The organism is Acinetobacter endophylla, from assembly GCF_053543775.1.
Genome location: NZ_JBLVOM010000240.1, coordinates 115344 through 173014, shown reverse-complemented (window position 1 = coordinate 173014; position 57671 = coordinate 115344). Strand labels below are relative to the sequence as shown.

Below are 57671 nucleotides of genomic sequence, written 5' to 3'. Positions count from 1 at the left end.
TGACGAAGTGGCCAAACTGCATATCCGTTACCTGATCGGTGGTCATGCCGATATTGAAAATGAGCGCCTGTTCCGCGTGGAATTCCCGGAGCGTCCTGGCGCTTTACTGATGTTCCTGGAACGTCTTGGCCCAACCCATAATATCACCCTGTTCCACTACCGGAACCACGGCGCTGCTGAAGGACGTGTTCTGGTGGGTCTTGAAGCAACCGATGCACAACAGAATCCGGATGGCTTGATCGAAACTCTCGAAACCATTACCTATCCATATCAGGAAATTACCAATAATCTGGGTTATCAACGTTTCTTGAAGTAATTCTTTCAAACATAAACCGCCTTTCGAGGCGGTTTTTTTATGTCCGGCTGAATGAAAATGTATGAAGTATTTATGTAAGGCCAGATAGCTGAAAACTATAAAAATCTTTAAGATACATACTTAGACATGAACTGATTTGAAATAAAAAGATTTAAGGAAATATGCATGGCATTATTTGCAGTCATTGGGCTGGGCAGCTTCGGTGCAACAGTGGCGACTCAACTGATCAGCCTGAAACATGATGTGATTGGAATCGATCTCGATAAAAAATATGTGGAAAATATTTCCGATCAGCTCACCCATGCGGTCATTGCCGATGCAACCGATGAGCATGTCCTGGATGAACTGGATATCCAGCGCTGTGAAGCGGTCGTAGTCGCAATTGGTGAAGATATTGAAGCCAGCATTCTGTGTGTACTGCATCTGAAAAATATGGGTGTAAAGAAAATTTGGGCCAAAGCCAAATCCAAAGCCCACCATATGATTTTGACCCATCTGAACGTCGAAAAAATTATTCACCCAGAAGAAGATATGGGCGTCCGTGTGGCACAATCACTCAGCTACCCGATGGTTAGCCGTTATATGTCACTTGAAGATGATCACTATATTGTCAAGATCGAGATTCATGCAGATCATCATGGTACACCGTTGAATCAGTTGATGAAGCATATACCTGAAATTACCACCTTATTACATAAACGCGGATCTACGCTGCAATACCACGTAGATGCCAATCAGATTCTTCAAGAAGGCGACATTTTACTGGTTGAAGGATTGCTGGAACCTTTGCGCCGTCTTGCTAAATATTTTAAACATTTATGAAAAGTTCTGATTTAAAGCAACACAGGACGATTAACCTCAGTCCTCCGAGCTTACTGGCTTTGGGTTTTCTCGGATTAATTCTGATCGGCTCACTGCTATTGATGCTGCCTATTGCACATCATGGAGAAATCAGCTGGCTGGAGGCGATTTTTACAGCAACTTCTGCTGTGACCATTACCGGGCTATCGGTGGTGAATGTCGGTGAAGCCTATACCGTATTTGGTCAAATCGTGATTATGTTTTTGTTGCAATGCGGCGGCTTGGGTTTTATGACCTTTGCCATTCTGGCAGTGATGAGTCTGGCACCGCAACTGGGGCTAAAACAACAAGTCATGGCACAGGAGTCCATTGGACAAACTAGTCTGAAAAAAGTCAGTTTTACCATTAAAGCCGTGTTTTTATATTCTCTATTCTTTGAAGCGATCGGCACGCTGATTCTGACCTTGTCCTGGCTTAAAGAATATCAATTCACTGATGCATTATTTTATGCAGCCTTTTATAGTGTCTCCGCTTTTAATAATGGTGGATTTTCACTATTTCCAAATAGCTTGATGAGTTTTTCAGGGCAATATCTGATTACCTTTACCATCAGTATGTTGTATATCATTGGCGGTATCGGTTTTCTGGTGCTGATGGACGTCAAAGAACATAAGCGCTGGCGTAAGTTGAGTACCAACAGCAAGCTAATCCTCTCAACGATTCTGGGTCTGAACCTAAGTGCTTTTATCGTACTTTGGCTACTAGAGGCTTCCAATCCACACACCTTGGGTCTCATGAGTTTGGGCGATCAGGCCGTGAATGCCTGGTTCCATGCCACCGTTCCCCGCTCTTCAGGTTTTAATAGCTTGCCAATGGAACAAATGAGCGATGCATCCAGTCTCGTTACCATGCTGCTCATGTTTATCGGGGGCGGCTCCTTAAGTACGGCGGGCGGCATTAAGGTCGGTACGTTTATTATTGTGGTCATCAGCGTAATCAGTTTTTTAAGACGCGAAGATGAGATCCGGCTGTTTAATCACTCTATTCCTGAAAAAACTACGTTTAAAGCATTGGCCGTCGTGTGTATTACTGCAGCATTGATCATGATGGGTTTTATGAGCTTATTAATCCTGGAACCTGAGCAGGATTTTCTGGATCTGTTGTTTGAAGCCGTGTCTGCGGCCTGTACCGTCGGTTTGTCCCGAGGGGTAACAGAGGAACTACAACCTGCCAGTTTGATTATTCTAATGCTGTTAATGTTCGCAGGGCGTCTAGGGCCACTGACGCTTGCTTATTTTATTGCGACTCCGAAAAAGAGTCGTCTCAAACATCCGCCTTCAGAAATCCAGATTGGCTAATCTATCTATAAAAAAACCATGCAGCGGCATGGTTTTTTATTTTCATTCCAAGATGTTTAAAGTTGGAATCCTAGAACCAGTTCATCAAGGAAACACCTAAACCGACATACGTGGCACGATGGTTATAATCAATCAGGCTTTCTCCGTAACCATCAAAAAGCTGGAATTGGCCACGCAAACGCCCACTGATCGGGAATGACCAGTCGAACTGTACCGCTCCACGGTTTTCATCTCCACCTTTTAAGGTATGTCGTAGCATCAATGAAAAATCATGCTCCTTATAACGATAAAATGCGGTCATGTCTCCACGGCCAATATAGTTCTTGATCTCTGGATTGTTATCGTCTTCTCGCTTCTCTTCAAAGCGATACCAAGGACGAACCATCAAGGCAAAATTGTCTTTTTCAAAACCAAGATTCAGCATCACCCGATTCCAGCTACGTGATAACGGATCAGAACGACCATTGGACTGATGATTGATGGTCAATCCCAACATACGCCAATTCAGACCCAAAAGATCATAATTGGTACGGAAAATCAAACTGGCTTCGGGTTCATAGTTGGTCTCACGAAACGGACGTGATTCTTCCGAGTTATACACCTGCCAACGCGAAGACTGAGTATAACCAAGCCAGAGATCGCCATTATCTCCCAAGATATTTTCAACCGCCTTGGTCTTTAAAGACAGTTGAAACTTAGCTTCAGTTGAGGTGAGATTCTGTTTCTCTGTCTCTATATTGTTGGGATTTTCACTCTCGGGTAATTCATTCTTGTTTGATGTCCAGAAACCTGGCATCAAATACACCGGCTGATAAGAACGAATGTTCCAGGTGCCTAATTTACTTTCCGGAGAGAGTTCCCAGCGGCTATCCAGCAAAGACAGATTCGGCGTCAGCTTTGATCCTTCAGAAGCGTAAATATTGGAAACAGTCTGACCAATTTTCGCTTTTAAATTGTCGGGTTCAGGCGCAATTTCTGCTGCTGCACGACGTTCAGAAACGATTGCAGGCTTATCAGTAACCGGAATTTTAAATAAAGTATCATAACAGGCCAGACGCTCTGCACTAATTTCCAGTGCAGCACAGGCTTCAGCCGTTGCCGGCGTGGGACTGTTGACTACTGTTTCTTCCGCATTCACTTGCGTCCCAACTGCACAGCCCAGCAACACGCTCAGCTGTAGAGTTGAGCGCTTAAACGAATTAAGCGCCATCCCTTATCCTCTTTTTTTTATTTATAGAACTTGTTGAATTACAAAACCAAGCTGCTCCAGCATTTCACGTTTTGCCACTGGTGCCACAACGGCTTTCGTCGCCTGCTGCTCGACCAGATAGGTCTGTGCAACACGCTGCAAATCATCCAGTGTGACATTCAATAAACGTTCACGTAATTTTTTACGGAACGCTGGCGTACGTTGATGCAAGTAGGAATAACATGCAGTAATGGCTTCGCCTGCCGGTGAGCCTGGTTTATCCATACTGGCAATCAGCCCCAGAATGGCTTCTTCCAGTTGATGCGGCTGTTGTGGTGCATTGAGTAACCACTGAATACTCGCATCAAAATCCTGGAAGGTTTCTGCCAGACGTGGGTCACGGTAGCTGTAGAAACGGAACGAACAGGCATTGCCGTCATAGCTCGCACCACCACCATAGGCACCGCCTTTTTCACGAATGGCGCTGTGCAGGAAGCCATTACGCAAATAACCCGCTAGTACCATCAAGGCAGCAGCATCAGGGTGTGAGACTTCAACTGCCGGATAAGCAGCCGCACAGAATTGGACATTGGCTTGAATCAACCAGGCTTCGTGCTGATCATGGGTTACTTTTTCGACTTGAGTCAATGCAACCGGTGCTGGATCAACAGCAAGTTTGTCCCAGACATTCTGAATTTCTTCGATCAGATGCTCAGACTGCGGCTCTTCACAGACTAACAGGAATTGCTTTGGTGCTTGCAACAAGACCCGATGAATCCGTTTTAATTCATCAATCAGCAGATCATATTCAGCCGGATCTTTTTCGATCTTAGACACCAGCTCGATCAGCCAGTTCAATGCACCCAAACCGGTATTGTGATAATCACGCAAAGCCAATGCACTATGCTGACGTGAAGCCGTTTGCATTGCATAGCTATGTCCAGAACCAGAAATACGTGACTGCCAGCGCGTTTTACGCTGTTGTAACAGTTCAACAATACGGTCTTTCTCATCAAAACGAAGCTGTTCAAAACCGATCTTTAACAGACGAATTGCATCCAGATGATTCACCAAAGATTTGGTGGTCAACGTCAACCAGGCAGTAATTTTGTTTTTGTCATCGACTTTAGAACGCAAAGATGCGCCCATGCCCAGACCGCCACTTACCGCTGTTTGCAGTTGCTGGAACTCAAGATAATCATACTCACCCGCACCAACTTCACCCATCAGGATCGACAGCAGGTTAAAGTAAGGCGACTGCACCACTTCATCCGGAATATTGACCAGAACCTGTTGATAATAAATCCCATTGGTGCCGGCATGATACAGGTTCAACGGCGTATCAACACGGTTACAGATAATCTCACGCAACTGGCCTTGAACAATTTGCAATTCCGCAGGGACATCTTCCAGACCGACTTTCGGCAATAAGTTCAAGTCATCCGGCGTGTCCTGACGAACATTCAATGCTTCAGTCTGGGCAATAATTTCAGCTTTTTGTTCTTCAGTCAGATTCTTTCCAATTTCGGCTAGACGCGCTTTTTCATCAGCCGCTTCTTTGGCAGATTTGGTCGCATCGGGAACCAGTGTCAGTTGGACACGATGTGGGTTATCCAGCAGATGCTCTTTGATCAGATTGGAAAGCCACATCGGATCTTGCAGCTCTTCCTTAACTGCGGCAATCGCAGAATCCACATCCCAAACTTCAACCGGATCACGGTGATGAATCGCGCTGCCCAGACCGCTCAGAATCAGGCTCAAACCATACGGCGTACCATCACCATTGATTTCACGCTGATGCAATTCAATTTGATGCAGGATCGCATCGACCATGTTCTGATCAACCGGTTTAGAGGCAACATCTTCTAGAACCTTAAACACACCATTTTTAAATTCTTCTGCATGTTCAGGATTTGAACCCTGCACCGCACAGTAGAAAGTCATTTCAAAATTAGAATCATCCACGCCCATGAATGGACCTGTTGCATCTGCATAACCACACGTTTCCAGATAATGACGCAGTGGTGATGCTGAATCTTCAAGCAGAATCCCTTCAACTAAACGCATGCCCAAACGCAGTTTAATGTCACTAGCTTCCGGCAATAACCATGACAGCACATGATAGGTCTTGTCCTGTAGATCTTCGGCATCGACCGCATAGCTGTCGGTAACCGTCAATGGTGCAGTCAAACGGGTTTCAGGTGTTGGATACAGCGTCTGACCTTTTTCAAATTTGGATAATGCCAGATGTTCAAACTGCTCTTGCAATTCAAATGCTGTTTTATTGCCAAAGGTCATGAAGACTGCATTACTTGGATGGTAATGTGACTTATAGAAATCTACTAACTCTTGGTAAGTCAGGTCAGGAATATCTTTAGGATCACCACCAGAATTATAATGATAGGTGGTATGCGGATATAAATGATGCGCCAGCGTGTGATACAGCTGGTCTGAAGGCGAACTCATCGCACCTTTCATTTCATTAAAAACTACGCCTTTATAGACAGGCTCGCCATTTTCCAGCTCAATGCGAATGCCTTCCTGGGCAAAATCCAATGGATTCAGGTTCGCAGCAAATGCTGCATCCATATACACTTCGAGCAGGTTCTGGAAATCTTTACTATTTTGGGTCGCAAATGGATACGCAGTCCAGTCAGCCGCAGTAAAGGCATTCATGAAAGTATTCAATGAACGGCGAATCATCAGGAAGAATGGATCACGCACCGGGAATTTTTCTGAACCACACAGCGCAGTATGTTCCAGAATATGGGCTTCGCCTTTAGAATCCATCGGCTGGGTACGAAACGCCACCAGAAAGACATTTTCGTCGTGATTGGTCGCCAGATGATAATGCGTGGCGCCAGTCACTTTATGTTTATATTCAGACACGAAAATGTCTAAAGCTTCAACATGTTGTTGACGTACCAACTGAAACGCAGGATGTACAGTTTGAGAAATGGTTTCAGTGACATCTACAGTCATGCGATCTCCTAATGCTTTAATTAAAATAACTAAGCGCATTATAGCTTTAGTTGTTTGAATTATTCACGTTGAAAACCGAGGATTTTGATCGAATTAAGTAAACTTGATCATTTGAAAATTAAATCATCAAATTTACTTCCTGCATCTAGATGAGTATTTACAAGCTTAAGAAATCAGATATTTAAAATAGTTATAGCTTGGATTATTTTCTACAAATACATAATTCTGCTTTTGATAAAAACTGGCGGCCAGTCGGGTATCTGTTTGTAAGCATAAAGCCGAATAATGCGGACGTGCCAATTGCTCTAGGTAAGCCAAAAGCTGTTTGCCTACGCCATGCTGACGATATTTCGGATGCACATAAAAACGGCGTACACGACCAATGCGGTCTTCAATGCCGTTATCTCCCCATTGCTGGTTTAAGCCACCACAGCCAACCAGTTTCTTGCCATCATGCGCCACCACCAAATATTCATTGGCGTGGCTAAAGCAGTTTTTCCCGGTGCGATATTCTTCTATTAACTTATCTACCAAATTATAGCCTTCTTTACGTGCCAGAGTTGCCAGTGTTTCGATCTGATCCGGGAGTTGTTCGGCTGTTACAATTTTAATATTCATATACGCACACTATTTGAAATTGTTGTGAAGAATCACTGTTGCCAAGCGACTTAAAGTATCATGCCAGGAGCGATATCTCTTTATAAATAAAATGTGATCCTTAAATCAATGCTGCAGCACACCAGTGCACAAAAATAAGTCAGTTTTTAGACCAAAGATAGCTGCTGAACAAAATACAGCATTTTTGAAAAATATTTGAAAATGATTCAGCAAACTACAGCAATCCCAAGCAATCGTGTAAACTTAGGACTTTCATTTTTAATGTGATATTTGAACATGGCAACTGTTGATCTTTTTGCGATTGGTAATGCGCTGATTGACCAAGAATTTAAAGTTTCTGATGACTTTTTAACTGCACATCACTTGCAAAAAGGCACCATGCAACTTGCAGATGGTGAGACTCAGGCCACTCTTTATCAAAATCTTCAAGCGACTCAAGTGTATAAGGGTCAGGCTTCAGGCGGTTCAGCAGCCAACACTACCGTGGCATTTTCTGCGCTCGGTGGTTCTGCATTTTATGGCTGTCGTGTCGGAAATGACGAACTGGGGCACATCTACCTGAAGGGTTTGAATGATGCAGGTATTAAGACCACCACCCAATCGATCAGTGAAGGCGTAACAGGGACATGTATGGTTCTGGTCAGCCCTGATTCTGAACGTACCATGCATACCTATCTGGGTATTACGGCCGAACTGACTGATCAACAAATTGATTTCAGCGCACTAAATAGCGCGAAATGGCTATATCTCGAAGGTTATTTATCAACTTCTGACACAGCACGTCATGCGGTACAACAAGCACGTGATATTGCCCGTGCCAATGGCGTTAAAATTGCCCTAACTTTATCTGATCCTGCCATGGTGCAATACGCGCGTGCCGGTTTGGATGAAATGATTGCAGATGGTGTAGACTTGCTGTTATGTAACCAGCAAGAAGCGCTGATGTATACAGAAACAGATAATCTTGAGGCAGCCCTGCTTAAATTAAAAACAATCAGTCAGCACGTTGTCATTACATTGTCAGCTGAAGGCGCACTGATTTCGGATTATCAAAATACATTTACTGTTCCTGGCCGTAAAGTGCCTGCAGTAGATGCCAACGGTGCCGGTGATGCTTTTGCCGGGGCTTTCCTGTACGGATTGAATGCTAATTTGGGTCTTCAAGCTGCGGCTGAACTGGCGATTCTCATTTCGAGCCAGGTGGTTTCACAATTTGGTCCACGCCTGGCAGTTGAAGACTATGCGGCATTATTACAAGACTTTCAAAAGGAATGTGCTTAATGTTTAAAATTTGCATGACCGAAGACGTTCCAGAACGCGAAGCACGCTCTTTTGAGCTTCCCGATGGAGATAATATCTTTATCACACAGCGTGACGGTGCCTTCTATGCCTATCAAAACCTGTGTCCGCATTTGCAGGTCGAACTGGAATTTCTGGAAAACCAGTTTCTGGATCGCGATCAGGAATTTATTGAATGCTCCACGCATGGCGCCTTGTTTCTGGTAGAAAGCGGTGAATGCATTTCTGGGCCTTGCCAAGGTCAAGCACTTGAAAAAGTAGAGATTACCGTGCATTCTGATGGTGGAATTTACCTCTCAGAATAAGACTAAAACGGACTTCACCATGCCTGCATTTTTTCTAGACTATAACCTGATGCCTTTTCATCTGAGTTTATTGGCGATTATTCTGTTCGGTGTGGTGAAAACCATTGGTTTCTATTTTGGACTCAGACCCAGCAAGTTTCTGCAAAAAATTTCACCTTATGACTTTCAGCAGATGGATCTACTAAACGTCAAATTCTCCAAAACCTTGATTGTGTTTTTCTTCCTGATGAATTTTAGTTTTGCCGGCTATGTTTTACAGTTCCTGATCTATTCTCAGGAATTTAAATTTCTGCCTGCTTATTACCTGATTATTCCGGCTTTAATCATTGCGACTTTTTTTACTATTTTTATGATTCACTGTCTGGATCAGGTCATTCCACCTAAATATAAAAAGAACAATGTCAATTTACTTGGCCGTTTGGCGACAATTTCCAGTGGCAATGCCCGACCCGGTTTTTCTGCTCAAGCGCGGGTGCGAGATGAGTATGGGCAACTGCATTATGTACAGGTAGAACCTGAGTTTGGTGAACTCGGTTTTCAGTCGCAGATTATCCTGATTCGCATGAGAAAATCTCATTATGTTGCCAAGAAAATTTGTAAATCTAATCAGCTGTTCAGCATGAATCTAGATTAAATTCTAAATCATTTGATAGTTATTAAAAAATCCCGACAGATATCGGGATTTTTTAATGTCTATATTTATTTTTTAAGAAGTCCTGAAACCATATTCAATACATTTTGAATATCATTATTGGCTTCCTGCTTGCTGGTTTGCTCACCTTGTGGAGTAAGCGAATCAATAATCTGCGGCAAGACCTGTGAAATCGCACTATACACATCCTGCTTCGGTGCATGGGTTTGTTGTGCAACTGCTTCAACTTCCTGATCATCAAACAGGTTTTGCACCTGCTGCGGATCGACATTGGCATTTTCACCGGGGCCGGTCGACACCCAATCATCGACCTGGCTATTGAGCCCCTGTCCTTTTAGCTTGTCTAATGCACCCTGTAAACCGCCCTGTTTTTGAATCCAGGCCAGCACTAAAGGCAGTACTGCAATCAATAAGGTTTTACCAGTAGAACCACCCAATCCTGAACGAGGCTGAGCAGTACCTTGAGTACCACTACCACCGAACTGACTTATTACTGAACCTAAAATTGCCCCCAGACCATTTTGTCGAGTCTGCTGGCCGGTTTGATTTTGCTGGTTTTGAGTATTTTGATTTTGCTGAGAATTTGACTGGTTTAAATGCCCTAGCACAGACCCCAGGATATCTGCCAAGCCACCTTGTTGTGAGGACTTTTGCTGCGACTGCCCACCACCCAATGCCTGCTTTGCTAATATTTCCACAATACTACTCAGGTTTGTCATGTCCTATATCCTATGTGCATCTTAATTACAGAATACGGCCTGCCCTCATATTGTCTAGGCAAGATTGTGTTAATATTTGCAATCTTGGTTAAGCAGGTTTTCGGTTTACCAGCGAAATTTATCCCAGTTTTCCGGATTAGCCCAAAATTTGGAGTTAAACCAGTCTGGCACGTGCTTATAGGTTAAAATATTAAACTGCCACAGCGCAAAATCGGCCTCATGTGTGGTCTTGTCAATCAGCTGGGTAAATCCTAAAGCTCTCAATAACTTTTCATTTTGCAGCCGGCTGATCACCACTAGCCGTTTGGCAAACAAATCACGTAATTTCACCAGAATTTGACTCATGATCTGTTCAGACAAATGTTCTGTTTCTGCAGTATCCAGCATCACCACAGCCAAGTCATAACGTTGCTGAAAAGGCAGATTTAAAAAGTCAGATACGCTAAAATAGGACCATTGAATAGCTGGCTGAAACTGGACTTGGCTCAAGTCCTGCCCAATACAAATAGCAGTATGAATTGGCTGTTCCTGTGCGAAATCGTCTAGCATTGAAGTAATGACATTCTGCTCAGCCATAACTGCATCCTTATGATTTAAGTGAGTAATTTTTATGGAACTTCAGGGCATTTGTCATAAAATGCACGTCGGCCTCAAGGACCTTAGTGTAACTGATCAACAGATACAGCGGGCAAATGTTGAATATAAATTAATTTTAGATCGTGCAGAAATTGATCTTCCGTTTAATTTAGGCCAAGAAATCGAGATTGAATGGACCGGTAATATTTACTGCGTGTCTTGTGGCAACAAAACTTCCAAATCATTTTCGCAAGGTCACTGTTTTAAATGTTTTAAAACCAATGCTTCATGTGATATGTGCATCATGAAGCCAGAGACGTGCCATTATCATTTGGGCACTTGCCGCGAAGATGAATTTGCACAGAATGTCTGCTTCCAACCACATATTGTCTATCTGGCCAATTCCAGTGCATTAAAGGTCGGCATTACCCGTACCAGCCAAATGCCGACTCGCTGGCTTGATCAGGGTGCCTCCCAAGCCCTGCCGATTATGAAAGTGGGCTCACGTCGTCTTTCCGGAAAGCTTGAGGTCATGTTTGGTACGCAGGTTGCTGATAAAACTGACTGGCGCAAGCTACTGAAAGGTGAAGCAGAACCATTGAACCTGATTGAAGTGCGTGAACAACTGCTGGAAGAATTTGCGCCTAAAATTCAAAGCATTCGCGAAGAATTTAATCAGAATCTAGAATTTAATGAAAATATTGAAGTATTGGAAGATGAATTCGCACGAGAGTTTATTTATCCGGTAGAACAATATCCGGAAAAGATTAAATCGCATAATCTGGATAAAACTCCTGTGATTCGTGGCAAATTACAAGGCATCAAGGGCCAGTATTTAATTCTGGATACTGGCGTGATTAATATGCGCAAATATACCGGTTATCAACTGATTATTCGTGCTTAAACCATTATTTGCCTAGAAAACAAAAAACCAGCCCGCAGGCTGGTTTTTTTATACAACAATTTTATTTGATTTTTGCCTGAGATTTCAGGTAACGCGTATAGTCATCAAATTCCTGCTGACCACGAAGTTGCTGATATAACTTCACCAACTCACTACGCTGTTCTGCACTTAATACATCCACCGGATTTTTCTTCACTTCTGATACCGCAACCACAACCAGTTCATTCGGCATTTTCGCTGTGGTCACTGACCAATGGCCTGCTTTTGGTGTCGGCAGACTAAAGGCCGCACGCTGTACATCACGTTTTAGTAAACCTTCAGCACGTGTGTAAACGCCAGCATCTTCAAAGATCAAATCACCTTTCGCCACTGCTGCAGCCGGTTTGGTTTTGAACTCATCCAAAGCTTTCTGAATTTTTGCTTTTGCCAAAGCAGCTGCCTTGTCTTCAATCAACTGAGCCTTAACACGGGGTTTTGCTTCTGCCAATGTTTGTTCGCCGGCTGCATGATAATTACGCACCTTTATCCAGGCTACATCACCATTGGCTAACTGAATGCTTGATGAAGCATTACGATCACCATTTTTAACATCGTCATTAAACAATTTGACTTTGAGGTTAGCATCGCTCAGCACAGGATCACGGGTCGAAAGTGTTACACCTTGGGCTTTCTGGACTTGTACACCTTTAACTTCCTGTGTAACGACATCCAGAGAATCACTTCCTACCACCATATCATTTAGCGTATTGACCGTATCAGAGAATGCATTGGATTTTTTAGCAGCCAAGGCTTCTTCAGACAAACGTGCTTTTTGTGATTCAAAAGAAGGAACTGCAACATCTGGCGTTTGCACAGAAATGATGTGGTAACCATAATCTGTTTTCACTGGTGCAGACACCTGACCCGATTTTAAAGAACTAACCGTCTGATCAAATGCAGTACCAAATACACCTTCTTCATAAACGGCAAGCGCGCCACCTTTAGACTTAGATTCAGGGTCTTCAGAATATTGTGCTGCTGCCTGAGCAAAAGTAGTACCGGCTTTAATTTTGGCTGCAATATCGGTCGCCAGTTTTTTTGCTTCAGCATCACTACGACTGTCCGCCGTAATTAAAATATGCTTCACATCTGGTTTAACTGTCTGTTTTTGTGTTGCAACAAAGGCGGTATAGGCTTCCTGAAGCTCAGCCTCTGTAACCGCTAAACTCTCCACCTGAATATCGCTTGGCTTTAACACCACATAGTCGACATCTACACTGGTCGGCTGTTTAAATAGCGTTTTGTGTTTTTCATAATAAGCAGCAATATCTGCATCCGTCACTTTGACATCTTTTTTATAGCTGTCCAGATTAATGCTGGAAATATGAATATGACGTTGTTCAGTTTGTAAATCGGCAATCTGCTGCATTTCGACTGGGCTTACCAGTGGATAATCCAGGAAAGTCGATGACAGCATCTTCAGCGCATGATCTTTACGTAAACTTTCAATCAAAGCGCGATTGGTCATGCCAATTGATTTTAGATAATTTTCATATAAAGCATTCGAGAACTTGCCATCTTGCTGGAAAGTAGGCTGCTGAGCAATCATCTGTTCAATTTGCTGGTCACTCAGACTGATCCCTAATTCTTCAGCCTGTTGCAGCAATAAAGTACGTGCAACCAGAGTATCCATGGCTTTCTGGTCAATGAAGCTTTGATTCAGTAAAGTTTCATCCCCATTGGCATAACTGAGATATTGTTCTTTAAATGATTTGGTCAGTGACTCTAATTCTTTTTGAGATATTTCAGTCCCGTTCACTGATTTTGCCGCATCAGAGTTTCCGCTGCTAAAATATCCTTCAATACCTACAAGTGCTAACGGGGTCAAAAACAGAACGAGCAAGACTTTGCCCAACCAACCCTTAATAACTTTACGAAAAGCTTCCATAAGTATTCCAATATTTTATTTGCAAAGGATTTTAACCGAAAATACCCATTGAATGAATGTGTTAATCATCACAATTAAATTTATCAATAAAAAACGCGCCAAAGAAGGCGCGTTTCGTCGCTGGGTAAGCTTAAGCTACAGCGTCTTTTAAGCCTTTACCTGCTTTGAAGCTAGGTACTTTGCTTGCTTTGATCTCAAGAGTAGCACCAGTTTGTGGGTTACGGCCAGTACGTGCAGCGCGTTCTTTCACACCGAAAGTACCAAAACCCACTAAAGTTACTGTATCACCCGATTTTAAAGCTTCAGTAACAGAAGCAATTGTAGCATCTAAAGCTTTACCTGCGTCAGCCTTAGATAATCCCCCTTTTTCTGCAATTGCATCAATTAATTCTGATTTATTCATGAAGATTACGTCCTCTTAATATCGTTTATTTAAGGTTCAAGAATTGGTTTAACATGCCATAACGCCTTTATAGCAATGCTTTAGGTATAAACGCAATACTTAAGAACCTCTTTTTTTTCAAAAAATATGCGAAAAAAACATTGAATAATAAATAAAGTCATTTTATTTAAGTTTTTTCGGCAATTCTTCTTTCATTTTTTCTTGTTCCGCAGTCAACTGATCAACCTTGGCATGCAACTGGAGAATTAAACGTTCCAAATACTGTACATCCTTCAGTGTGACTAATCCTATACGATTCAATGAGTGATGAACAGAGTTGTCGATTAATTTTTCCACTTTGTCTTTGGTGTCTGTGACCGACTCTTTGGCTTTTTCTGAAACCTTCTCTACAGTTTGATCGGCAATATCTGCAGTTTTAGATTCAAGTTCTTCCCCGACCTTGACCAGCGAGTCAAACAGTTTATTGCCTTCCTCTTCTGCACGTGAAAATGCCCCAAGTCCAGCCAACCAGATCTGTTTGGTGTATTTACGAAAATCAAGAACCGATTTGCGCTCCGAGGCAGATTTAGACTTGGGTTTCAGCATTTTCTCATTCGAAGCTTCAGCTGAGTCTTGTGCTGTTTTTGACTTGTCCATGTGCACGGCTCCTGTTTGTTTTCTGCGCAATTATTATAAATTATTCTACAAAACCACTGCATAATAGCAAATTTAGTACTTGATAGATTTGATAAACTGTTCTACAAAGCAATTTATTTCAAGTCTAATTTGATTTAACCCTGAAATCTCTTCACAAGCAGGAAGCTTTTTCACTTTATATTTCAGGTAAGGATTGGTTGTATATGAGCGAATCGCAACAAAGTCAAAATCAACCGCATTTGTTGCTTACGATGACGTTAATTGTTTTAGAGACAATATTTACTTTCATTCTCAAGCATGATCGTGTCGTTGCATTACAGGCCAAAAAGTTTGTAGATAAAAACATCTCGATTAAAATCAATAGCTATATTCCATATTTCGACTTTTATGTGCAATTCACCCCCAATGGACTATTATTTGACCACAAAGCACCGGGCCGCATTGTCGACCTGGATGTGCGCACTACACTTCCCGATCTGATTAAAATTTTCATTTTTGGCAATCGTCGTAGCATTCGCAGCATGCGCATTGATGGCAATCAGGTTTTAAAAGATGAGTTTCGTGATCTGTTAACCGTATTCAGCTTGCCAAAAGTACTAGCCGACTGGAAACACTGGCTGTCTGATGCGCCGACGGATGAAGCGGAAATTATTGCTTCTAAAAAGCGTATTGCACCGCTTTTAAAGAAAATTGAAGAACAGCGCTCCAAGATCAATACCCTGCAAGTGGAAGTCAAACAGTATAAAAACCGCCTGAAACGGATCGAACGCCGTCAAAAGCGTATTAATATCATTTTTGGCCTGAGCAGCGTACTTTTGATTATGTTATTAGTGTATAATTGGCTGAGCATGTAAATCTTTCATTCTCCAAAAATTAAATCCCACTAAGGTCTACTAAAAATAACTTGACTAATTTAGTCGGGATTCATAAAATCTACACATCTAGTCTAACCATGTGTATCGAATCATGCGCCTAACCACTCGCGGTCGCTACGCTGTGACTGCTCTACTTGATCTAGCTTTGCAGCCTTCTGAAAAAACGATAACGCTCGCTGAAATTGCAGCACGTCAAACTATTTCTGTTGCTTATCTTGAGCAGTTATTTGCGAAGCTCAAGCGTCATGGTTTAGTTTCTAGTGTTCGTGGCGCAAATGGTGGTTACCATTTAGCACGTAATGCAGATGAAATTACTGTGTTAGCAATTATTGAAGCTGTAAACGAAACAGTTGATGCGACTCGCTGTGACCATAAAGGCAATTGCCAGAATGGCGCGATGTGCTTGACTCATGATTTATGGCAGGAACTCTCCCATCACATCGCCGATTATTTAGAAAAAATCTCGCTTGCTGATCTGGTTGCACGTGACAACGTCCAGACTGTGTCATTACGCCAAAAATCAGCACCTTTAGATTCAGCCCTTTTATCGGTTACAGGTATTTGACATGAAACGTCCGATTTATCTTGATTATGCAGCTACAACTCCTGTAGATCCTCAGGTTGCTGAACGTATGATGGAATGCTTAACATTCGATGGTACCTTTGGTAATGCGGCATCTCGTTCACACGCGTATGGTTGGCAAGCAGAAGAAAAAGTTGAATATGCACGTGAACAAGTTGCGAATTTAATTAAAGCTGATCCACGTGAAATCGTATGGACTTCAGGTGCAACCGAGTCAGACAACCTTGCGCTTAAAGGTGTGGCTCATTTCTATGCATCTAAAGGTAAACATATCGTTACCTCTAAAATCGAACATAAGGCAGTTTTAGATACCTGTCGTGAGCTTGAGTCTGAAGGTTTTGAAATTACCTATATTGAGCCTCAACCTCAAACCGGTTTAATTACGCCTGAAATGGTACAGGCAGCGATCCGTCCAGACACAATTCTTGTTTCCCTGATGATGGTAAACAATGAAATCGGTACTGTGACTGATGTTGCAGCGATTGGTGAAATCACTCGCGCCAACAAGATTTTCTTCCATGTCGATGCAGCTCAGGCAGCGGGTAAAGTTGAAATTGATCTTTCAACTTTAAAAGTAGATTTGATGAGCTTCTCTGCGCATAAGATCTATGGCCCTAAAGGTATTGGCGCACTGTTTGTACGTCGTAGCCCGCGTGTACGCCTTAAAGCTGAAATGCATGGTGGCGGCCATGAACGTGGTATGCGTTCAGGTACCCTTGCGACTCACCAGATTGTAGGTATGGGTGAAGCGTTTGAACTTGCAGGCAAAAACTTGGAAGCTGAACAGACTCGTTTACGTGTACTTCGCGACAAGCTGTGGAATGGTTTACAAGGTCTTGAACAAGTGTTCCTGAACGGCCATCCAACACAAAACGTAGCGAACTACCTGAATATTAGCTTCAACTTCGTTGAAGGCGAATCATTGATGATGGCATTGAAAGATGCTGCGGTATCTTCAGGTTCGGCATGTACATCTGCAACACTTGAACCATCTTATGTACTTCGTGCATTGGGTCTTTCAGACGAACTTGCACACAGTTCGATCCGCTTCAGCTTCGGTAAATACACCACTGAAGAAGATATCGATCACGTATTGACTATCACTAAAGCTGCTGTTGAGAAGTTACGTGAACTTTCTCCGCTTTGGGATATGTATAAGGAAGGTATTGACCTTTCTAAAGTTGAGTGGGCTGAGCACTAATTTTCATTCTGAGATAGTGACAAATCCGTTGCTATCTCATTGAGAAAAGTTTTTTTACCCCCATATTTAATACTGAGGCTGACCCCGAGGTTTGGAGAAGCAACATGGCTTATAGCGAAAAAGTAATTGATCATTACGAAAACCCTCGTAATGTTGGCGTTTTAGATAAAAATGCTGAAAACGTTGGTACTGGTATGGTTGGTGCGCCAGCATGTGGTGACGTGATGCGTTTACAGATTCAGGTAAACGATGAAGGCGTGATTGAAGAAGCACGTTTCAAAACTTATGGTTGTGGTTCTGCCATTGCATCAAGTTCACTTGTGACCGAATGGCTCAAAGGTAAAACTTTGGATCAAGCTCAAGCGATCAAGAACATTGATATTGCAACTGAACTTGCACTTCCACCAGTAAAAGTACACTGCTCTGTTCTTGCTGAAGATGCAATCAAAGCAGCTGTAGAAGACTACCGTAGCAAGAAAGTTAAAGCTTAATTGTTCCACGTTTTGAAATTTTAACGGAGTTTTCATGATCCATTTAACTGAAAATGCTGCAACTCATATCAGCAATTATTTAAAAAATCGCGGTAAGGGTGAAGGCATTCGCGTTGGTGTGAAAACTTCAGGCTGTTCTGGTCTGGCCTATGTGCTCGAGTTCGTCGATGAAGTCGATACACATGACCAAGCCTTTGAGCAGTTTGGGGTTAAAGTATTCGTTGACCCGAAAAGCCTGGTTTATCTTGAAGGTATGGAGATGGACTATGTTAAAAACGGCTTGAACGAAGGCTTCGAATTTAACAACCCCAACAAAAAAGGCGAATGCGGTTGTGGTGAATCCTTCACTGTATAAACCCGGCAGTTATTCTCTTTTTGACATTAAAACAGTGTGTTTCACACTGTTTTAATTGCATTTATACAGTTACTTTTGCACATTAATCGCGGATCCCATCTCCCATGAATCATTTTGAGTTGTTCAACCTTCCTGTAGCACTCGATATTGATTTAGCGGCTTTAAAGACTGAATTTTTAAAGTTGCAGCAACAATATCACCCAGATAAAGCTGAAGACAAAGATCAGGCTCTGATTAAATCAAGTGATATCAATCAGGCATTTAAAACCTTGTCAGCGGTCGATAGCCGTGCAGCGTATTTACTGTCTCTCAAGAAACAGGATTATCACTTAGATCAGTCGATCAGTGATTTTGAATTCTTGCAGGACGCTCTGGAAATTCGTGAACAACTTGACGATGCAACTTCTGCTGAAGATTTAACTTCACTGAAAGTCGAAGTCCAGCAATGGATTGAGGGCTTGGTTCGCGAGTTCAAAATTGATTATGCGGATGAAGACTGGGCCGAAGCACGCGATACAGTGCGCAAACTACGCTTCTTCGTTAAAGTCATGGCCGATATCGACAAAGCGGAAGACCGCTTCCTGGACGATGACAGCTTTGATCTTGATGATGATTTCTAATTTTTAGTATTTAATATTTAACGTGCAAAGGATGTAACACTATGGCTCTCTTGCAAATTGCAGAACCAGGTCAATCAAGTGCACCACATGAACACCGCATTGCGATTGGTATCGATTTAGGCACCACCCACTCTTTGGTTGCCACGGTTCTTTCAGGTAAAGCCAAAGTACTTAATGACGAACAAGGTCGTGTGCTACTTCCTTCTATCGTGCATTATGCAGAACAACAGACTCAATACGGCAATGAAGCTGCGCCTTTCATTACTACTGACCCTAAAAACACCATCGTTTCTGTAAAACGTTTTATGGGTCGCTCGAAAGCTGACATCAAATTCCAGCATCCTTATGCGTTGGTTGGTGAAGCGAATGAAATGCCGGCTTTTGAAACCGCACAAGGCCGTAAGACGCCGGTTGAGATTTCTACAGAAATTTTAAAGCAGTTGAAAGACCGCGCTGAAGCCAGTCTGCAAAATCCGGTCAATGGTGCCGTTATTACTGTTCCGGCCTACTTTGATGAAGCACAGCGTCAGGCAACCCGTGATGCTGCTCAACTTGCTGGCTTGAATGTTTTACGTTTGTTGAATGAGCCAACCGCTGCTGCTGTTGCTTATGGTCTCGATCAGGAAAGCAATCTAAGTACAGATCGCAACTATGTGATCTACGACTTGGGTGGTGGTACCTTTGACGTTTCGATTCTGCGTTTTAGTCAAGGTGTGTTTGAAGTTCTGGCAACCGGTGGCCACACTGCCCTCGGTGGTGATGACCTAGATCGTTTGATCCTGAAATGGGCCAAGAAACAACTGAATATTGACACCTTGAATGATGCAGAATATGCACATTTTGTGGTTGCAGCACGTAAAGCCAAAGAAGCTTTGTCTGATGCAGATTCAGTTCAACTCAAATTGCTTGATCAGGTATTGACGCTTGACCGTCCGACATTTGAAGAGATCATTAAAGTTGCTTTGGATAAGACCATCAGCGTATGTAAGCGTGTGATGCGTGATGCCAAGCTTGAACTGGATGACATTCAAAATGTCGTTTTGGTCGGTGGCTCAACCCGTTCTTATGCAGTACAAAAAGCCGTGCGTGAAGTATTCAATCAAGAACCACTATGCACTATTAATCCGGATGAAGTGGTTGCGATTGGCGCATCAATTACTGCGAACCAATTGATTGGCAACTCAACTGATGGCTCATTACTATTAGACGTGACGCCTCTGTCTCTTGGTCTTGAAACCATGGGCGGACTGGTTGAACGATTAATTTCGCGTAATACTGCGATTCCAGTCGCTCGTCGTCAGGAATTTACGACTTATCAAGATGGCCAGACTGCCATGTTGATTCATGTGGTTCAAGGTGAACGTGATCTGGTTGAGCATTGCCGTAGTTTAGGGCGTTTTGTCCTGCATGGCATTCCACCAATGACTGCCGGTCAGGCACGTATTGAAGTGACGTTCCAGGTCGATGCAGATGGCTTGCTGACTGTATCTGCCAAAGAAACCACCTCTGGCGTGACGGCTCAAATCGATATCAAACCATCTTATGGTTTATCGGGTGAAGATACTGAACGTCTGTTGCTAGACGGTTATAAGTTCGCTGAAGAAGATAAGAATCTTCGTCATTTGAATGAAACCAAAGTGGAAGCACAGCGTGAGCTGGAAGCACTGGTTCAGGCACTCCAAGCGGATGCCGGTCTGTTGACTGAAGATCAACTTGCAGCACTGCAAACTGCGCAAGCACAACTTGAAACTCAGCTTCAGGGTTCAGATATCAAAGCGATTGAATCTGCCGTTGAACAGCTTAAAATACATAGTGATGCTTTTGCAGCAGCACGTATGAATCAACATATTGATGCAGCTCTTAAGGGCACTAAACTCGACGACTGGTCAAACTCAAACTAATTTAAGGTAACGACTATGCCACGTATTAAAGTTCTTCCACATGCGCAGATTTGCCCCGAAGGTGCTGAGTTTGAAGTCGAACAAAATGCCAATCTTTGCGAAAGCCTGCTAAAAAATGGCATTAAAATCGAACATGCTTGCGATATGTCAGCAGCGTGTACCACCTGCCATGTAGTGGTACGCAAAGGTTTTGACAGCCTGGAAGAAATGGATGATGTTGAAGCTGACTTACTCGATCGTGCCTGGGGTTTAGAACCTGATTCACGTCTTTCTTGTCAGGTTAAACTGGACGATGAAGATCTGGAAATTGAAATTCCAAAATACACCATTAACCATGCGTCAGAAAATCACTAAGATTTTCGTTGCAGGCTAAAATAAAAAACCACGCTCATGCGTGGTTTTTTCTCTTTATAAGAAACAATTAAAGTAAATTTACATGAACTTTAAATGTGTTCAATTACTTCATCCTCAAGCTTCAATTTGACAATACCTTGTGAATTGGTCATTTTCTGCTGAGTTTCAATGCGTTTAATCATTTTTTCTAGTACATGAATCAGCTCAGGATATTCAAAGTTTTGCACTTCATCCAGATTCAGCAATAAATGAAAGCCCTTATATTCATAATCGAACCAGCGCTGATACTCGACTTTCTGAGACGCATATTTTTCCATGACCTGCCAGGTTCTTACATGTGCTTTAATGCCTTTCAAGAATATCGGCTTTTTCGGTGCACAAAGATAATCATCTTTGATCAGATTATGAGTATCTTCCGAAATCAGGATTTCATCGACTTCCGCTGCACTTTGCAAACGCGCTGCCAGATTGGCATCACGTCCTACAATGGTATAAGCCATACGATGCGTAGCCCCATAATTCCCTACGTGGCAATAACCGGTTGAAATCCCCATGCGGATATGCAGTGGCGGATAACCCATTTTAATCCAGCGTTCCCGCAGCAATTTCATTTGCTGACGCATCGCCAATGCCATTTCCATACAGTTCTTAGCATCCTGTTCCACACCTTCGGAGTTCGGATCACCAAAGAAAATCAGGATGGCATCACCCATGAATTTATCGACAGTCGCTTCATAATTTTTAGCGATTTCGGTCATATGCCGAAGATAGTCATTCAACAGGAATGCTAAATCATCTGGAATCAGAGTTTCAGATAGCTCTGTAAAGCCTTGAATATCAGAGAAAAAGATCGTCAACTTTTTACGTTTATATTCAATTTTGGCTTCAGATTCACCTTTCATAATGGATTGCCATAACTGCACGGGCGCATAGCGACTCAGCTGATTGGCAAATTCCATATAACGGTTCATCTGTTCGAAATAATGGTCTTTTTTCTGGGTCATGTATTGCACACGACCACTTTGATAAAAACTTCCGACACCAAAATAGGTAATCAGACAGATAAAGCCTAAAACGGTCAACTCACTGCTGGTCGGTTCGAAATAATTATTAAACCCAAAGACCAGAATATTGGCCAGATAAAAAAGCGTAATCCCGATCAGGCTGGCTAGAGATGCCATCATAAATGAAATTTTATTGCTGATCGCGGTATAGAGCACTGCGACCAGACCCAGCAAGGACAAGACCAAGTCCAGATGCACGGCCGCCAAAACCACCGAAATGACAATGACATCAATCAGGAAAAGAATATTACGCCGGATGTGATAATCATGACGATAGATCAGCCAGCGAGATAGTTTCGGTGTAATTAGCAAAACCAGAAACAAAAAAAATGGAACAAAAAGCTGATACTGGGTATCTGGTTCAGTGTAATGAAAGACGACCAGAACCACAGACAGCATGATGTATCCCATCATGCGATGGAAATACTCAAACTGATGGGGTTCTTTTTGAATCCAGTCGTCTAATTGCACTCACTCCCTCCCTGAAGTCCGCAACTGTTCATGGTTCTCGGAATGCCTTGGCTGATTAGTCCATGCGCCAGTCAAATGGCATGTCGCCCTGACCACGTAAAGCCAGCATTAAGGTTTGACGCATATGTGCCAATACTTCACTGCTATAAGGAACAGCAGGTGTACCCCAAACAGGCTTCGGCCATGCAACGTCGTTCTGATAACGAACTACATGATGAAAATGCAATTGCGGCACCATATTACCCAGCGCTGCTACATTCATTTTATCTGCACGGAAAACACGTGCCAGCTGGCTTGATAACCAGCTTGACTCTCTTAAAAACTGCTCTTGGTCAGCTTGACTCAATTCATATAATTCAGAGACACCCGGCACACGTGGAATCAGAATGAGCCAGGGAAATTGCATATCATTCATCAAACGACATGTTGACAAAGGAAAGTCGCCTACAAAAAACGTATCTTGAGCAAGTTGTGGATGCAAACTAAACATATCTTTATAAATGATGCAAAATTAGAATGATGGCTAATACTAACATATCCAACTGAAGCTGAATATTGAAAGCAATGTGTTTAAAGACAAATTCTCATGATTTGTTGCGAAGCACATCACAACAATTACTGTAAACAATTCATTAAAAAAATCAAGCCTGTTGTTCCTGCAAACTTCATTGGAAAATGAAATCCAAACTGAATTTTCAGGCTGATTTAATCGAATAAAATCAGTGCAATTCTTTAAGCAGACTGTCCAGTAAATCCTGTATAAACTGAATCCGCTTTTGATAGTCTTCCAGCATGACCATGACTTTTAGACGTTGACCGCCATCCATCCGGAAATAGGTCGGATGTTTCTGCATCATCTGGATAATCGTCATGGCTTGAACCGGAGTATCCGGTGCAAATTCAATATGCCCACCCTGACTGCTGATATCAATTTTAGTAATACCAAGCTGCTCGGCTTTCAATCGAATCTGATGTACAGCAAAGAGCTGTTTGACCGGTTGCGGCGGTATACCAAAACGATCGATCAATTCCATCCGGATATTGTCCAGTTTTTCCTGGGTATCAGTATTACTGATGCGTTTATAGAACAACAGACGTTGATGCACATCACCCAGATATTCATCTGGAATCAACGCTGGCATATGCAGGGTAATTTCGGCAGTCAATGACAATGGTGCATCGAAGTTTGGCGTTTTGCCTTTTTGAATGGCTTTGGTGGCTTTTTCCAGCATTTCCATATACAGGCTATAACCAATAGCCTGCATCGAACCACTCTGCTGCTCACCTAGTAACTCACCTGCGCCGCGAATTTCCAGATCTTCGGTTGCCAGCATAAAACCGGCACCCAAGGTCGAAGCACGCTGAATGGCATCCAGACGTTTTTCTGCATCACCTTTTAAGGCTTTTAAAGACGGCACCATTAAGTAGGCATAAGCCTGATGGTGTGAGCGTCCTACACGTCCGCGTAGCTGATGTAATTGTGCCAGGCCCAGCTTGTCAGCACGTTCAATCAGAATGGTATTGGCATTCGGAACATCAATCCCGGTTTCAATAATGGTCGAACATACCAGAACATTGTATTCCTTGTGATAGAACTGCTGCATCACCTGCTCCAGTTCACGTTCACGCATCTGCCCGTGGGCCACAATCACCCGCGCTTCCGGCACCAGTTTACGGATATGCTCGGCGGCACGATCGATTGTATCAACTTCATTATGCAGAAAATAAACCTGACCACCGCGCAGCAATTCACGCAGAATCGCTTCTTTAATGGTGTCATCGGTATGTTCCTGCACAAAGGTTTTCACCGCAAGACGGCGTGCCGGCGGTGTGGCGATAATCGACAGATCACGCATGCCACTAAAGGCCATATTCAGTGTCCGTGGAATTGGAGTTGCAGTCAGTGTCAGCATGTCGACATCGGCACGCATCGCCTTGATTCGTTCCTTGTCGCGCACCCCGAAACGATGCTCTTCATCGACAATCATCAAGCCAAGATTCTTAAACTGAACATTTTCCTGCAAAATCTTATGTGTACCAATCACAATATCGACTTTACCTTCAATCAGGTCGTCAATGGTCTTGGTATGTGCTTTGGAAGAGCCGAAACGTGACAGCACTTCAATCCGGACTGGCCAGTCGGCGAAGCGGTCTTTGAATGAATCATAATGCTGCTGTGCCAGCAAAGTGGTCGGTACCAGAATCGCCACCTGCCGGTTATTCTGTACTGCAACAAATGCGGCACGCATTGCGACTTCTGTTTTACCAAACCCGACATCACCACACACCAGACGATCCATCGGCTTGGCCTGCTGCATGTCATGCAACGTCGCTTCAATCGCATTGGCCTGATCCAGTGTTTCTTCATAGGCAAAGCCACTGGCAAATTGCATATACAGGCTTTGATCGATTTCAAAACTGATCCCGGGCTTGGAAGAACGCCGTGCCTGAATATGCAGCAATTCGGCCGCGACATCGTGAATCTGTTCCAGCGCTTTACGTTTGGCTTTATTCCATGCGTCCGTACCCAGTTTATGCAAAGGTGCCAGATCCGGATCACCACCACTGTACCGGCTGATTAAGTGTAGATTGGTCACCGGCACATAGACTTTGGCGGCATCCGCATAATCCAGCTGCAAAAATTCGTGATCCTGATCATCAATACTTAGGGTGACCAGACCGGCATAACGTCCGACCCCATAATCGATATGTACCACAGGCGCGCCCATGGTCAGCTCAGTTAGACTTCGGATCAGAAACTCTTCGGAAACTTCCTGTTGACGTTTGCGACGGCGCTGTACCACGCGATGTTCATACAGCTGATTTTCAGAAATTACGCTGACACGATCGGTCAATACCAGACCACGCTCTAAAGGCGCATTGGTAATGGCAATTGCATACAGAGATTGAATAAAACTATCAAAATTTTCAACCGTGGGGATATCACCCAGACTTGGCCTTAAGGCATCTTTAAGACTTTCCCGGCGTCCAGCACTTTCAGCCACTAGCAATACCGGATGATTAGCCTGATCAATATATTTTTTGATTTCATGAAACGGTTTTTCACGTTTCGGATCTACGGGCAGACGCGGTGGCAACTGGGTATCAAGATTCAATACCCCAGCTTTTTGATCAAAAGATGTTTGTGCGGCAATGATGCGTGCAAACTGGTTCAGCTGCTCCAGCACCTGATTGGTCTGAAAAAACAGGCTTTCAGGCGGCATGATCGGTTGGTCGACATTGTGGCGACGATCTTCATAACGGCGCACCACATCTTGCCAAAACTGGCTGAGACTTTCGTCCAGAGCCTTATCTGTAATGACAATGCCATTCTTCGGTAGGTACGAAATCAGTGAACTTTGGCCTTGCATGGCTTCCGCGCTGAAAAACAAGGGCAAATAAAACTCGATTCCCGGCGAGACTATGCCATCCATCACATCCTGATAGATCGGGTTTTTCTTTGGATTCGCGGTCGGGAAAAATTCGGCATAGCGGTCACGGAAAGTGGCACGACCTTCCTTGAGCGGAAATTCCTGTGCCGGCAATACGGTAAACTGCTGCAAACTTTGCGTGGTGCGCTGAGTTTCGGCATCGAAAAATTTCAGGCTTTCAATTTCATCATCAAACAGGTCAATCCGAATCGGTGCTTCCTGTCCCGATGCGTAGATATCCATGATACTGCCGCGTACCGCGAATTCACCTGGATCATAGACGGTATCGACCAGATGATAACCGGCCTGAATCAACTTTTTCTTTTGTTGTTCCAGATCAAATTTCTGACCGACATGAATATCGAAATGCTCACCCAGAATCCATGAGGTCGGCGCCACACGTTGTGCCAAAGTTGAGGCGGACAGCAACAGTACGCCAGTTTTTGGCATATTGGATAAGATTGCCAGACGTTCCGAGACAATATCCTGATGGGGGGAGAGACGGTCATAAGGCAAGATTTCCCAATCTGGAAAAATCGTGGGTTTAACCCCATAAAATTCCAGTTCACTTTCCAGTTGACCCAAATGCTGATTATTACGTGCAATCACGATAAATAAACGCGATTGCTGCTGCACGATTTCTTTGAGCAACAATGCCGTCGAGGAACCTTGCAGATTGCCTAACCAGCGTTTCTCGCCTGCTTTGAGTTGTGGTAAATTGAGTTGGGAAATTTCTTGTTGGAACATGGATATAGCTTTAAAGTCTAAATAACCTGAGGCTTATACTAGCACGATGATCTCAGGATATTTTGTTATTTTTATGCAGTCTTGCCACATCCATACGCTTCGATTTCAAGCCACTTTTAACACTTATTTTTTCTCTCGCAGAAAGTTACGATAATAATCATTTAACTTCTTGAGGATCATTTTAAATTGCAGCAGGTTCTCTTCGGTATTTCCCAAAGTCACATTAAAACGCTGATGGGCAATTTCCAGATCAATCTTTTCATTGATCAGCATCGCGGTGTCGTATAAAGCTTTTAAATCATCAAACTGTTTTAGACGGCGATTGGACAAATATTCTAAGCGTGTGGTCAGTTCCTGATTTAAATCAATGCCATCCACGATATAACCTGTGCCTTCGACATGCTGGATATTCTGCTCGTCTAAATATAGCTGTGCAGCAGTCGGTTTATTAGTTTTAAATAATGCACTGATTTTATCAAACATCGCCATTTACCCAGCCAAATAAAGTTCAGACCCTAGTCTAGATGAAAATGCCTCAAATCCACATATCGAACTTGAGGCAAATTGTCAAAATCACAACGATCAGTTGATTTGAGCTGTTTCAAGACAATTTATGCTATCAAGAAACCTGTTCGAGCTGACTCTCTGCTACAGGTATTTCAGACACCAGATTTTCAAATGCAAAAATCTCTTCTAATTGCGCTTCACTCAATAAGCCTAACTCTAATACCACCTGTGGCACGGTTTTATTTTCCCACATACATTGTTTGCCGATTTCATCACACTTGGCATGTCCCAGAATCGGTTCAAGCAAGGTCACAATCCCGACACTGCGCATGACGGAACTTAAGCAAATCTGTTCATTGGCCTGAATACCAGCAATACATTTCTGATTCAGGGTTTGCATGCCTTGGGTCAATAATTGAATTGATTCATTCATCGCCACGGCAATCACAGGTTCCATGACATTCAATTGTAACTGCCCGGCTTCCGCAGCCATAGTAATGGTTAAGTCATTACCAATCACCCGGAATGCAATCTGATTCACAACTTCTGGAATTACCGGATTGATTTTTGCCGGCATGATCGAAGAACCTGCCTGTAACTCAGGTAAGCGAATTTCAGCTAACCCTGTACGCGGCCCCGAGCTGAGCAAGCGCAAGTCATTACAGATTTTGGACAATTTCACTGCCAGACGTTTTAAACTGCTCGACAAGATAATAAAGACGCCACAATCGCTGGTCGCCTCGACATAATCTGCTGCACCTTTTAAAGGTAAACCTGTCAGGTGCGCCAAGATTTCCACCACCCGCTTGGCATAGCCCGGCGGTGTATTCACCCCGGTCCCAATGGCGGTGGCGCCTAAATTGACTTCCAGCAATAACTGTCGCATCTGTCCAATCAGCTTCAGGTCTTCTTTTAATAAGGTGGCAAATGCCCGGAATTCCTGTTCCATGGTCATCGGCACGGCATCTTGTAACTGGGTACGTCCCATCTTGATGACATATTCAAATTCGGCAGCTTTATGATCGATACAGTCAATCAATGCTTTAAGCACGCTCAATAACTCATCCAGACTGCTATAGGTCGCCAGACGCAAAGCCGTTGGATAGACATCATTGGTCGATTGCGAGGTATTGACGTGATCATTCGGATGCAGAATGTGATAATCACCTTTCTGATGGCCCGACATTTCTAGGGCAATATTGGCAATCACCTCATTGGCATTCATATTGATGGAGGTTCCGGCACCGCCCTGATAAGGATCGAGTGGAAATGCCGTTTGCCACGCTTCCGGATGCTGAATCAATTCATCACAAGCTTTCTGAATGGCAGTACTGGTCTGCTCGGACAATTTTTGAAAGTGCAGATTGGCTTGTGCCGAAGCTTTTTTCACTTGGGCCAAAGCACGAATAAAGTGCGTTTGTTGCCCCACCGCCAATCCAGAAATCTTAAAATTTTCGATGGCACGTAAGGTATGAATCCCATAATAGCTATGCAACGGGATTTGTTTTTCCCCCAATAAATCACGTTCAATGCGGGTCGGTTCGATTTGAAGCATATTGTCCACTAAAAAATACTCTTGGCGATGCACCGTATTTGGTGTGACATTAATATGAGCAAACAAATACAGGCCTAATAGGAAGACTTTAACCTAGATTTGCTACGATTTATTACCAATACGCTAAAGCTGTGAGTTTTGTAAGATTGTGTAAGCAATTGGCTAAGATTCAAATATTTTCATTATTTATTCAAAATTTCCACTTTTCCCCTGAATTCGACGTCGTATTGCCTTTTATCCGCTCAAGTTATTCCTAATTCAATTTCAGTGAATTACTACTCTATTTACAATAGGTATACATAAAAGCTGTGTAATTGTTACAGAGTGTAATTTTTAAACCATGCTTGAATCACCTCCTTGCAATCTCAGTACAAAAAATCATCTTGGACGATGATTTCCATATTTACAGGATGACCTGCCCATGACTTCTTTAAACCCCACCCTGATTACTTTCATGTTTTATATTATCGCCATGATTGCAATCGGTTTATATGCTTATCGTGCCACCTCCAATTTTGACGAATATATTCTAGGTGGACGGAGTCTGGGCAGTGTCGTCACTGCACTTTCGGCGGGCGCATCGGATATGAGTGGCTGGCTGTTGATGGGTCTTCCAGGAGCCATTTACTTGTCTGGTCTGTCAGAAGTCTGGATTGCGATCGGTTTGATTATCGGTGCATGGCTGAACTGGTTACTCGTGGCAGGTCGACTGCGCGCCCATACTGAATATCAGAACAATGCTCTAACCTTGCCGGATTATTTCACTAGCCGTTTTTCCGATCGTAAACGTATTTTACGGGTCTTGTCTGCCTTGGTGATTCTGGTGTTCTTTGCAATTTATTGTGCCTCAGGCATGGTCGCAGGTGCACGACTGTTTGAAAGCCTGTTTGGCTGGGATTACACCACAGCGCTTGTGATTGGTGCGATGGCGACGATTCTTTATGTTTGTATTGGTGGCTTTTTGGCGATCAGCTGGACAGATACATTCCAAGCCGGTTTGATGATTTTTGCCTTATTGCTGACTCCGATCATTACCTTCTTGGCTCTGGGCGACAACAGCCAGCAAGTGAGTGTCATCCTTGAATCGGCTCGCCCACATGCTTCAAGCATGCTTGAAGGTTTAAGCACCGTTGCGATTATTTCCAGTCTGGCTTGGGGCTTGGGTTATTTTGGTCAGCCGCATATTCTGGTGCGTTTTATGGCAGCAGATTCGGTCAAAACCATTCCTGCTGCACGCCGTATTGGCATGACCTGGATGATTCTATGCCTAGGCGGTGCAGTGGCTGCCGGTTATATCGGTATTGCCTACTTCAGTGTCAATCCCGCATTGGCTTCGGTGGTGAATCAAAACCCTGAAACGGTATTTATGGAGTTGACCAAAATCCTGTTTAATCCATGGATTGCCGGAATCATTCTGGCTGCTATCTTGGCGGCAATTATGAGCACCTTGAGCTGTCAGCTTCTGGTCTGCTCAACCACCCTGACCGAAGATTTATATAAGAGTTTCCTGCGTAAAAATGCTTCACAAAAAGAACTGATCTGGGTCGGTCGCGGCATGGTCTTGGTGATTGCCCTAATTGCCATTTCACTGGCGATTAATCCGAACAGTAAGGTTTTGGGTCTGGTGGCTTATGCCTGGGCGGGCTTTGGTGCTGCATTTGGCCCGCTGATTATCTTGTCGCTATTCTGGAAACGAATGACCCTCAACGGCGCAATTGTGGGTATGGTGGTTGGTGCCATGACTGTAATTGTCTGGAAAAATTATATGGGTGATACCGGTCTGTATGAGATCATTCCAGGCTTTATTCTGGCCACCCTCAGCATTATCATCGTCAGCCTGCTGGATAAAGCACCGAGTGCTGATGTGGTCAAACGCTTTGAAATGGCTAAAGCCGAGTATCAAAAAGAAATGGCAGAAATGAAAAAATAATCACCTTTTTTCTTGCACATAAAAGGGACTTAATCGTCCCTTTTATGTTTCTTAGATTCACAAATGAAGTTCTTGAAAATTACTTGGCTTTTCCCGGCATTTTCAGATGGATCTGCTGACTTTCTTTAATCACTTCCATCACCGGATAACTGCGCGTTTCTTTAATTCCGGGCAATTGCCACAAGATCTGACCAGAGATTTTCCGGAACTCATCCATATTGGCACAGCGGATTTTTACCACGAAATCAAACCCGCCACTGATCATATGACACTCGATAATTTCAGGAATCTGCCGCACAGCATGGGAAAATTCATCTAAAACATTCGGCGTGGTTTTATCCAATAAAATTTCAACAAAGACCACAAAACCATTATTCAACATGACTGGATTGAGGCGCGCTTCATAGCCCACAATAAAACCTTCCCGGGTCAGCTTTTGTACACGCGCCAAGGCTGCTGTAGGCGACAAATTGACCAGTTCAGCCAGTTTGATATTGGATAGCTTGGCATCGGATTGCAATAAACCCAGTATACGAATATCTATACGGTCAAGGTTCAAATAAGGACTTGGCATTAGAATTATTCTCTAAAAAAAGCGAAAACTATAGTGAGATATTCGTCAAATATTCTGTGATTATAGATTAAAACTCATTCACCTCAAAGAACTGATTGACGCAGTACAGGAAGTCACTATGCCAACCACTCTCCGCCCAGATTCAATTTTAGATTCAGCCCAGCACTCAAATTATATTGCTGAATTTAAACACAAAAACCAATACGAAGAACGTATTAATACGGTATGGCGTCGTGCAGAAACTGAATGCGTCGAAGAGTTATTGGCCCATAGTGAAATTTCTTCCGAGATGAGTGACAAGATTCAGGCGCTTGCCTTTGATCTCGCACATTCCTTACGTGAACGCAAAAGTTCCACTGGGAAAGCCGGTATTGTCCAAGGCTTATTGCAGGAATTTTCTTTATCTTCTCAGGAAGGCATTGCCCTGATGTGTCTGGCAGAAGCCTTACTGCGGATTCCGGACAAAGCCACACGTGACTTGCTGATCCGTGACAAAATCAATCAAGGTAACTGGAAAGAACATTTGGGCCAGAGCCAATTGATGTTTGTGAATGCAGCAGCCTGGGGACTGATGCTGACCGGCAAGCTGATGGAAACCCCACAGCAAAAAAGCCTGTCTAGCTTATTGACCGGTCTTTTGGCACGCAGTGGCCGCGGGATTATCCGTAAGGCTGTCGATGTTGCCATGCGCATGATGGGCGAGCAGTTTGTCACGGGTGAAACCATTGATGAAGCCCTGAAAAATGCCGAACCGTTGGAAGAAAAAGGCTTTCGCTATTCCTATGACATGCTGGGTGAAGCAGCACTGACCGATCCGGATGCTGAACGTTATTATCAGGATTATCAGCAAGCCATTCATGCCATTGGTCAATCTTCGCAGGATAAGGATGTTTATGACGGGCCTGGCATTTCTATCAAACTCTCTGCGCTGCACCCCCGTTATCAGCGTTCGCAAATGGATCGCGTGCATGATGAGCTCTATGCAAAAGTACTGAAACTCGCGGTCTTGGCCAAGCAATACAATATTGGTTTAAATATCGATGCTGAAGAAAGTGATCGCCTTGAGATTTCACTTGAACTGTTAGAACGCCTGTGTTTTGAACCACAATTACAGGACTGGAAAGGCATTGGCTTTGTGATTCAGGCCTATCAGAAACGCTGCTTCTATGTAGTGGATTACATCATTGATCTGGCGAAGCGCAGCCAGAAACGCTTGATGATTCGTCTGGTCAAAGGCGCATATTGGGACAGCGAAATCAAGAAAGCCCAAATTGATGGAATGTCAGATTATCCGGTATTTACTCGTAAGGTGCATACGGATCTGTCTTATATTGCTTGTGCGCGTAAGCTGTTGGCTGAACCGGATTATATCTACCCACAATTTGCCACTCACAATGCACAAACGGTAGCGACGATCTATCAGCTGGCACAACCTGAGCAGTATTATGCCGGCCAATATGAGTTCCAATGTCTGCATGGCATGGGCGAACCACTGTATGAAAATGTCGTGGGCGATCCATCGAAAAATAAACTCGGTGTACCATGCCGGATCTATGCGCCAGTCGGCAATCATGAAACCTTGCTGGCTTATCTGGTGCGCCGCTTACTGGAAAATGGTGCCAATACCTCCTTCGTCAATCGTATTGCTGACAAAACCTTGAAAATTGAAGATTTGATTGAAAATCCACAGCAAACCATTTTAAAGGCGTCAAAACAGGAAAGCGTATTGGGTGCCAAGCATCCGCATATTCCCTATCCGCAAGATCTTTATGCCGATGAACGATTGAACTCTTCAGGACTCGATTTGGCCAATGATGCTGAACTCAGTATTTTAAATGAAGTCGCATCCAGTCTGGCAAATACGCAATTTCAGTCAGCTGCTATGGGAACGGCATTTAGCAGCGTGGATACGCCCCATGCAGTTCCAGTGATCAATCCAGCACACCATCAGGATGTGGTCGGCACAGTCTATGAAGCAACTTCTGAACAGGCTGAAATTGCACTCACTCAAGCAGTTAATGCACAAAGTTTCTGGGCCAATCTGCCAAAAAATGAGCGTGCTGCCTGCCTGAATAAAGCCGCAGAACTGATGGAACAGCGTTTGCTTCCGCTCATGGTTCTTCTTTCTCGCGAAGCAGGTAAAACCTATGCCAATGCGATTGCCGAAGTACGTGAGGCGGTAGATTTCTTGCGTTACTATGCAGCTCAAGTTTTGGATCTCAGTGACAATGTACAGATCCAGCCTTTAGGTACTGTACTATGTATCAGTCCATGGAACTTCCCGCTGGCGATTTTTACCGGTCAGATTTCAGCAGCGCTGGTCGCTGGCAATACCGTGATTGCCAAACCGGCTGAACAAACACCGCTCATTGCAGCACAAGCCGTACAGATTTTATGGGAAGCCGGCATTCCGCAGGATGTGTTACAGCTATTGCCGGGCCGTGGTGAAACCATTGGTGCACAGCTCAGTGCAGATCCACGTATTCAGGGCATCATGTTTACCGGTTCCACCGAGGTCGCCCAAATTCTACAAAAAACCGTGGCAGAACGAATAAACCAGTTTGGAGAAAGCGTCACCCTGATTGCTGAAACTGGTGGTCAAAATGCCATGATTGTGGATTCATCTGCATTGACTGAACAGGTGGTGTTGGATGTTGTGAGCTCTGCCTATGACAGTGCCGGTCAGCGCTGTTCTGCCCTGCGTGTCCTCTGTGTTCAGGAAGATAATCTGGAGGCCGTACGCAGCATGCTCAAAGGTGCGATGCAACAGTTGCGCGTTGGCAATCCGGTCTTGCTGAAAACCGATATTGGTCCAGTGATTGATGCAGAAGCCCAGCAAAATATCCAAAAGCATATCGAGCAGATGCGCAGCAAAGGTCATACAGTTCATCAGTTGATGTTTAATCAGGACCAGACTGAATTAACTCCAGGAACATTCATTGCACCAACCCTGATTGAACTTCCAAATCTGGATGATCTGGAACGTGAAGTGTTTGGCCCGGTACTGCATCTGATCAGCTATAAATATGGCGAACTGGAACAGTTGTTAGATCAGATCAACAGCAAGGGTTATGGCCTGACCATGGGCTTGCACACGCGTATTGATGAAACCATGCAAACCGTGATTGCACGAGCGGAAGTCGGCAACCTGTATATCAACCGCAATATCGTTGGTGCGGTCGTGGGCGTCCAGCCTTTTGGTGGTGAAGGTCTGTCCGGCACCGGCCCGAAAGCGGGTGGCCCGTTGTATATCTATCGTTTAATGCATCAAGTATCCGAGAAAAAACTGGCTCAGCCTTATGCAGCTCAAGCTGAGCCAGCACTTGTTGAACATAAACTTGTTCAGGAGTTTAAAGCCTGGGTAGCTAAAACTTTCCCAACTTTATCTTTAAAAGCGCCTATGCAAATTGCGACTGGTCAAAGCTTTAGCCTGCAAGGCCCAACTGGCGAGGAAAATCAATACATGATCTTGCCACGTGAAAGCGTTCTCTCGTTAGCACATAGGGATCAAGACCAGATTCAGCAAATTCTGGCGATTTTATCGGTTGGCAGTCGTCCTGCGGTACTGGCAAACAATACTTTTATTCTGAAATATTTACCAACCATGCCAGCCGCGGTTAGCAAGCAATTTAAAGTGGTCCGGGATATTGAAACAGGTGTATTTGAGGCCGTCCTGCATCATGGTGACACTACTGAACTGATTGACTTGCAGAAACGCATTGCAACACGCCAAGGTCCAATTATTGGTATCACCCATTTAAGTTCGGGCAACTATGATATTCCGGTCGAGCGATTTGTGATTGAACGCGCGATCAGTATCAATACGGCGGCGGCAGGCGGCAATGCCAGCTTGATGACGATGGATAATCTCTAAATCAGTCCAATCATCTCAGCATTTTTAGCTTAAATCTTTCCTCTTTATGGCCAAACCTCTCTCCTCAGAAGGTTTGGTCTTTTTTATGCAGCTTTTAAAGCGGCTTGACTACAATAGGCTTAGGCAGATCGGCAATTTTTTGCTACCATTTGCGCTTTAAAATATTTGCGATTTCTTACTGCATATGACTTCATCTTATCAGCAACAACTTGAAGCCAAAATTGAACGCATCAGCGCTCAGTTTGCCGAATATCAACCACCTGCTTTAGAAGTATTCCAGTCTCCTGAAAAATATTTCCGCATGCGTGCTGAATTCCGGATCTGGCATACTGAAGATGATCTGTTTTATGCCATGTTCGAACGTGACGAGAACAACAATAAAAAAGTCATTCGTATTGATGAATTTCCAATTGCAGACCGCAGCATTAATGACTTGATGCCACAATTACTTGAAGCATTCAAGGCAGATGCCAATCTGGGTCATCGTCTATTTGAAGTCCATTTTCTGGCGACTTTAAGTGGCCAAGTCCTAGTTTCCCTGATTTATCACCGCAAGCTGGATGAAAGCTGGGAACCTGCAGCAAAAGCACTGGCGGAAAAACTGAATATTAAACTGATTGGCCGAAGCCGTGGCCAGAAATTCGTCCTGACTGATGAATATGTGGTGGAAGAACTGTCTGTTTTTGATCGTCACTATAAATATAAGCAGATCGAAAGCAGCTTCACCCAGCCCAATGCACAAGTTTGTCAAAAAATGCTGGAATGGGCATGTGATGCAGCGGAACAATCAGATAAAGATTTGCTGGAACTCTACTGTGGCAATGGGAACTTTACCCTGCCGCTTTCGACCAAATTCCGCCGTGTTTTGGCCACTGAATTAGCCAAATCTTCAGTTTATGCAGCTGAGTGGAATATTGAGCAGAACCAGATTGAAAATATTCAGGTTGCGCGTCTGTCTGCCGAAGAATTCACTCAAGCCTATAATGGCGAACGTGTTTTCCGTCGTTTGCAGGAAGCACAAATTGACATTTCGACTTATGATTTTGATACGGTATTTGTCGATCCACCGCGTGCTGGTATTGATGATGAAACGCTGAAACTGTTACAGCGTTTCCAGCGTATTATTTACATTTCTTGTAATCCAGATACCTTATATGACAATCTGAAACAGTTGTCTCAAACGCATAGAATCAGCAAGTTCGCCATGTTTGACCAGTTCCCGTATACACATCATGTTGAAACGGGTGTATTGTTGGAAAAAGTATAAAGAATTTGTTTCAATTTATTATATTGTTACAAAAATGGAGCTTTTTGAAGCTCCATTTTTTATACTATAAATCATGTATTTAATAATAAATATTGACTTGTACAGCAAGAAATATCGTTAGACCTTTAGGCTTCAATCGGAAATTTTCTAGCCTGACTGCTGCTTTTATCACATAGGTCCTATTGCTTTATTTATTTAATTGGCTATATTTCACTCTATGTTAGGTTGTTGTATGAAGGCTCTATGAGTTTTTGGCAAAAGTTGTTTTCTCATGAACAACACAATGAACACAAGAATCAAATTGCTTGTGTTGAAAATGATTGCTCTTGCAAGACAAATGAACAGCTTCTTGAAGCACTTTCTAAAGCTACTGATGAAGAAATCATCATCGGAATTAAAAAGGTTCTTGTATCTCGCGGCTATAGCCGCAAAGAACTGAATGAACTTCAGCACTTGCCATTGCAGTAATCGGCCAAGGTTACAGCCGTATAAAGAAAGCACTTGCGTAGTCAGGTGCTTTTTTTATGCTTGAAAGTTTAGTTTAAGGGTTTGGTCTTCTCTATTTCAGCATAGTTTATTAACTTCAACTTTAAAAGCTTCAGGGATCAGGCAGAAAATGTTGAATGACTTCCTTGATCCATGCTTGTGATTTTGCAGAAATTTTAGTACTTGCTTAGGCTATTTAAAACCTTTATCAGAAGAATATGTTCTAAATTCTGCTCTCTTCTAGCTCCTTTAAAACTTGGCTTAATAACTCTTCAATTCTGATCTGAAACTCAGGCAAGGCATCGATTAATTTAGCAAAACACAGTACACTTCCTATTAAACGACAATGCTTTTTTAAATGGCTTAATTCTGATATGCAACAGACTAAACGGTTTCCCATAGGCGCACATCTTATGGTTAAACATTTCGGTTATACCCATCATGGGATTTACGCCGGACGTGGTCGTGTCATTCATTATTCCGGCTTTGCGCATTTATTCAAGAAACGCCCGATTGAAATAACTTCTATTGAAAAATTCAGTCATGGCAAACCAATTCATATGCAACATTATGACTCGGCAAAATATAAAGGTCGTAAAGTGGTGCGCCGCATGCGGTCCAGAATGCATGAAAACAACTATCATCTGATTATTAATAATTGCGAACATTTGTGTACCTGGGCGATTACCGGTGTGGAAAGTAGCCCGCAAGTAATTTATATGATGAATCGCCTGACCACGATTGGTTATATCAGCTCGATGATGAGTTTTATGAACAGCATGTTCCTGACCCTGACCACGACCAGTTTCGCATTGGCGCTGTACATCAAGAAAAAACTCAGAGATAAAGCCAATCTGCGTTTGCAACAATACCGTGAATTGCAAGATCAGGCTAAAACCAAAGTGTCAGACCTGACCAATCTTAAACATCGTTAATTTAAAGCTCAGCCTGCCGATGATTTTTTGTGAGCAAGAAATTTTAAGTTCGTGTTTTACATTTTGATGATGTTGATAAGGAATCAAGTCAAATAGCCTTTTCTGGCTTGAATTGCCTCAGGTAGTGCTTTACCTAAAGAACTTAGGGTTTCCCGCTCGACCAGTCGCACAATTGAATCTAGCGGCAGATCGTTGTCCTGCAAGCCAAAGGGCTCTTCCAGTTCCGCACTGAGTTCATCCAGCCCGAGTAGCATATAGGCAATCAATCCAACCAGAATTGGTGTCCACAGGCCTAAATTTGCCTGCAAACTGAAAGGCAGGATAAAGCAAAAAGAATAAACCGCACGATGTAACAATACCGAATAAGAAAATGGTAATGGCGTGGACAAAATCCGGTCACAACCAGCCTGAATATCTCCCAAAGCCACAGTGTGCTGATTCAGGTTATTATAAATAATATCGCTGATCTTGCCCTGCTTATATTGCTGCACCAGCTCTTTTTGCATCTGTTCCAGCACCCATTGGGATGGATTGATTTGCATGGGCAATTGCTCAAATGACTTGGGTTCAAAACCGGCAGTGGCTTCATAAGCCTGAATACTGGGCGTTTGCTGTCTCAGCCGATCACGTAATAGATGGGTAAACAGCATCATGCGATATAGCAAAACTTCACGGATTTGATCATCTAGCACATGGCTGTCACGGCATAAATGACGCGTGGTTGCAATCAACGCACCCCAAAGCTTGCGCCCTTCCCACCAGCGATCATAGCAGGCCGTATTTCTAAAACTCAGAAAGATCGAAAGAATGACACCAAAAATGGTAAAGCCAATTGCCGGGACAGCAGGAAGGCTCACGAAATGCGCCTGACTCAAATACACTAGTAAAGCGGAAATAAAAACCACCAAAACCAATGCGGGCAGCACCTTGGGCAGAATCGTTCCCTGCCAGGCAAACAGTAAGCCCAAACTATTATTCTTATCACGCACAATCATGCAATTTTCCCTGCTGTATTGAAAAAGCCCAACCAGAGTTGGGCTTTTTACATTCTGACTTAAACCAGCTTATTTGCCTGGTTTAAAGCTGTCCTTAAGATCCAGAATACGGTTGAATACCGGTTTTTCGCTGGAATGATCATATTGATCAGCCACAAAATAGCCTTCACGCTCAAACTGGAAACGGTCTTCCGGTTGTGCTTGTGCCAAAGCAGGCTCAATCACGGCCTGAACTACCTTCAATGATTCAGGGTTCAGGTTTGCCAAGAAGTCATCGCCCACCTCAGGATCAGATTCAGTAAACAGACGGTCGTAAATACGCACTTCCGCAGGAACGCCTTTTGTCGCAGATACCCAGTGAATCACGCCTTTCACCTTACGACCTTCAGGATTTTTACCTAAAGTTTCAGGATCAATCGAACATTTCAGCTCAACCACTTCACCATTTTCATCTTTAATGACTTCGTCACATTTGATGACATAGGCATGACGTAAACGAACTTCACCTCCTGGAATCAGACGTTTAAAGCCTTTTGGTGGCTCTTCTTCAAAGTCTTTACGGTCAATATACAGCTCAGTCGTCAATGGAATAACGCGCTCGCCCATATCGACATTCGGATGACGTGAATGGGTCAGGTCCATATCGGCTGGCAAGTTGGTTAAAGTCACTTTTAATGGATTTAACACAGCCATACCACGAGCGGCAGTATTTTCCAGAGACTGGCGAATACAGTATTCCAGCATAGCTACATCGACAATACTTCCATCAACTTTCGATACACCGACACGTTGACAGAAATCACGTAGACCTTCAGGTGTGAAACCACGACGACGCATACCGACTACAGTTGGCATACGTGGGTCATCCCAGCCCTGAACATAGCTACCTTCCACCAGTTTACGTAATTTACGTTTCGAGGTGATGGTATAGTCCACATTCAAACGGCTCGATTCATACTGACGTGGCACGGATGGTGATTTAACTTTTGCCACTACCCAATCATAGAACGGACGATGATCCTGGAATTCCAGGGTACAGAGTGAATGCGTAATGCCTTCAATCGCATCAGACAATGGATGCGCATAGTCATACATTGGATAAATTTTCCATTTATCGCCAGTCTGATGGTGTTCAGAATGCAGGATACGATACAGAATCGGATCACGCATATGCACGTTCGGTGAAGTCATATCAATCTTGGCACGTAATACAGCCTGACCTTCTGCATATTCACCGCTGCGCATTTTCTCAAAACGCTCCAGGTTTTCTGCAACCGTTGCATCGCGTTGTGGCGAGTTCTTGCCTGGCTCAACGAAATTACCGCGGTTTAAACGGATCTCTTCAGGGCTTTGCAAATCCACATAGGCATCGCCCTGCTCAATCAGCTGAACTGCCCAGGTATAAAGTTGATCGAAATAGCTTGATGCATAACGCGGCTCGCCTTCCCATTGGAAACCCAGCCATTTCACATCATTGGCAATACCATCCACATATTCCTGCTCTTCGGCATCCGGGTTGGTATCGTCAAAACGCAGGTTACACACACCTTTAAATTCTTCAGCAATTCCGAAGTTCAAGCAAATTGCTTTCACATGGCCAATATGTAAATAGCCATTCGGCTCAGGCGGAAAACGCGTCACCACCTGTTGAGTACGACCAGCGGCTAAATCATCGGTAATGACCTGACGTACAAAGTCCAAGCCCGGTTGTTGTTCTTGCTGCTGCACTGAATCGACTGCATTGTTCTTTTGGGTCGGGTTCTCGGGCAGAGATGTCACAACATCATTTGGCTTCATGATCAATCATTCACTTCTAAAGTTAAAAAGGGATTAACGAATATTTAATCGCACAGGTTGTACGCATATTCATTATCAAAGTTCCTTAGTTTAACTAGAGGTGAATAATCTCTCAACCGCTAACTATGGTATTTGATTTCAATTCACCCATTTTAAAAAATGAAAATACGGCGAGTTGCCTGAAACTAAAATATCAGTGCTTGTACAAGCAGTAAAATCATTAATTTACGCCAATTCAAAATAGGGTACCTGATAGGGCAATATCTGAAATGCCTTGATAAATCAACGTATAAATAAGGTATTATTTTTATGCTTTTAACAAAGAAAATAATGTTTTTACTTGCCTTGTCGAATGTAGTTTGCTTATGCTTCACTCATTCAGAAAAAACCATGGCACTCGTCCATGATCAGGAGATTACACAATGAGTTTTCCTCAAGTCGAATTAAACACCAATAAAGGTCGTATTGTTCTAGAACTCAATGCTGAAAAAGCACCTAAAACCGTAGCTAACTTTTTAGAATACGTACGTGACGGTTTTTATGACGGCGTAATTTTCCACCGTGTTATTGATGGTTTCATGATCCAAGGCGGCGGCATGGATGAAAACTTCAAAGAAAAAGCAACACGTGATGCAATCGAAAACGAAGCAGACAACGGCTTGACCAATGACGAAGGTACGATTGCAATGGCGCGTACTCAGGCACCGCACTCTGCTTCTGCTCAGTTCTTCATTAACGTGAAAAACAACTCATTCCTTAACCACTCTGGCAAAACTGCTCAAGGTTGGGGTTATGCCGTATTTGGTAAAGTCGTTGAAGGTATGGACGTTGTGAACGAAATCAAAAACGTACGTACTGGCAACCGTGGCTACCACGCTGACGTTCCTCTAGAAAACGTAGTAATCGAATCTGCAAAAATCATTTCTGAATAAAAAACGTCCTCTCCGTTCTTTTATGAGTTTTAAAGCAACACTTTAAAACAGTGTAATGGAAAATCCCTCATATGAATGAGGGATCTAGAGAGGAATAAAAGGAAAAGATTCGTGACCTATCTGTTTATCTCAGATTTACATTTGTCACCTGATCACCCTCGACTTGTTCGGGGGTTTTTAGATTTATTAACTGAATATCAAAATCAAAATACCCAATTGTATATTCTGGGTGACTGGTTCAATGCCTGGATTGGTGATGACTATACCTCTCCATGGCTGGACGAAATTGTCACTGCATTAAAACAGTTTACTCAGGCTGGGAATCAAGTCTATTTTCAGGCCGGCAACCGGGATTTTGTCTTAGGAAGTAAATTTTTAGCTCGATTTGGCGGGCAGCTTCTTCCCGAAATCGATCAGCTAATCATTGCCGGAACACATTTTCGCCTGGAACATGGCGATGCCCTATGTACCGATGACGTCTCCTATCAGCGTTTTAAAAAGATTATTCGTCATCCCTGGCTACTTGGCTTCTTAAGAAAAACCCCTCTCTCATTTCGAACCAGACTAGCCAACCGCTTTCGTCAACAAAGCCATCAGGCACAACAGTTTAAAAGCTATGAAGTGATGGACGTCAACCCACATGCAGTTGAGCTGGCATTACAGGATGTAGATGTACTAATCCATGGTCATACGCATCGCGCAGCCATTCATCAGTTAGCCCAGAAAAGAAGAATTGTACTAGGCGACTGGAAAGAAGACAGTGCAGAGATTCTGGAAATTCAGGAAGATCAAAGTTTTGATACCCTGAAACTAAAAAAGTGGCGATATTAATCAGCCACTTTTTACGATATTGATCTGCTTAACACAGACGATAAAGCTGGTTTACCCCAGTATAGAAACTTTTACCATCGAGATTGAACTGAAATTCCTCACCCGTTGGCAATTGAATCATTTTACCGACCTCAACCCAGATAAAACCGTCCATTGTATTTTGCTTGCGCTTTAATGGAACCAGTTTCACGTTAATTTCATTGCCATCAGCGGCAGTGGCAATATGCCATTCATTGATTTTGATCAAAATATTTACTCACACGATATGAGCTTTTTGTGACTATATGGAGAGAGATTAATAACAACCTAGTTTACATAATAGTTCTATGGTTAGTAGATCTTATTTGAGTTCAAATACTTGAACTAAAAAGTACATCACAATCAGCTTAAAATAATAATAGAAGCAAGAACAGTACTTGCTTGAAGTGCAGCCAGTGTAAGCTATTTATCCAGCAAAAGCAAAATTACATTGTAATGACAATAGAATGGGATTTTTAAGAACTTTTTTCATGCTTTGTTAATTATTAGGCTTTTGATTTTTATGATCTAAAATTCATTTTAACGTTACTTCATTTCCGTTGATAAACAAAACCTGTCTTTAAATACCTTAAAATCAATATTAGAGACATGAAACTCAGCCCGAGGTACAGCAAGTTCCACTCTCCCGTCTTTTGATAATTTAGGATCAAGAGAATAGCATTTAAGGCTACAAACAGTACGTGAATCATAAAAAAGGCTTGTTGCACTCGTCTAGTTTTTTGCTGACGTTGGTTCTCTAAGATGTTCTGCTGTTCTTGTAAAAATTGTTCTGCATCTTGAAGGTTCATTATGATTTTCTTATGGCTGAATGAATAGCTCATCTAAAGAATTTCCGGTTAAAAATAAACTAAAAATCTAAGCAAGCTATTCATTCAGAATCTCTTGTTGATTAATAACCGCTAGTCGGATTAATCACATTGATATCCTTTTTATATTTCCCCAATAGATCACGCAAGGAATTCATCAAAATACTGGTATCTACGCCCACTGCTACAAACTCAGTGCCAAGTTCGATATATTTTTGCGTCACTTCATGCTGGGTTGACAGAATTCCTGCAGCTTTGCCTGCAGAACGAATCCGCTGGATTGCATCAATTACAGCTTTTTGTACTTCAGGATGATTCGGATCACCTTGATAACCCATAGTGGCAGATAGATCAACGGCGCCAATAAACACGCCATCAATCCCGTCGATCTGAAGAATAGCATCCAGATTTTCAAGTCCTGTGACCGATTCAATCTGGATTAATAAACAGATTTCTTCATGTGCCGTCTGATAATAATTTGGAATGCTGTTCCAGCGGGTGGCACGTGCCAGTGCAGCACCAACGCCACGAATTCCTTCAGGCGGATAACGGACTGCCCTGACCATGAGTTCGGCCTGTTCCACGGTTTCTACCATCGGAATCAACAGCGTTTGTGCACCGATATCAAGGAGTTGCTTGATCAGTTGTACGCTACCAATGGGTGGTCGTACTACTGCTTGCGAGGGATAAGCAGCAATACTTTGCAGTTGCGACAAAGTCGTTCTCAAATCACTGGGTGCATGCTCACCATCAATCAGCAGCCAGTCATAACCTGCATTTGCCGCAATCTCGGTTCCATAGGCATCTGCCAATCCATAAGCCGATTTGCTGCTGGGTTTTCAGTTTGTGTTTAAAGTAATTGGTCACTTGCATCCGCTAACCTATTTGCATGTTGCTGGCGATGCCTCTTATTAAACGCTTCTCGCTTAAAAGTGCCAATAGACAAAAACTGGATTTTAATCTGATTTAACTCTAAGTTTTGCTTGAATCCAGCTCAAGATCATCTCAAAACAGGCTTTGCCTGATGCTTTTTTATTGTAATAATCAGGGGATGTGAAAAATGTATATATTTAAAACTTCTACTCGCTGTTTATTTAAAAAGATTGGAGTCCATTGATGGATTTACTCAAGATCACACAGACCCGCTATACCACTAAAGCCTATGATCCTAGCAAGAAAATCCCAGCAGAACAGTTTGAACGCTTGTTAGAAATTTTGCGTCTGGCACCCTCTTCGATCAATATTCAGCCTTGGCATTTTTTTATTGCCGATCATGATGCCGCCAAACAGCGCATTGCCAAAGCCTTGGTTGGTACTTATGCCTACAATGCACCCAAAGTTCTGGATTCTTCACATACCATTTTATTCTGCACCAAAGCCGACATTAATGAGTTGCATCTAGAAAACTTATTGAACCGCGATGATCTCAGTGGCCGTTTTAAAGATGAATCAGCCAAAGAAGGTCAGAAAAATACCCGTGCAGGTTATATTCATTATTATCGTAATGAAAAAGGTGATATTCAGCGTTGGGCTGAAAACCAGACCTTCATTGCACTCGGTCAAATGCTCTTGGCTGCCGGAATTGAAGGGGTTGATGCCACACCAATTGGCGGCTTTGACGGAGAGATGATTAGTGAAGAATTACAACTTGCAGAACAGGGTTTGATCCCTTCTGTATTGCTGACTTTAGGCTATCGCAGTGAAAATGATTTCAATGCCAAACTCCCTAAATCACGTCTTGCCGCTGAAGATATTTTCACCAAACTGTAAGGAATTTATGCTATAAAAGGGGTCAAGCGCCCCTTTCCATGTCAATTCGGGCCTATTTTTTGCTTTATTTAATTTACATCTAATAGAATAACAATAGAGGTCATCTATGTCGCTCCTTACATCCAAATCCCTGAAATTTGAATGCCATCATTGCGATAAAATTTATCTCCAGCACTATAAAGAGCAACAGCATCGTTATCCGCACTGTCCAGACTGCCAACAGTCCGGTTTATTGCTTGGACTGGCCGAAGCAGGTGACCTGCTCCGACATCCGATTGAATTTGCATCCTCTTATGTCAAGCAGACATTGCATAAGCTAGGCAAATCACACTAGTCAAGCCTAGCAGTAATCCTAAAGTACTTGCAGGTTTGAGCCGTTCTTTAAAGAATACCAGACCTGCTATCACACCAAATACCACCACCAGAATATTCATGCCAGCAAAGACGATCGCAGGTGAATCCTTAAGCAGCATATGGGCTTTGACATAGAAAGCAATATTGGCAAAATTCAGGAAACCCAATAACAGACCAGCGCCGATATTCTGCATCGAGCCCAAGCTTTTATATTTGATTAACAGATAGCCCATCGAAATGATCAGGGCACAAACAAACATTAGATTCAGCGCCACCGCGAATTGGAGGCCCAGACTGGTTGTATATTTCAACAATACATCAATCAGTGCATAACCGACCCAGACCAAGCCCAGATACAACATTCCCTGACTGCTCTGTCCTGTACTTTGTCGATGTGAAAACAGGATGCACAGCACTGCTCCAATACCTAAAGCGATCCCAAGTATTTTCAGCTGATTAAACTGTTCCTGAAAAATGAAATAGGCTGCAGCCAGTGACAAAACTACAGAAAGTCGCTGGGCAATTTCGGTTTTTAAAATTCCAGCCGTTTGCAAAGCCTTGGCCAAAAACAGAAATACGCTCGGAAGCAAAATACCCAGAGCCAGAATAAGCAACCAAGGCGTCTGAGACATTGAAATATGCTGAATATCAGGCTTAAACCAGAAAAAACACAAGAGACTAGCTGTCATATAGTTCCAGCTAATCATGTGTATCGGACTCAAGCCCTTATTTTTGGCGACTTTTAATAATATTGAGACCGCAACGCTGCATAGCGCTGCTGCGAAAATCAGTTCCATATGCTGCTCTTATTCTTGATATTTATGAGTCTACAAAAAAGCCCACATTTGCAGTGGGCTTTTTTTATAAATGATTCACTGGGAATTATTTATAGTGTGACACCATTTTCTCTAAAGAGATTGGGCGAATCTTGTCTGCATTGCCTGCAGTACCAAAAGCTTCGTAACGATCGATACAGATTTGCTTCATTGCATCTACAGTTGCGCTGAAGAATTTACGTGGATCGAATTCGCTTGGTTTTTCTGCCATCATACGACGCATTGCACCGGTAGATGCTAAACGCAAGTCAGTATCGATGTTAATCTTGCGCACGCCGTGTTTGATCGCTTCAACCAGCTGTTCAACCGGAACACCGTAAGTTTCCTTGATGTCGCCGCCATACTGGTTAATCACTGCCAACCATTCTTGTGGCACAGAGCTTGAACCGTGCATGACAAGATGTGTGTTTGGAAGTGCTGCGTGAATTTCTTTAATGCGGTCAATCGCAAGAATATCACCTGTAGGTGGACGCGTGAACTTGTACGCACCGTGTGAAGTACCTACTGCAATTGCAAGCGCATCAACATTGGTATCAGCAACGAAGCTACGCGCTTCTTCAACTGAAGTCAGGAGTTGAGAATGATCCAGTACGCCTTCTGCGCCTACGCCATCTTCTTCACCCGCCATACCTGTTTCAAGGCTACCCAAACAACCGATTTCACCTTCAACAGATACGCCACACGCATGTGCCATTTGAACTGTACGGCGAGTCACATCAACGTTATATTCATATGAAGTTGGTGTTTTACCGTCTTCACCCAGTGAACCGTCCATCATTACTGATGAAAAGCCTAACTGGATTGAACGTTGACAAATGTCAGGGCTGGTACCGTGGTCTTGATGCATTACCACTGGAATATGTGGCCATTCTTCAATTGCAGCCAAAATTAGGTGACGCAAGAACGGAGCGCCTGCATATTTACGCGCACCCGCAGATGCTTGTACGATAACAGGTGAATTGGTTGCATCTGCTGCAAGCATAATTGCACGCATTTGTTCTAAGTTGTTTACGTTAAATGCTGGTACGCCGTAAGCATGTTCGCCGGCGTGATCCAAGAGCTGGCGCAATGAAATAAGAGCCATAATATCCTCCCAGTGAATGCCACATATTCTACATGTTCAAAGGTTTCAATTCAGCAACAAATAACACTATTTAAAAAAAATCCCTGCATTTGCAGGGATTTTGTGTCACATCAACCGGATTAAGGTGCTACAGGCTCTGAAGTCGCAGCAACTGACTCGTCTGCAGTTGCTTCATCGGCTGGTGCATTGGCAACTTCAGCCGGGATATCGGTATTTTTTTCGTCTAGAATTGGCTGATCAATGGCATCAATGGCAGCTTGCTGTTCTGGAGTCACCGCCTGATCCGCCACTGCTGCCGAGCTTTCTGCTTCAGCTTCTGGTGTGCTTTCCTGTTTTGCACATGCAGTCAGTGCCAGAGAAGCTGCTAATAATACTGCGATAGTTAACTGTTTCTTCATCACGTATTCTCGTCATTTGGTGATTTAATTACTGCATCTTATGACAGATTTATTGCATTTTAATGACGAAGCCATGAAGGGTAAGTTTTCACTGTCAAAAAAATGACATAAAAAAAGCTGGCACTGGGCCAGCTTTTTAGCTTAGGACATGCAATTAAGCACGTTCTAATAGTACCGCAACTGCAGGAAGAGTTTTACCTTCAACGAATTCAAGGAATGCACCGCCACCCGTCGAGATATAACCAATTTTGTCAGCCACTTCATATTTATCAATCGCAGCAAGTGTGTCCCCACCACCCGCGATCGAGAAACCTTCCGATTCAGCAATTGCTAAAGATAAAGTTTTAGTCCCTTCACCGAATTGATCGACTTCAAATACGCCAACCGGGCCATTCCAAAGAATGGTTTTAGAGGTTTTCAGAATTTCTGCAAATGCTTTCGCAGTTTCCGGACCTACATCCAGAATCATGTCGTTGTCAGCAACATCGGCAACGTTTTTCACCGTTGCTTTCGCAGCAGCCAATGAACCCAGGAAATCCTCAAAGTTGATTTCAGAGGCATCTGCAACCACAACGTCAGTAGGAAGTGGCACTGATACTTTTGCAGCAATGGCTTTTGCTGTATCGATCAGGTCTTTTTCACACAGTGATTTACCAACGTTATAGCCTGCTGCAGCAAGGAAAGTATTGGCAATACCACCACCCACGATCAATTGATCACAGATATCAGAAAGTGAGGTTAAAACATCCAGCTTGGTAGAGACTTTAGAACCCGCAACAATCGCCACCATTGGCTTTTCTGGCGTTTGCAGTGCACGGCCAAGTGCATCCAGTTCAGCTGCCAGTAAAGGACCTGCTGCTGCAACTTTCGCTAAACGCGCTACGCCTTCAGTAGATGCTTCTGCACGGTGCGCTGTACCAAAGGCATCCATTACAAATACGTCGCAAAGTGCTGCATATTTTGCTGCAAGTTCAGGATTGTTTTTCTTCTCGCCGACGTTAAAACGGCAGTTTTCAAGCAGAACCACCTGACCTGGCTGAACATCAACGCCATCTAAATAGTCAGTGAACAGTTTCACTTCTTGGCCCAAAGCTTCAGTCAAGTAAGCCGCTACAGGAGCAAGTGACTGTTCAGCCTTAGGCTCACCTTCAACCGGACGACCCAGATGAGAATACACCATGACTGCAGCGCCTTTTTCTAATGCTGCTTTAATCGTTGGCAATGCTGCACGAAGACGCGCATCGCTGGTGATCACACCATTTTTAACAGGAACGTTTAAATCTTCACGGATCAGAACACGTTTACCTGCTAAATCGAGGTCAGTCATACGCTGAAAGTTCATGTAGAGCTCACTTTATAGATATTAAAACCAGGCGATTTTAAATGATTATGCAGAAAAAGGTTAGCATCTTTTGCAGAAAACATTATGAATGCCAAAGTTTTGTTATGATAGAAAAAAGCCTCTTTTAGATTCAGTCCCTATGTCGATACATCCTGATCCAAATCTTAACCGTTTGAACGTGTTAGGTGAGCCTTTGTCCAGCTGTTGCTTCGATCCGATTACCGGTTATTTCCGCAATGGCTTTTGCCATACTGCGACCACTGATCTGGGCCAGCACACGGTTTGCGCGCAAATGACTTCAGAATTTCTGAATTTTTCTCAAAAAGTCGGTAATGACCTGATTACGCCTTTGCCTGAACTGGATTTCCCCGGCCTGCAACCTGGCGATTTCTGGTGTATCTGCGTAACGCGCTGGGTCGAAGCCTATGAAGCAGGTCAAGCACCTCCAATCAAGCTGCAAGCCTGTCACAAAGCTGTTCTGGCTTATGTGCCGTTAAATATTCTTGAGGAATATGCTGTCTAATGAATTCTGTACAGATTATTTTGGCATCATCCAGTCAAACCCGCAAAGCGCTGATGGATCGTCTGCATATTGATTATATTTCCATGGTACCGGATATTGATGAATCTCCTCGCGGGGAAAATCACGCAGATGATCTGGCACAACGACTAGCTTTCGAGAAAGCCAGATATATTGCCGAACAGAATCCTGAAGCGATTGTGATCGGCTCGGATCAGGTGGCATGGCGTGAAGGTGCACCGGATATTTTTATCGGTAAACCGTTAACGACTGAAAAAGCCATTCGCCAGCTCCAAGCTAACTCGGACAAGATTGTCTATTTCAGTACGGCGCTCAGTGTACAGCAACAATCGACGGGTTTTGAACAAAGTCTGGTCGAACACTATAAAGTCAAGTTTCGTAAACTTTCTCAGGCCGAAATCGAGCGCTATGTCGAGATTGAACAGCCACTGCATTGTGCTGGCAGTTTCAAATGTGAAAGCTTAGGAATTAGCCTGTTTGAAGAAATGACCGGGCAAGACCAGACCACACTGATGGGTATGCCGATGATCAAGCTATGCAATATTCTTCGTGAATTAAAAATTTTAGTTCCTTAATCTCTCTCTTTAAATTCAGGCTGTAATCTATGTCTCAACCTTTAGACGTTTTAGGCGGCATCACCGCTGAACAATTCCTTAGCGAATACTGGCAAAAGAAACCATTACTGGTGCGTAATGCGATGCCTGAAATCGCCAGTTTGCTTGAACCCAATGATGTGATGGAACTTGCGCTTGAAGAACATGTCACTGCCCGTCTCATCAAGCAGAAAGATCGTGATCCGAATCAATGGAGCGTGAAATCTTCACCTTTGCTCAAAGCAGATTTTCAGAAAATGCCAAAACTCTGGACACTTTTGGTTCAGGCTGTAGATCACTATTCATTTGACCTGTCGGCACTTTGGAAAAAATTCCCATTTATTCCACAATGGCGTCGCGATGACATCATGGTGTCTTATGCACCGCAAGGCGGTTCAGTCGGCAAGCATTTCGATTTCTATGATGTGTTTCTGGTACAAGGCTATGGCCATCGTCGCTGGCAGCTTGGGCAAATGTGTGATACCGAAACTCCATTTGTTCCGGGTCAACCGCTTAAATTATTGCCTGAAATAGAAGTGGACTTTGATGAAGTGCTGGCACCTGGCGACTTGCTCTATGTGCCGCCTGGTCTGGCTCATTACGGCGTGGCTGAAGATGACTGCCTGACTTATTCATTCGGTTTCCGCATGCCAAATATCAGTGACATGATGGATCGTGTCGGGGATAAATTCTCTGAAAATGAAACGCTGCGTAACCCATTGCTGGATATCATCCGTGATCAAGTCGGTGCTATCGGTGAAGTGAGCAGCAATGAGCTGGAATATCTGAAAGAACACATCATGCAGCAACTGCATAATTCCAATGTTCTCGAAGATGCCATCATGAGCTTGATGTCCGAACCTAAATATCCTGAAAACCTGCCTGAAGCAGAAGAAATCGGTACAGGTGATCTGGAAGAAGCACTCGATCAGGGCTATAGCCTGATGCTCGAACCTGCGTCACGCCTGCTTTATACTGAAACGGACGGCGACGTTCTGTTCTGGGCAAATGGTGAGGGTGTGTGCATCTCTGAGACATTTACCGCAAAACTCAAACAGCTTGCAGATGGTGAAGCGCTGTTATTCAGTGAAGACTTCGCTGATGAAGAAATTCTGGAAGATGTTGCAGCATTATTGAATGAAGCCGTGTTGATGTTGGTTCCACCTGCTGACGACGAGTAAGCGTTTAACGACTCGTTAAGCGATAATAAAAAGAGGATCACATGATCCTCTTTTTATTTTCTACTAAAATTCTAGTTACTTAAGGCTGATACAGCTCTAATACAACACGAATCAGCGTATCTCCTTGTTCAGATTCAATCTGGAACAATCCTCCCATGCGCTCAACCCGCATTTTCATGCTGCGCATTCCAATACTCAGGCCATTTTTTTGCACCATGTCAGCATCGAAACCGATGCCATTATCCTGAATGCTTAAAGTAAGCTGATGTGGCTGGGAATATTCCAGACTGACTTTTACCTGACTGGCCTGACTATGCTTAATGATATTGGTCAGACTTTCTTCGACTACTCGGATCAAGGTCAAACACTGTAATGCCGTCGGTTCACGCTGCCAGACTTTTGGAAATGACCATTCAACTACAATCCCCATTTCTTCCATCAGCTGGGTAAAACGATAACGTACCGGTGCGATCCAGAGTACCGGCGTTTGTGGGACTTTATTTTCAATAGATGAACCACTGTCAATGATTTGTCTGAGATCATCTCTGAGCAGTTTCAGCATGGAAAGAAACTGCTGTTTAGAAACTGTTTCGCTACTTTGATCCACCAGAATCATGGAACGGACAATAGACCCTCCCAACCCGTCATGCAGTTCATGTGACAGATTAATCCGTTCTTGCAGACGAACATTCGTCAGCTCCAGTTGATGTTTATCGCTCAGGCTTTTATTCAGGTCGGCACTGACCTGCTGAACTTTACGTTCTAACTGGGTATTAAATTTTTCGATTTTCCTGACATTACGATTCAAGCGTGTGCCCATAATCAGCACGACAAACAGGGTAATAATCGGTGAGGTATAGGGGGATAAAGGTGAAAATTCATTGACCTGGGTTTGGTTCAACATGATCAGGTCGATGACTACACACAGCAAAATCCCCCAGAGACACAGCGTCAGGAAAAGATATTCTCCATTTCGGGTTTTGATGGCCTGATAGCTGACATATACAGTACAACTAATAAAGAGCAATACATAGATGATAAACACTCCGCCCAGTACCTGCTCCAGATAATCCAAGGAACTGATCATAACCAGTAAGCTGGACAGAACGCTGACCAGAATAAATCCTCGCTCCAACTGCTTAAATTTCTGTTTTACAAAGCGGATCAGATACAGACAAAAACAATGGATATAGGCAATAAAAAAAAGCATATTGGCTTTAGCTGCCGAAATCGTGGAGTGAAATGGAAAATTTTCTGTAGTCAAGACATTGGAAATAAACAGAATCCACAACAGTGAACTGAGTGCCAGCCAGCCAAAAGTGGTTTCTGAACGCCGGAATAACCAGATAATGAAACAGATCAGCCCAATCGTGGCAGAGAAAATCATATTGATCTGGAATACGGTACGGCGATCCCAGATTTTTTCCAAATACTGCTGGCTATTCACCAACACATTATTAAACTGAATATTGCCCAGGCCCGCGCTTTGGAAACTGTAGCCATTTACATAAATCAGGATTTCATTACTGTCTTTACGCAAACCGCTAATCGGGAAAACCCAGTAACGCGGCATATTCCAGCTTTTCGACAAGGGCTCTTGCAAGTTCCGGTCAGACCAAAGCAAGTCACCATTCAGGAACACGGCACCTGCCGAATTAATATAATCAATAGAAAAGGCAACCGGTTCTGCAAGACGAATATTGTCCTGACATGACCAACGCCAGACAATCTTGTACCAGGCACCCCCATGATAATTCTTCCAGTTATTCTGCCAGTTATCCGGCAAACGTACGCTTTGCCAGCCCGATGTCGGCATCTCGGTAGGACCCTGAGCCTGAACCTTCTGAATATATTCGATCTTCACCTGACAAAGATCATTAATCTGAAAATGGTTTTGTGCCTGACTGATACTACAGAACAAGCAAAGCCAGCTGCACAGGACAAAAACACCGATCCATTTCAGTCGCTGCCGTTTGCTGCTTCTGGAACAGGCAGATGACATTACAGAATTCCCAGATGCCGTGCGGTACTGACCGCCTTGGTACGTTTACTGACCGAGAGTTTGCGGTAAATATGCTTGATATGACTTTCGACGGTATAGCGTGATACACAGAGCTGCTCGGCAATTTCACGATTACTCAGACCTTGCGCAACCAAGGACAGGATTTCCTGCTCCCGCTGTGTGAGCGTTTCCTGATCCGCAGCTGGCCTGTTCTGTTCTACTGTTCCTGAAATGGTGGGAATAGAAATCTGTTTTAAAATTTCACGGGCAACAAAGGGATCAATCGGTGCACCGCCACGCAAAATACTGCGAATAGCCAAGGCGACTTCAACATCATCCCGTTCTTTCAGCACATAACCGGTCGCACCGGCCTGAATTGCCCTAAACAGGCTATCTTGGGTACTCCAGGCAGACACCACCAGAATCAACGCTTGTGCGTCCTGTTCGCGGATTTTTTCAATAATTGAAATCCCACTTCCATCTGGTAAACCCAAATCTACTAAGGCCAGTGCAATCGGCTGTTGCTGCAAAACGGCATATGCTTCTTTCACCGTATTGGCAAATAACAGAACGTCATCCTGATAACCTAGATTGCTTAATATGATTTTTAAACGGCGCTGGATGACATATTCATCTTCAACGATTAATACTGGTACTGGCAAGACTGCCTCCGATGCTGTCATAAGCACGCCCCTTATATTTATTTTTATATATCCCCTTTAAGATTAAAATATAAACAAAATCACACTAAAAATCATGATTTATTTATTTTTTATTATCTGAAGTTTTAAGCAGCGAGAAACGCTTACGCCCGTTTTCCATATCATAGACATAAAAAATGCCATCTGTTTAGCAGATGGCAGTTCAAGATAGAAAATCTTTTGAAGTTATACGAGCTGTCTACTTTAAGCAGTACCGTATTGCTGTTTTAAATATTTCACAATCTCAGCCGATTCAAACATTTTGGTATCTGTATTTGGATCGACCAGATAGGGAAGCTGAATATTATTTCCCATCATTTCAAACAAATGTTCACGCTTACCGCCTGGTAGTGGTTCATATTTTCCCGGTTTTAAACGCAATTTGGCCGGTCCATAATCTTGCCAGCGCTCTTTAGCGACATTATGAAAAACAAACGGCACTTCCAGTTCACTCAAAACGGCGCGTACAATTCGGGTATAAGGACTGGCCTCAAAGCCCCATAATTCTAATAACAGTTCAGGTGTTGGCCGATCCTTAATCTTGGGATTCACCATTCCGCCGCGTAAACCATTGAGGACGGTTCCCGCAATTGCAGCCACTGGAATTTTAGGATAGTGAGCATATTTCTTGGGAGTTTTGCCGGTTTTGCCATAATGCTTGAACAGATGATCGATAATATCCTGAGACTCATAGAGTCGATCACCGGTATTTTCATCAACTAAAAAAGGAAATTGCAGTTTTCCACCCAATTGCTGCACCTCAGGACGGAAATGAGTACCCCCTCGTGGACATGGATAAACTTCATAATCCAGATTTAGCAAGGTCATGACTTCACGCACCCGACGACAAAATGGTGAACCCTCGTATTCATAGAGCTTCAAGGCTTTTTCAGGCTGATTTGGAAACGGTGTACCCACCATCCCACGTCCACCTTCAGCGATTGAAGAGGCCAAAGCTTGTACAACTTTAATTTGATGACTCAACATAGTATTTTCCTATTTTTGTTTTATATGAATGAAAGACAGAATCTAGGCATCCTGTCTTTCAGGGTACAGATAAGTTTTGTTGTTATTCTTTCATGCAGAAATGCAGATTCCGGCCGATTAAGCCACTAATGCTGTTTTAGACACCACAATACCATTATTGTCTGCATAGACATACTCGCCTGCATTAAACGTGACACCACCAAAACAGAGAGAGATATCAACTTCACCCACACCCTTGCGGTTGCTCTTTTGCGGAATAGCCGCCAATGCATGCACACCAAGATCAAGTTCAGCAATCGCATCGACATCACGAACGCAACCATAAATAATTACGCCATTCCAGTGATTTTTTACCGCTGATTCTGCAATCAGGTCACCCATCAAGGCACAGCGCATGGATGCACCGCCATCTACGACCAGGACCTTGCCTGTTCCATCTGTGGCCAACAACTCTTTCACCCGCGAGTTATCTTCAAAACATTTTACTGTCACAATCTGACCGCCAAAGGTTTTGCGCGCCCCATAACTCTTAAAAAATTTACCGTCCAGGCAAGGTGTCACCACCTGAAGCTCTAATTCTGGATGATCATCTAACAAGTCACAGGTAACAAATGCTGCTGTAGACACGGTGTTTTCCCCTCATTTCATTTTTTGTATGCGTAAATTATCATAAATTTCAAATTTTACCGTCTGAGTTAGCGCGGCCTCGACCATAGTATGAGCCACCTGCTCGGCTGTCACTGGCTTATACGCAAAACTATCCGGAATAAAACGCGATACTTTGTGGTAAACCTGCTGCGCGATATCTTCCAAAAAACGCTGCTCTGGACGTTCACCAATGAGCAATGAAGGTCGAATCAAACTGATTCTGTCCAAGGACAATGTTTGTATATATTCTTCCAGTTCACCTTTGACCCGATTATAGTAAAAATGCGATTGGGAATCGGCACCCATTGCGCTTAGCAAAAGATAATGGGCTGAGGTTTGCTGTAACAGCTCTGCAAAGTGAGCATTTATGGTATAGTCAATACTATAAAATGCCTGTTTGGATCCGGCTTTTTTCATGGTGCTGCCCAGGCAGCTAAAACCATGGCTATGCTTGCTGACATCCTGATCATTCAACATCAGGAAATCTTCCAGTACCAGTTGTTGAACTTTATCCAAAGCATCCAGATCATTTTGATGTTTTCTGACCACTGCAGTAATCTGCTGGCAAGTCGGCTCATCTTGCAAACGTTTTATCAGTTGTTTTCCCACCAAGCCAGTGGCACCTATCACGATGGGATGAGTCAGTGATTTAGTCATTTTTTATACGATCTCCTGGGTGGAATACTAATCTAACGTTTTCTTTAGAATTTTTCTGCATCTAAAATGTTGTCAAAGCATGTCAAGACTTGACTTCGGTGCTTAGTTTAATCAAAATATGGCACTTGTTTACGGGCTGGTGATAATTCCTCTGATGTTGGTTTTCAGTTGAGTTTCAGCCCGCCCAGACCAATCTATTTCAAGGAGTGCACGAGTGGCAAACTCTGCTCAAGCTAAAAAACGTGCTCGTCAAAACGTTAAAGCACGCAAACACAACGCAAGCTTGCGTTCTATGGTTCGTACCTATCTTAAACGTACATTAGCTGCTATCAGCACTAATGACTATGCAGTTGCTACTGAAGCGTACAAATCGCTTGTTCCAGTAATCGACCGTATGGCTGACAAAGGCATCATCCATAAAAACAAAGCAGCTCGTCATAAGAGCCGCTTGAACGCGCAAGTTAAAGCACTAGCTTCTAACTAATCGCAAATGAAAAAAGCCCTTTTTAGGGCTTTTTTTGTGTCTGGAATTTGAAGAAACTAAAAAATATAATGACTCATTCAGAAAAATAATTTGTTTAGACAGCACTCATCCAGTCAATGCGATACTGTGAGATAAAAACCTGAATCTCCCTCTCTTTTAGATTATTGATCTTTATCCATAGAGGATGGCGAAGTGGTTTTATCCTGTTTCGTATTGTCAGTGTCCCGCTTTTGACATGCGGTTAAACCCAAAATCGCGATCAGGCTAAAAATTGTGATAACTTTCATAATTTTCCTCAAGATGAATATTTCTATATTTATTAAGCATAGATAATTTTTATACTTACATTATTGAATTTTCACCCTATAAATGTAAAAGGTGCAGTTTAAAATTTATTTTTATCGTTTTAGCCTGAACTTTATTGAATGATCAATATGAAACGCCCCACCATCTTTATAATTTCTAACTCCCCAATAAAAAACTCAATTGCTGTGAACAATTGAGTTTTGAATAGATCAATTTAATTTAAGAAAGTTGGGAACGTTTAAAATCAGCAATATCCAGTTCATGTACCTGACCGCGCCAGATCCATTTCAGTTTGGACTCCAAAAACACATCACCTTCAAACCAGACAAACAGACCTTCCATCATTTTTGGCCAGTCTTCCCGACTGACGTCTTGACGCCCTGACATCACTGCAATCATCGCTGCGAGAATAGTATCGTGGCTGACAGCCAAACTCAGCCCATATTTATTTTGTGGATGGGTGTTGTAAATCAGTTCCAGT

Annotated in this window: 56 protein-coding genes and 1 pseudogene (2 of these 57 cut by a window edge); 28 read left to right on the top strand and 29 right to left on the bottom strand. The window is 43.3% G+C overall.

The window, feature by feature from the left end; all coding sequences use genetic code 11:
* The 3 genes from ilvA to ACNPNW_RS10795 form a co-directional block, all read left to right on the top strand.
* Positions 1–316, top strand: partial view of a threonine ammonia-lyase, biosynthetic gene (gene ilvA, locus ACNPNW_RS10805; protein WP_004646781.1) — the end only. It extends 1223 nt beyond the left edge of the window; 316 of the gene's 1539 nt are visible here — the last part of the coding sequence; the start codon falls outside the window, past its left edge; the stop codon is at positions 314–316.
* 165 nt (positions 317–481) lie between these two features.
* Positions 482–1138 (top strand): potassium channel family protein, encoded by a 657-nt coding sequence (locus tag ACNPNW_RS10800; protein ID WP_004646780.1) that lies wholly within the window; start codon positions 482–484, stop codon positions 1136–1138.
* Positions 1135–2475, top strand: coding sequence for a TrkH family potassium uptake protein (locus ACNPNW_RS10795; RefSeq protein WP_004646778.1), 1341 nt, complete (start codon positions 1135–1137; stop codon positions 2473–2475). The genes ACNPNW_RS10800 and ACNPNW_RS10795 overlap by 4 nt, the downstream gene beginning before the upstream one ends.
* Positions 2476–2545: 70 nt before the next feature.
* On the opposite strand, the gene ACNPNW_RS10790 is transcribed toward ACNPNW_RS10795, so the two are convergent.
* The 3 genes from ACNPNW_RS10790 to ACNPNW_RS10780 form a co-directional block, all read right to left on the bottom strand.
* Positions 2546–3685, bottom strand: coding sequence for a phospholipase A (locus ACNPNW_RS10790; protein WP_004646777.1), 1140 nt, complete (start codon positions 3683–3685; stop codon positions 2546–2548).
* Positions 3686–3706: 21 nt separating this feature from the next.
* Positions 3707–6646: an insulinase family protein gene (locus ACNPNW_RS10785; RefSeq protein ID WP_004646776.1), complete on the bottom strand. Its 2940-nt coding sequence runs from the start codon at positions 6644–6646 to the stop codon at positions 3707–3709.
* Between the two features lie 165 nt (positions 6647–6811).
* The gene (locus tag ACNPNW_RS10780) at positions 6812–7264 is read right to left on the bottom strand and encodes a GNAT family N-acetyltransferase (protein WP_004646775.1); all 453 of its coding nucleotides are present in this window, start codon (positions 7262–7264) and stop codon (positions 6812–6814) included.
* A gap of 276 nt (positions 7265–7540) precedes the next feature.
* Here ACNPNW_RS10780 and ACNPNW_RS10775 point away from each other — a divergent pair, with 276 nt between their 5' ends.
* From ACNPNW_RS10775 to ACNPNW_RS10765, 3 genes are read left to right on the top strand one after another with little or no spacing between them, the layout of a single operon-like run.
* Complete coding sequence (locus ACNPNW_RS10775; RefSeq protein ID WP_004646774.1) at positions 7541–8545, top strand: adenosine kinase; 1005 nt, start codon at positions 7541–7543, stop codon at positions 8543–8545.
* A gap of 14 nt (positions 8546–8559) precedes the next feature.
* Positions 8560–8868 (top strand): Rieske (2Fe-2S) protein, encoded by a 309-nt coding sequence (locus tag ACNPNW_RS10770; protein WP_004279797.1) that lies wholly within the window; start codon positions 8560–8562, stop codon positions 8866–8868.
* A gap of 19 nt (positions 8869–8887) precedes the next feature.
* Complete coding sequence (locus ACNPNW_RS10765; protein ID WP_004279798.1) at positions 8888–9502, top strand: OB-fold-containig protein; 615 nt, start codon at positions 8888–8890, stop codon at positions 9500–9502.
* 65 nt (positions 9503–9567) lie between these two features.
* Here ACNPNW_RS10765 and ACNPNW_RS10760 read toward each other — a convergent pair whose 3' ends face one another.
* Both ACNPNW_RS10760 and ACNPNW_RS10755 read right to left on the bottom strand, forming a co-directional pair.
* Entirely contained in the window at positions 9568–10239 is a 672-nt protein-coding gene (locus ACNPNW_RS10760; protein WP_004646772.1) for a YidB family protein, read from the bottom strand.
* A gap of 105 nt (positions 10240–10344) precedes the next feature.
* Positions 10345–10815, bottom strand: coding sequence for a DUF6231 family protein (locus ACNPNW_RS10755; protein ID WP_004279801.1), 471 nt, complete (start codon positions 10813–10815; stop codon positions 10345–10347).
* Positions 10816–10849: 34 nt separating this feature from the next.
* Here ACNPNW_RS10755 and ACNPNW_RS10750 point away from each other — a divergent pair, with 34 nt between their 5' ends.
* Complete coding sequence (locus tag ACNPNW_RS10750) at positions 10850–11719, top strand: DUF2797 domain-containing protein (protein ID WP_004646770.1); 870 nt, start codon at positions 10850–10852, stop codon at positions 11717–11719.
* Positions 11720–11780: 61 nt separating this feature from the next.
* Here ACNPNW_RS10750 and ACNPNW_RS10745 read toward each other — a convergent pair whose 3' ends face one another.
* The 3 genes from ACNPNW_RS10745 to ACNPNW_RS10735 form a co-directional block, all read right to left on the bottom strand.
* Positions 11781–13646, bottom strand: coding sequence for a SurA N-terminal domain-containing protein (locus ACNPNW_RS10745; protein ID WP_004646769.1), 1866 nt, complete (start codon positions 13644–13646; stop codon positions 11781–11783).
* Between the two features lie 130 nt (positions 13647–13776).
* Positions 13777–14049, bottom strand: coding sequence for a non-specific DNA-binding protein Hbs (hbs, locus tag ACNPNW_RS10740; protein WP_004279807.1), 273 nt, complete (start codon positions 14047–14049; stop codon positions 13777–13779).
* Positions 14050–14211: 162 nt separating this feature from the next.
* Positions 14212–14685 (bottom strand): phasin family protein, encoded by a 474-nt coding sequence (locus ACNPNW_RS10735; RefSeq protein WP_004646766.1) that lies wholly within the window; start codon positions 14683–14685, stop codon positions 14212–14214.
* 203 nt (positions 14686–14888) lie between these two features.
* Here ACNPNW_RS10735 and ACNPNW_RS10730 point away from each other — a divergent pair, with 203 nt between their 5' ends.
* The 8 genes from ACNPNW_RS10730 to fdx all read left to right on the top strand — a co-directional run bounded on the left by ACNPNW_RS10730 (position 14889) and on the right by fdx (position 21065).
* On the top strand, positions 14889–15539 hold the full coding sequence (locus ACNPNW_RS10730; protein ID WP_004646765.1) for a hypothetical protein: 651 nt from the start codon (positions 14889–14891) through the stop codon (positions 15537–15539).
* A 112-nt stretch (positions 15540–15651) separates the two neighbouring features.
* Complete coding sequence (locus ACNPNW_RS10725) at positions 15652–16125, top strand: Rrf2 family transcriptional regulator (RefSeq protein WP_004279811.1); 474 nt, start codon at positions 15652–15654, stop codon at positions 16123–16125.
* Position 16126: 1 nt separating this feature from the next.
* Positions 16127–17344: an IscS subfamily cysteine desulfurase gene (locus ACNPNW_RS10720; protein WP_004279813.1), complete on the top strand. Its 1218-nt coding sequence runs from the start codon at positions 16127–16129 to the stop codon at positions 17342–17344.
* Positions 17345–17448: 104 nt separating this feature from the next.
* Complete coding sequence (iscU, locus tag ACNPNW_RS10715) at positions 17449–17835, top strand: Fe-S cluster assembly scaffold IscU (RefSeq protein WP_004279815.1); 387 nt, start codon at positions 17449–17451, stop codon at positions 17833–17835.
* A 34-nt stretch (positions 17836–17869) separates the two neighbouring features.
* The gene (gene iscA, locus ACNPNW_RS10710) at positions 17870–18190 is read left to right on the top strand and encodes an iron-sulfur cluster assembly protein IscA (RefSeq protein ID WP_004279817.1); all 321 of its coding nucleotides are present in this window, start codon (positions 17870–17872) and stop codon (positions 18188–18190) included.
* 104 nt (positions 18191–18294) lie between these two features.
* A complete protein-coding gene (gene hscB / locus ACNPNW_RS10705) occupies positions 18295–18810 on the top strand; it encodes a Fe-S protein assembly co-chaperone HscB (RefSeq protein ID WP_004646764.1) in 516 nt (171 codons plus the stop codon).
* Positions 18811–18851: 41 nt separating this feature from the next.
* Positions 18852–20711, top strand: a complete 1860-nt coding sequence (hscA, locus tag ACNPNW_RS10700) for a Fe-S protein assembly chaperone HscA (RefSeq protein ID WP_448766967.1) — start codon at positions 18852–18854, stop codon at positions 20709–20711.
* Positions 20712–20726: 15 nt separating this feature from the next.
* A complete protein-coding gene (fdx, locus tag ACNPNW_RS10695) occupies positions 20727–21065 on the top strand; it encodes an ISC system 2Fe-2S type ferredoxin (protein ID WP_004279821.1) in 339 nt (112 codons plus the stop codon).
* 89 nt (positions 21066–21154) lie between these two features.
* Here the strand turns inward: fdx and ACNPNW_RS10690 are convergent, their stop codons facing one another.
* The 5 genes from ACNPNW_RS10690 to aspA all read right to left on the bottom strand — a co-directional run bounded on the left by ACNPNW_RS10690 (position 21155) and on the right by aspA (position 28840).
* A complete protein-coding gene (locus ACNPNW_RS10690) occupies positions 21155–22600 on the bottom strand; it encodes an adenylate/guanylate cyclase domain-containing protein (RefSeq protein WP_004729820.1) in 1446 nt (481 codons plus the stop codon).
* A 55-nt stretch (positions 22601–22655) separates the two neighbouring features.
* Positions 22656–23090: an HIT domain-containing protein gene (locus ACNPNW_RS10685; RefSeq protein ID WP_004646760.1), complete on the bottom strand. Its 435-nt coding sequence runs from the start codon at positions 23088–23090 to the stop codon at positions 22656–22658.
* Between the two features lie 229 nt (positions 23091–23319).
* Positions 23320–26778, bottom strand: a complete 3459-nt coding sequence (gene mfd, locus ACNPNW_RS10680; protein ID WP_004646759.1) for a transcription-repair coupling factor — start codon at positions 26776–26778, stop codon at positions 23320–23322.
* A gap of 123 nt (positions 26779–26901) precedes the next feature.
* The gene (locus ACNPNW_RS10675; protein ID WP_004646758.1) at positions 26902–27267 is read right to left on the bottom strand and encodes a hypothetical protein; all 366 of its coding nucleotides are present in this window, start codon (positions 27265–27267) and stop codon (positions 26902–26904) included.
* A gap of 130 nt (positions 27268–27397) precedes the next feature.
* Positions 27398–28840: an aspartate ammonia-lyase gene (aspA, locus tag ACNPNW_RS10670; protein WP_420937276.1), complete on the bottom strand. Its 1443-nt coding sequence runs from the start codon at positions 28838–28840 to the stop codon at positions 27398–27400.
* A 421-nt stretch (positions 28841–29261) separates the two neighbouring features.
* Here aspA and putP point away from each other — a divergent pair, with 421 nt between their 5' ends.
* Entirely contained in the window at positions 29262–30770 is a 1509-nt protein-coding gene (putP, locus tag ACNPNW_RS10665; protein ID WP_004646756.1) for a sodium/proline symporter PutP, read from the top strand.
* A 79-nt stretch (positions 30771–30849) separates the two neighbouring features.
* Here putP and ACNPNW_RS10660 read toward each other — a convergent pair whose 3' ends face one another.
* Complete coding sequence (locus ACNPNW_RS10660; RefSeq protein WP_004279833.1) at positions 30850–31344, bottom strand: Lrp/AsnC ligand binding domain-containing protein; 495 nt, start codon at positions 31342–31344, stop codon at positions 30850–30852.
* A gap of 118 nt (positions 31345–31462) precedes the next feature.
* Here ACNPNW_RS10660 and putA point away from each other — a divergent pair, with 118 nt between their 5' ends.
* From putA to ACNPNW_RS10640, 4 genes are all read left to right on the top strand, one after another.
* Positions 31463–35218 carry a trifunctional transcriptional regulator/proline dehydrogenase/L-glutamate gamma-semialdehyde dehydrogenase gene (putA, locus tag ACNPNW_RS10655; protein WP_004646755.1) on the top strand — a complete coding sequence of 1252 codons (3756 nt, stop codon included), beginning with the start codon at positions 31463–31465 and terminating at the stop codon, positions 35216–35218.
* Positions 35219–35402: 184 nt separating this feature from the next.
* Positions 35403–36485 carry a tRNA (uridine(54)-C5)-methyltransferase TrmA gene (gene trmA, locus ACNPNW_RS10650; protein ID WP_004646753.1) on the top strand — a complete coding sequence of 361 codons (1083 nt, stop codon included), beginning with the start codon at positions 35403–35405 and terminating at the stop codon, positions 36483–36485.
* Positions 36486–36728: 243 nt separating this feature from the next.
* The gene (locus ACNPNW_RS10645; protein WP_004279838.1) at positions 36729–36953 is read left to right on the top strand and encodes a hypothetical protein; all 225 of its coding nucleotides are present in this window, start codon (positions 36729–36731) and stop codon (positions 36951–36953) included.
* Between the two features lie 392 nt (positions 36954–37345).
* A complete protein-coding gene (locus ACNPNW_RS10640; protein ID WP_026055785.1) occupies positions 37346–37906 on the top strand; it encodes a lecithin retinol acyltransferase family protein in 561 nt (186 codons plus the stop codon).
* An 83-nt stretch (positions 37907–37989) separates the two neighbouring features.
* Here the strand turns inward: ACNPNW_RS10640 and ACNPNW_RS10635 are convergent, their stop codons facing one another.
* On the bottom strand, positions 37990–38901 hold the full coding sequence (locus tag ACNPNW_RS10635) for a bestrophin family protein (RefSeq protein ID WP_004646751.1): 912 nt from the start codon (positions 38899–38901) through the stop codon (positions 37990–37992).
* A 69-nt stretch (positions 38902–38970) separates the two neighbouring features.
* A complete protein-coding gene (locus tag ACNPNW_RS10630; RefSeq protein ID WP_004279842.1) occupies positions 38971–40698 on the bottom strand; it encodes a glutamine--tRNA ligase/YqeY domain fusion protein in 1728 nt (575 codons plus the stop codon).
* 422 nt (positions 40699–41120) lie between these two features.
* Between ACNPNW_RS10630 and ACNPNW_RS10625 the strand changes: the two genes are divergently transcribed.
* Both ACNPNW_RS10625 and ACNPNW_RS10620 read left to right on the top strand, forming a co-directional pair.
* Complete coding sequence (locus ACNPNW_RS10625; RefSeq protein ID WP_004279844.1) at positions 41121–41630, top strand: peptidylprolyl isomerase; 510 nt, start codon at positions 41121–41123, stop codon at positions 41628–41630.
* Between the two features lie 111 nt (positions 41631–41741).
* The gene (locus ACNPNW_RS10620; RefSeq protein ID WP_004646748.1) at positions 41742–42461 is read left to right on the top strand and encodes a UDP-2,3-diacylglucosamine diphosphatase; all 720 of its coding nucleotides are present in this window, start codon (positions 41742–41744) and stop codon (positions 42459–42461) included.
* A 28-nt stretch (positions 42462–42489) separates the two neighbouring features.
* Here the strand turns inward: ACNPNW_RS10620 and ACNPNW_RS10615 are convergent, their stop codons facing one another.
* Complete coding sequence (locus ACNPNW_RS10615; RefSeq protein ID WP_004279847.1) at positions 42490–42708, bottom strand: hypothetical protein; 219 nt, start codon at positions 42706–42708, stop codon at positions 42490–42492.
* A 681-nt stretch (positions 42709–43389) separates the two neighbouring features.
* A pseudogene (gene hpaI, locus ACNPNW_RS10610) lies at positions 43390–44179 on the bottom strand (4-hydroxy-2-oxoheptanedioate aldolase).
* A 243-nt stretch (positions 44180–44422) separates the two neighbouring features.
* Here hpaI and nfsB point away from each other — a divergent pair.
* Together nfsB and ACNPNW_RS10600 are read left to right on the top strand one after the other, a co-directional pair.
* The gene (gene nfsB / locus ACNPNW_RS10605; RefSeq protein WP_004646745.1) at positions 44423–45076 is read left to right on the top strand and encodes an oxygen-insensitive NAD(P)H nitroreductase; all 654 of its coding nucleotides are present in this window, start codon (positions 44423–44425) and stop codon (positions 45074–45076) included.
* A gap of 106 nt (positions 45077–45182) precedes the next feature.
* Positions 45183–45410 carry a hypothetical protein gene (locus tag ACNPNW_RS10600; RefSeq protein ID WP_004646744.1) on the top strand — a complete coding sequence of 76 codons (228 nt, stop codon included), beginning with the start codon at positions 45183–45185 and terminating at the stop codon, positions 45408–45410.
* Here ACNPNW_RS10600 and ACNPNW_RS10595 read toward each other — a convergent pair.
* From ACNPNW_RS10595 to ACNPNW_RS10580, 4 genes are all read right to left on the bottom strand, one after another.
* Positions 45373–46227 carry an EamA family transporter gene (locus ACNPNW_RS10595; RefSeq protein ID WP_004646742.1) on the bottom strand — a complete coding sequence of 285 codons (855 nt, stop codon included), beginning with the start codon at positions 46225–46227 and terminating at the stop codon, positions 45373–45375. The genes ACNPNW_RS10600 and ACNPNW_RS10595 overlap by 38 nt on opposite strands.
* A gap of 85 nt (positions 46228–46312) precedes the next feature.
* On the bottom strand, positions 46313–47350 hold the full coding sequence (gene fba, locus ACNPNW_RS10590) for a class II fructose-bisphosphate aldolase (RefSeq protein WP_004279853.1): 1038 nt from the start codon (positions 47348–47350) through the stop codon (positions 46313–46315).
* Between the two features lie 119 nt (positions 47351–47469).
* Complete coding sequence (locus tag ACNPNW_RS10585) at positions 47470–47748, bottom strand: hypothetical protein (protein WP_004646741.1); 279 nt, start codon at positions 47746–47748, stop codon at positions 47470–47472.
* A 154-nt stretch (positions 47749–47902) separates the two neighbouring features.
* Positions 47903–49090, bottom strand: a complete 1188-nt coding sequence (locus ACNPNW_RS10580) for a phosphoglycerate kinase (RefSeq protein WP_004646740.1) — start codon at positions 49088–49090, stop codon at positions 47903–47905.
* A gap of 139 nt (positions 49091–49229) precedes the next feature.
* Here ACNPNW_RS10580 and ACNPNW_RS10575 point away from each other — a divergent pair, with 139 nt between their 5' ends.
* Genes ACNPNW_RS10575 through ACNPNW_RS10565 form a run of 3 tightly spaced genes read left to right on the top strand, consistent with a single transcriptional unit; the run spans position 49230 to position 51405 of the window.
* Positions 49230–49613, top strand: coding sequence for a DUF2237 family protein (locus ACNPNW_RS10575; protein WP_004279857.1), 384 nt, complete (start codon positions 49230–49232; stop codon positions 49611–49613).
* Positions 49613–50206 (top strand): Maf family protein, encoded by a 594-nt coding sequence (locus ACNPNW_RS10570; protein WP_004646739.1) that lies wholly within the window; start codon positions 49613–49615, stop codon positions 50204–50206. The genes ACNPNW_RS10575 and ACNPNW_RS10570 overlap by 1 nt, the downstream gene beginning before the upstream one ends.
* Before the next feature lie 29 nt (positions 50207–50235).
* On the top strand, positions 50236–51405 hold the full coding sequence (locus ACNPNW_RS10565; protein ID WP_004646738.1) for a ribosomal protein uL16 3-hydroxylase: 1170 nt from the start codon (positions 50236–50238) through the stop codon (positions 51403–51405).
* A 79-nt stretch (positions 51406–51484) separates the two neighbouring features.
* Here the strand turns inward: ACNPNW_RS10565 and ACNPNW_RS10560 are convergent, their stop codons facing one another.
* The 5 genes from ACNPNW_RS10560 to ACNPNW_RS10540 all read right to left on the bottom strand — a co-directional run bounded on the left by ACNPNW_RS10560 (position 51485) and on the right by ACNPNW_RS10540 (position 56400).
* Positions 51485–53407 (bottom strand): sensor histidine kinase, encoded by a 1923-nt coding sequence (locus ACNPNW_RS10560; protein WP_004646735.1) that lies wholly within the window; start codon positions 53405–53407, stop codon positions 51485–51487.
* Positions 53407–54090 (bottom strand): response regulator, encoded by a 684-nt coding sequence (locus tag ACNPNW_RS10555; protein ID WP_004646734.1) that lies wholly within the window; start codon positions 54088–54090, stop codon positions 53407–53409. Before ACNPNW_RS10555 ends, ACNPNW_RS10560 begins: the two co-directional genes overlap by 1 nt.
* A 222-nt stretch (positions 54091–54312) precedes the next feature.
* On the bottom strand, positions 54313–55095 hold the full coding sequence (locus ACNPNW_RS10550) for a glutathione S-transferase N-terminal domain-containing protein (RefSeq protein ID WP_004646733.1): 783 nt from the start codon (positions 55093–55095) through the stop codon (positions 54313–54315).
* Positions 55096–55212: 117 nt separating this feature from the next.
* Positions 55213–55722 carry a ribonuclease E activity regulator RraA gene (rraA, locus tag ACNPNW_RS10545; RefSeq protein ID WP_004279866.1) on the bottom strand — a complete coding sequence of 170 codons (510 nt, stop codon included), beginning with the start codon at positions 55720–55722 and terminating at the stop codon, positions 55213–55215.
* A gap of 12 nt (positions 55723–55734) precedes the next feature.
* On the bottom strand, positions 55735–56400 hold the full coding sequence (locus tag ACNPNW_RS10540; RefSeq protein WP_004646732.1) for an NAD(P)H-binding protein: 666 nt from the start codon (positions 56398–56400) through the stop codon (positions 55735–55737).
* Between the two features lie 214 nt (positions 56401–56614).
* On the opposite strand from ACNPNW_RS10540, the gene rpsT reads away from it, so the two are divergent.
* Positions 56615–56884 carry a 30S ribosomal protein S20 gene (rpsT, locus tag ACNPNW_RS10535; RefSeq protein WP_004279868.1) on the top strand — a complete coding sequence of 90 codons (270 nt, stop codon included), beginning with the start codon at positions 56615–56617 and terminating at the stop codon, positions 56882–56884.
* A gap of 161 nt (positions 56885–57045) precedes the next feature.
* Here the strand turns inward: rpsT and ACNPNW_RS10530 are convergent, their stop codons facing one another.
* Positions 57046–57171, bottom strand: coding sequence for a hypothetical protein (locus ACNPNW_RS10530; RefSeq protein ID WP_004646731.1), 126 nt, complete (start codon positions 57169–57171; stop codon positions 57046–57048).
* Positions 57172–57409: 238 nt separating this feature from the next.
* Positions 57410–57671, bottom strand: partial view of a histidine phosphatase family protein gene (locus ACNPNW_RS10525; protein ID WP_004646730.1) — the 3' end only. The gene runs 479 nt beyond the window's last position; the window shows 262 of its 741 coding nt (coding positions 480–741); its start codon lies off the right edge, out of view; the stop codon is at positions 57410–57412.

Bases quoted from the DNA above. Each gene is read 5' to 3' on its own strand.
- ACNPNW_RS10550 (WP_004646733.1), bottom strand. From the start codon at position 55,095: ATGTTGAGTCATCAAATTAAAGTTGTACAAGCTTTGGCCTCTTCAATC.
- ACNPNW_RS10660 (WP_004279833.1), bottom strand. From the start codon at position 31,344: ATGCCAAGTCCTTATTTGAACCTTGACCGTATAGATATTCGTATACTG.
- mfd (WP_004646759.1), bottom strand. From the start codon at position 26,778: ATGTTCCAACAAGAAATTTCCCAACTCAATTTACCACAACTCAAAGCA.
- ACNPNW_RS10565 (WP_004646738.1), top strand. From the start codon at position 50,236: ATGTCTCAACCTTTAGACGTTTTAGGCGGCATCACCGCTGAACAATTC.
- ACNPNW_RS10755 (WP_004279801.1), bottom strand. From the start codon at position 10,815: ATGGCTGAGCAGAATGTCATTACTTCAATGCTAGACGATTTCGCACAG.
- ACNPNW_RS10765 (WP_004279798.1), top strand. From the start codon at position 8,888: ATGCCTGCATTTTTTCTAGACTATAACCTGATGCCTTTTCATCTGAGT.
- ACNPNW_RS10635 (WP_004646751.1), bottom strand. From the start codon at position 38,901: ATGATTGTGCGTGATAAGAATAATAGTTTGGGCTTACTGTTTGCCTGG.
- ACNPNW_RS10540 (WP_004646732.1), bottom strand. From the start codon at position 56,400: ATGACTAAATCACTGACTCATCCCATCGTGATAGGTGCCACTGGCTTG.
- aspA (WP_420937276.1), bottom strand. From the start codon at position 28,840: ATGCTTCAAATCGAACCGACCCGCATTGAACGTGATTTATTGGGGGAA.
- ACNPNW_RS10730 (WP_004646765.1), top strand. From the start codon at position 14,889: ATGAGCGAATCGCAACAAAGTCAAAATCAACCGCATTTGTTGCTTACG.
- putA (WP_004646755.1), top strand. From the start codon at position 31,463: ATGCCAACCACTCTCCGCCCAGATTCAATTTTAGATTCAGCCCAGCAC.
- ACNPNW_RS10760 (WP_004646772.1), bottom strand. From the start codon at position 10,239: ATGACAAACCTGAGTAGTATTGTGGAAATATTAGCAAAGCAGGCATTG.
- ACNPNW_RS10585 (WP_004646741.1), bottom strand. From the start codon at position 47,748: ATGAAGAAACAGTTAACTATCGCAGTATTATTAGCAGCTTCTCTGGCA.
- ACNPNW_RS10645 (WP_004279838.1), top strand. From the start codon at position 36,729: ATGAGTTTTTGGCAAAAGTTGTTTTCTCATGAACAACACAATGAACAC.
- ACNPNW_RS10800 (WP_004646780.1), top strand. From the start codon at position 482: ATGGCATTATTTGCAGTCATTGGGCTGGGCAGCTTCGGTGCAACAGTG.
- ACNPNW_RS10745 (WP_004646769.1), bottom strand. From the start codon at position 13,646: ATGGAAGCTTTTCGTAAAGTTATTAAGGGTTGGTTGGGCAAAGTCTTG.
- iscU (WP_004279815.1), top strand. From the start codon at position 17,449: ATGGCTTATAGCGAAAAAGTAATTGATCATTACGAAAACCCTCGTAAT.
- iscA (WP_004279817.1), top strand. From the start codon at position 17,870: ATGATCCATTTAACTGAAAATGCTGCAACTCATATCAGCAATTATTTA.
- hscB (WP_004646764.1), top strand. From the start codon at position 18,295: ATGAATCATTTTGAGTTGTTCAACCTTCCTGTAGCACTCGATATTGAT.
- ACNPNW_RS10575 (WP_004279857.1), top strand. From the start codon at position 49,230: ATGTCGATACATCCTGATCCAAATCTTAACCGTTTGAACGTGTTAGGT.
- ACNPNW_RS10570 (WP_004646739.1), top strand. From the start codon at position 49,613: ATGAATTCTGTACAGATTATTTTGGCATCATCCAGTCAAACCCGCAAA.
- ACNPNW_RS10560 (WP_004646735.1), bottom strand. From the start codon at position 53,407: ATGTCATCTGCCTGTTCCAGAAGCAGCAAACGGCAGCGACTGAAATGG.
- hscA (WP_448766967.1), top strand. From the start codon at position 18,852: ATGGCTCTCTTGCAAATTGCAGAACCAGGTCAATCAAGTGCACCACAT.
- fdx (WP_004279821.1), top strand. From the start codon at position 20,727: ATGCCACGTATTAAAGTTCTTCCACATGCGCAGATTTGCCCCGAAGGT.
- hbs (WP_004279807.1), bottom strand. From the start codon at position 14,049: ATGAATAAATCAGAATTAATTGATGCAATTGCAGAAAAAGGGGGATTA.
- ACNPNW_RS10770 (WP_004279797.1), top strand. From the start codon at position 8,560: ATGACCGAAGACGTTCCAGAACGCGAAGCACGCTCTTTTGAGCTTCCC.
- ACNPNW_RS10790 (WP_004646777.1), bottom strand. From the start codon at position 3,685: ATGGCGCTTAATTCGTTTAAGCGCTCAACTCTACAGCTGAGCGTGTTG.
- ACNPNW_RS10625 (WP_004279844.1), top strand. From the start codon at position 41,121: ATGAGTTTTCCTCAAGTCGAATTAAACACCAATAAAGGTCGTATTGTT.
- ACNPNW_RS10595 (WP_004646742.1), bottom strand. From the start codon at position 46,227: ATGGAACTGATTTTCGCAGCAGCGCTATGCAGCGTTGCGGTCTCAATA.
- ACNPNW_RS10580 (WP_004646740.1), bottom strand. From the start codon at position 49,090: ATGAACTTTCAGCGTATGACTGACCTCGATTTAGCAGGTAAACGTGTT.
- ACNPNW_RS10735 (WP_004646766.1), bottom strand. From the start codon at position 14,685: ATGGACAAGTCAAAAACAGCACAAGACTCAGCTGAAGCTTCGAATGAG.
- putP (WP_004646756.1), top strand. From the start codon at position 29,262: ATGACTTCTTTAAACCCCACCCTGATTACTTTCATGTTTTATATTATC.
- ACNPNW_RS10630 (WP_004279842.1), bottom strand. From the start codon at position 40,698: ATGAAGCCAAATGATGTTGTGACATCTCTGCCCGAGAACCCGACCCAA.
- ACNPNW_RS10785 (WP_004646776.1), bottom strand. From the start codon at position 6,646: ATGACTGTAGATGTCACTGAAACCATTTCTCAAACTGTACATCCTGCG.
- ACNPNW_RS10675 (WP_004646758.1), bottom strand. From the start codon at position 27,267: ATGGCGATGTTTGATAAAATCAGTGCATTATTTAAAACTAATAAACCG.
- nfsB (WP_004646745.1), top strand. From the start codon at position 44,423: ATGGATTTACTCAAGATCACACAGACCCGCTATACCACTAAAGCCTAT.
- ACNPNW_RS10780 (WP_004646775.1), bottom strand. From the start codon at position 7,264: ATGAATATTAAAATTGTAACAGCCGAACAACTCCCGGATCAGATCGAA.
- fba (WP_004279853.1), bottom strand. From the start codon at position 47,350: ATGGCTCTTATTTCATTGCGCCAGCTCTTGGATCACGCCGGCGAACAT.
- ACNPNW_RS10685 (WP_004646760.1), bottom strand. From the start codon at position 23,090: ATGTTTAGTTTGCATCCACAACTTGCTCAAGATACGTTTTTTGTAGGC.
- ACNPNW_RS10555 (WP_004646734.1), bottom strand. From the start codon at position 54,090: ATGACAGCATCGGAGGCAGTCTTGCCAGTACCAGTATTAATCGTTGAA.
- ACNPNW_RS10600 (WP_004646744.1), top strand. From the start codon at position 45,183: ATGTCGCTCCTTACATCCAAATCCCTGAAATTTGAATGCCATCATTGC.
- ACNPNW_RS10530 (WP_004646731.1), bottom strand. From the start codon at position 57,171: ATGAAAGTTATCACAATTTTTAGCCTGATCGCGATTTTGGGTTTAACC.
- ACNPNW_RS10795 (WP_004646778.1), top strand. From the start codon at position 1,135: ATGAAAAGTTCTGATTTAAAGCAACACAGGACGATTAACCTCAGTCCT.
- ACNPNW_RS10640 (WP_026055785.1), top strand. From the start codon at position 37,346: ATGCAACAGACTAAACGGTTTCCCATAGGCGCACATCTTATGGTTAAA.
- ACNPNW_RS10725 (WP_004279811.1), top strand. From the start codon at position 15,652: ATGCGCCTAACCACTCGCGGTCGCTACGCTGTGACTGCTCTACTTGAT.
- ACNPNW_RS10775 (WP_004646774.1), top strand. From the start codon at position 7,541: ATGGCAACTGTTGATCTTTTTGCGATTGGTAATGCGCTGATTGACCAA.
- ACNPNW_RS10720 (WP_004279813.1), top strand. From the start codon at position 16,127: ATGAAACGTCCGATTTATCTTGATTATGCAGCTACAACTCCTGTAGAT.
- ACNPNW_RS10750 (WP_004646770.1), top strand. From the start codon at position 10,850: ATGGAACTTCAGGGCATTTGTCATAAAATGCACGTCGGCCTCAAGGAC.
- trmA (WP_004646753.1), top strand. From the start codon at position 35,403: ATGACTTCATCTTATCAGCAACAACTTGAAGCCAAAATTGAACGCATC.